Here is a 56062-nt window from a genome sequence, read left to right as displayed (position 1 = left end):
TGCGGGTCGGCGAACGCGGTCGCTTCGTCGAGCACCAGGACGGGCGTGTCGGCGAGCAGCGCGCGGGCGATCGAGATCCGCTGCGCCTCGCCGCCCGACAGGCCGGCCTCCTCGCCGAGCACCGTGTCGTAGCCGCGCGGCAGCTCCAGGACGCGGTCGTGGACGTTCGCCCGCCGGGCGGCGCGGACGATGTCGTCCATGGCCGCGTCCGGCACCGCGAGCGCGATGTTGTCCGCGACCGACGCGCGCAGCAGGAGGACGTCCTGGAAGACGAAGGAGACCGTCCGGTAGAGGTCCCGTCCGGCGAGGTCCCGCAGGTCGACGCCGCCCAGCGCGACCGAGCCCCGGGTCGGGTCGAAGAACCGCGGCAGCAGCCGCACCAGCGTCGACTTCCCGCCGCCCGACGGCCCGACGACCGCGGTGACCGTGCCCGGTTCCAGCACCAGGTCGATCCCGCGCAGCACCTCGCGGTCGGGACCGTAACCGAAGTGGACGTCCCGCAGCTCCACCCGGTGCCCGCGCGGCGCGACCGGGACCGCGGGCTCGGGCAGCGGCGGCACCGCGAGCACCTCCCGGATCCGCCCGACCGCGCGCCGCGCGCCCTGCAGGTCGTCGAAGCCGTGGAAGAGCGCCGCGACCGGAGCCGTCAGCCCCAGCCCGAGCAGCGGGAAGGGCAGCAGGTCGGCCGGGGCCATGCCGCCGCGGTCGATCAGCACCGCGCCGCCGGTCAGCACGGCCAGCAGCACGAACGGCGGCGACAGCACCAGCTGGATCGCGGCGGCGACCCCGGCGAGCGCGCGCACCATGCGGTAGAAGGCGGTGACGAACGCGTCCACGGCCTCGACGAACCGCCGGAGCGCGCGCTCGCCTCCGCCGAACGCCTTGACGACCGCGATGCCCTGGACGAACTCGACGACGGAGCTCGCGATCCGGCCCATCGCCGCGTCGAACTCCTGCTGCTCGCGCAGCCGGCCCGGCGTCATCATCAGCGGCACCAGCGCCACCGCCAGCAGCACCGGGACCAGCGTGATCAGCGTGAGGCGCCAGTCGACGGCGAACAGGTAGGCCAGCGACACCAGCGGCACCACGAACGCGGTGGCGAGCTCGCCTGGGGTGTGCGCGATGAACGGGTGCACGGCGCTGACGTCGTCGCCGACGAGCTTCGCCAGCTCGCCGGTCCGGCGGCCGGACAGCCAGCCGATCGGGACGCGCCCCAGCCGCGCCGCCAGCCGCCGCCGGAACGCCAGCTGCACCCGGCCGTCGAGCAGGTGCCCGATCCCGGAGGCCGCGGCCGTGCACAGCAGCCGGACCAGCAGCCCGGCCGCGCCCGCGACCACGGCCGTCCAGACGCGGCCGTGGTCGGCCGGGCCGGGCGCCAGCAGAGCGCGTCCCACCTCGGCGACGGCCAGGAGCGGCGCCAGGCCGGCCACGGCGCCGGCCACCTGCAGGGCGACGAGCGCCGCGAAGCTCCGGACGTGCGGGCGCAGCAGCCCGCCCGGCGCGTCGTCCGCCGCGGAACCGGCGGAGGAGGCCGGCGCGGACCTCCGTTCGGCGAGGCCGGCGGCGGTCATCGGCGCGCCTCCACCCGGCTGCCCTGCGGCAGGGTGACGGCCATGATGCTGCTGGGCACGTCCAGCGCGATGCGGTGCCACCGCCCGCGCGGGACGATCGCGGCGGTCCCGGCCGGCAGCCGGACCTCTTCCTCCTCCTGCCCCGGCTCCTCCGGGCGCAGGTAGAGCCGGATCTTCCCGATGAGGCAGGAGACGACCTCCTCGGCCTCGGGATGGACCTCCCAGTGGCCGCCGTGGACGTCGGCGTCGGTCTTCGCGTGGAAGGCCGTCAGCCGCCAGCCGTCGTGGCCGGAGCACACCGTCCTCTTCTCGGCGTGGATCGTGCCGCCCTGGCGGAGGTGGAGAAGGGACGCGAAGAGGTCGATCGGGGCGACGGGCATGCCGGGCCGTCCTTCCTGCGGAGAGCGAGCCTGCGAGAGCGAGCGGATGAGGTGGTGCGGAGGGGCCGGTCAGTCCGCGGCGGCGACCGGCTCGCGGTCGCCGGTCCGTCCGGCCGGTACGGGCGGGCCGCTCCGCCGCAGCACCGTGAGGGCGATGACGACGGCGCCGAGCAGGAGCGCCGCGCCGATGGTGAAGCCGAACGCGTACCCGTCGCTGAGCGAGGCGGGCGTGACGGTGTCGCCGGTGCGGTCGTGCGCCGCGGTGCCGAGGGCGGCCAGTCCGAGCGAGGCGCCGATCTGGCGGACGCTGTTGAGCAGGCCGGACGCGGCGCCGGCCTCGTGCGGCGCCACGCCGGTGGTGGCGGTGGAGACGAGCGGCGCGAGGCAGAGCCCGAACCCGACGCTGGCCACGATGGACGGGCCCAGCACGTCGGTGAGGAAGGAGCCGTCGGCGCCGATCCGGCCGAACCAGGCGAACCCCGCCGCGGTCATGAGCCCGCCGGCGATCAGCAGGGTGCGGGCGGGGAGGCGGTAGCCGAGCTTGACGGCGAGGAACGAGCCGACGATCACCCCGAGCGCGAACGGCACGAACTCGAGCCCGGTCAGCGCCGGTTCCGTCCCGAGGACGCGCTGCAGGTAGAGGGAGACGAAGTAGAAGGACGACGACAGGGCCGCGCCGGTCAGCAGGTTGTAGGCGTTCGCGCCGGCGACCGAGCGGTTCGCCAGCAGCCCGAGCCGGATCAGCGGCTCGCGGGCGGTGGACCGCTCGACGAGGACGAACGCGACGAGCAGCGCGACCGCGGCGGCCAGCGTCGTCACGGTGGCCGCCGAGGTCCAGGCGTGCCGGTCGGTGCGGACGACGCCGAACACCAGCAGGGTCACGCCCGCGGTGGCCAGGACCGCGCCGAGGACGTCGGGGCGGCCGCCGCGCTCCCGGGGCGGATCGGCGGCGACGCCCCGCCAGGCCATGGCCAGCGCGGCCGCGGCCATGGGCACGTTCACGAACATCACCCAGCGCCAGCCGGCGTACTCGGTGAGCAGGCCGCCGATCAGCACGCCGAACGCGCCCCCGGCGGCGTTCATCGCGCTCCAGATCCCGAAGGCGCGGACGCGGGCCCGCCCGGCGGGGAACGTCGCGGTCAGCAGGGCCAGCGCGGCCGGCGCCAGCGCGGCGGCCCCGACACCCTGGGCGACGCGGGCGGCGACCAGATGGCCGGGTTCCTGCGCGAGGCCGCCGAGCAGCGACGCGAGGCCGAACAGGCCGAGCCCGAGCCGCAGCACCCGCTTGCGGCCGTACCGGTCGGCGGCCTTGCCGCCCAGCAGGAGCAGCCCCCCGAACGCGAGGGCGTAGGCGTGGATCACCCAGGTCACGCCGACCGCGCCGAACCCGAGGCCGGACGCGATCCGCGGGAGCCCGACGTTCACCACCGACAGGTCCAGCGACACCATGAACTGCACGACGGCCACCGCCGCGAGCGTGAGCCCGGGCCGGGCGGCCGGCTCGGCGCCCGCCCGTCCGCGGGCCGATTTCCGGATCGTGTACATGCCGGAAATGGTGCTGTTCGCACTGGTCGGCGGTCATCGTGCGGGGGAAGGCTCCTTCGCCCGGCACCGCGGGAGTACGCCCGGCCGGACTACGACGCCGGGAGTAGTCCGGGATTGCTCCGTCCAGCGGAGGACGCCGGAGAAAAGGGCCCATAACCTACGTGAATGAGGTTCTTGGACGGGAGGCGGCCGCTCGCCGAGGACGGCCTGCTCGCCGCGGCGATGGCCGTCCTGCTGACGGTCGTCATGCTCTACTCGCCGCGCGCGGGCGCGCTGGATCTCGCGGCCGGCATCGCCGGTTCGCTCGCGCTCGTCGCGTGGCGGCGGGCGCCGCTGGCGGCGCTCGCCCTCAGCGCGGCGTTCATGCTCGTGGTCGCGGGCCGCACGCAGCCGGGCCCGGCGGCGGCCTATCCCGTCATGGTGGCGGTGTTCGGCGCGGTCAGGGCCGGTCACCGGGTGGCCGCGGCGCTGGTGAGCTTGGCGTTCCTGGGCATCGCGGTGGCGGTGAACCTGCCCGGCGCCGACGGGACCGGGGAGAACCTCCAGAGCGTCGCGCTGCTGGTCGGCTGGTTCGTCGCGGCCGGCGTCGCGGCGACGGTCACCCGGCACCGGCAGGCGTACCTGGAGGAGGCCGAGCAGCGGGCCGCCGAGGCCGAGCGCACCCGGGAGGAGGCGGCCCGCCGCCGCGCGGGGGAGGAGCGGCTCCGCATCGCCCGGGAGCTGCACGACTCCCTCACCCACAGCATCTCCGTCATCAAGGTCCAGGCGGGGGTGGCCGTCCACCTGGCGCACCGGCGCGGCGAGGAGGTCCCTCCGGCGCTGGTGGCCATCCAGGAGGCCAGCGGCGACGCCATGCGCGAGCTGCGCGCCACCCTGGAGGTCCTGCGCGACTCCGGCGACTCCGACGACGGCGACGGATCCGGGGGCGGGGCCGCCGCCTCCGGCCTCGACCGCCTCGGCGACCTGGTCGACCGGGCCCGCTCCGCCGGCCTGGACGCCACGGTCACGGTCTCCGGCGCCCGCCGCGACCTGCCCGCCGAGGTGGACCGGGCCGCGTACCGGATCGTCCAGGAGGCGCTCACCAACGTCTCCCGGCACGCGGGCGGCGCGGCCGCCGCGGTGTGCGTCGACTACGCGGACGGCGCGCTGGTCGTGCAGGTCGAGGACGACGGCAAGGCCGATCCGGACGCGCCGCCGGTGCCCGGCAAGGGGCTGCTCGGCATGCGCGAGCGCGTCGCGGCGCTCGGTGGGCGGCTCCGCGCCGAGCCCCGCGCCGAGGGCGGCTTCATCGTGCGTGCCGAGCTGCCTCTGGAGGGAGCGGCGTGATCCGCGTGCTCCTCATGGACGACCAGGCGCTGATCCGCGGCGGCTTCCGCGCCCTGCTGGAGATCGAGGACGACATCGAGGTGGTCGCCGAGGCCGCGAACGGCGAGCAGGGCGTCGCGCTCGCCCGCGAGCACCGGCCCGACGTCGCCCTCGTCGACATCCAGATGCCGGTGATGGACGGCATCGAGGCGACCCGGCTGATCGCCGCCGACGAGCGGCTGAGCGGCGTCCACGTCGTCATCCTCACCAACTACGGCCTCGACGAGTACGTCTTCAACGCGCTCCGCGCCGGCGCCTGCGGCTTCATGGTCAAGGACACCGAGCCCGCCGACCTGCTGCAGGGCGTGCGGGTCGCGGCCCGCGGCGACGCGCTGCTGTCGCCCGCGATCACCCGCCGGCTGATCGCCGAGTACGTCGCGCGCCGCCCCGAGCCCGCGCCGCAGGCGCTGGACGTGCTGACCAACCGGGAGCGGGAGGTCACCGCGCTGGTGGCGCGGGGCCTGTCCAACGACGAGATCGCCGCCCGCATGGTGATCAGCCCGACCACCGCGAAGACGCACGTCAGCAGGGCGATGACGAAGCTGCGGGCCAGGGACCGCGCCCAGCTCGTGGTCTTCGCCTACGAGTCCGGCCTCGTCACGCCCCGCCGCGCCTGACGGGCGCCCGCGCCCGCGGTCACCAGGGGATCGGGCCCTCCTCGCCGAAGAAGCCGCCGGTCGTCCCGTCCTCGCCGGCCGTGGCCAGCCGGACCACGACCGCCGCGCCCTGCTCCACGGTGAGGAAGCCGGTGTGGTCGTTGCTGTCCGTGGCCACGAAGCCGGGCGCGACGGCGTTGACGAGCACGCCGTCCTTGCGCAGCTCGTTCGCGTACTGCACGGTCAGCGCGTTCAGCGCGCTCTTGGACGGCGAGTACGCCGCCGACGGCAGCAGCGACGCCATGGGGCCGTCCGGGTCGCTGAAGATCGTCAGCGAGGCGGCGTGGCTGCTGACGTTGACGACGCGCGGCTCCGGCGACCGCCGCAGCAGCGGCAGCAGCGCGTTGGTCACCGCGATCACGCCGAACACGTTGGTCTCGAACACCCTGCGGACCATGTCCAGGTCGACGGTGCTCGGGACCTGGTCGTGGGCGTCCGCGGGCGCGACCCGCCCGGAGCCGCTGATGCCGGCGTTGTTGACCAGCACGTCGAGGCGGCCGAAGCGCTCCTCGACCAGCTCGGCCGCCTTCCGGACGGAGACCGCGTCGGTGACGTCCAGGGCGACCGCGTGCACGTCGCCGCCCGCCTCGCGGAGCGCCGCGGCGGCCTCCTCGCCGCGGCGCGGGTCCCTGGCGCCGATCAGGACCGTCATGCCCGCCGCGGCGAGCTGCGCGGCGACCCCGCGCCCGATCCCCTTGTTCGCCCCCGTGACCAGCGCGACCTTGCGCTGTGCGGCCTGCTCGCTCATGTCCCCGCTCCTCGTCGTGGAAAGGGTGCGCCCGTCTCGGCACCCGTTGTCGGACCCGAGACGACGCAGCCCGCCCGCCTGTGACACGCGGGGCGGAGGAACCGGGATCAGTGCTTGTGCGCCTCTTCGATGGACGCCCCCGCCAGCCGCGCCGCGAGCGCGTCGGCGAAGTTGGGGCACTCGAAGACGTTGTCGTGCGGGCAGGACAGGCCGTGGGCGATCGCGCCGCGCGCCGCCTGCATCCGGGCGATCTGCCGGTCCAGCTCGGCGAGCTTGTCCCGTTGCAGCTCCCGCCAGTCGCCTCCCGACGTGCGGGCCCTGACGAGCGCCTTGATCTCGCGCAACGTGAAGCCGACGTCGCGCAGGAGCAGGATGAGCCCGACGTGCTCCACCGCGAACGGCGGGTAGCGCCGCTGCCCCGACACCCGGGCCGGTGCGGGCAGCAGGCCGTACTCCTCCCAGTAGCGCAGAGCGGACGTGGCGACCCCGGTACGGTCCGCCACCTCGCCGATCGTGAGCCGCTCGTCCGCCATGGTGGCCTCAAGCGTAGTTCAAGGGGCCGCCACGTGATCAGGATGACGGGATCGCGGTCCCGCCTCCCTGCCGCAGGCCCGTCCGAGCCGGTCGCGATTCCCGCTCTGACCAGGTGTTCTTCGGGAATGCCCGGCTCGCGAGGGGGTATCGCGAGCGAATGGGCAGTGAACGCAGAGACGCTCTCCGCTTCGCCGACGACGTGACCGCCGAGCGGGACGCCGTCGCGGCGGAGTTCGGCGCGGCCGTCAACATGACGCCCAAGGAACTCGAGGAGTGGCTGGACACCGACGAGTCGAGGTCCGTCGGCCAGAGGAAGGACGGCGGCGAGGCGACGGGCCACGCGTCCGGGCGCCGGATCGTCCAGCTGATGCGCACGAAGAGAGCGGACCTGTCCGACGACGACTACGCGCACATGACCAAGGTGGTCGGCTACGTCCACCGGCACCTCGCCCAGCGACCGCGCGGCGACGTCCGGGACACCCGGTGGCGCTACTCCCTGATGAACTGGGGCCACGACCCCCTGAAATAGCCGTCCCCGGCCGCCGCGATCAGGACGCGGCCTGGGCGCGGAGCCCGCGGACGAACAGGTCCAGGTGCCGGCGGGCGAGGGCCTGGTCCTCCTCGGGCGGCAGCGGACCCGGGAGCGGGCGGGCGATGCGGACGGCCATCATGCCGATGTCGGCGAACGTGACGCCGTCCGGCAGGCTCCCGTCCGCGTGCGCCGCGGCGACGAGGCCCTCCAGGAGCCGGATGCTCTCCGCCCGCAGCGGCGCGAGTTCGGGATCGTTCTCGAGATCGACCCGTCCGAGCAGTGCCGGCAGCACCGCGGAGACGCGCAGGTCCAGCGTCCGGCGCAGGTACCGGGCCAGCGCCTCGAACGGGTCGGGCTCCCGCTCGCACGCGTCCCGCGCGGCCTCCAGGGTGCCGGTCAGCGCGTCGAGGGCGACGGCGTGCAGCAGCGTGCCGCGGTCGGGGAAGCGGCGGTAGAGCGTGCCGCTGCCGACCTCCGCCCGGCGGGCGACGTCGTCGAGCGGGACGTCCGGGCCGCGCTCGACGATCATGTCCCGCGCGGCCGCCAGGATCCGCTCCAGGTTGCGCCGCGCGTCGGCGCGCATCGGCCTGGCCATCGTCCACCTCCTCGCGTCGTAGGCACACGGTAGCAGCGGAACCGGGGAAACTTTCCCCGCTTCGACGGCCGCCGAGTACGCCGCGGCGATCGTCCGGGGACGAGCTGCCCGCCGCCAACGACGCCGGGGCGGTCGTCACCGTCGACGCGGTGCCCGTGAGCGGGACTACGGCGTCAGCACGACCTTCCCGGCGACGGTCCCGGACTCGGCGAGCCGCATCGCGTCGGCGACGCGGGCGAGCGGCAGCTCCGCGGCGATCCGGGGCGTGACGTCACCGCGCTGGAGCGCGGCGAAGACCTCGGTGAGGTCGGCGCGCAGCCGGGCCCGGAACCGGTCCTTGGACAGCGCCCGTCCCGCCCAGGCGTTGAAGAAGTAGGCGCGGCGCCCGTTGGGCAGGGCGTTCCACATCCAGACGCGTGCGAGCAGCTTGAAGACGGGCCACTGCTTGGAGCCCTCGTCGTCGCGGGTGGAGGCGCTGCCGTAGGACACGAGGGTGCCGCCGGGTGCGAGGAGGCGCCACGAGTCGACGATGCCGGCGCCGCCGACGTGGTCGAACACGGCGTCCACGCCGCCGGGGGCGAGCGCGCGGACCTGCGCGGCGACGTCCCCGGCGCGGTAGTCGACGGGCGCGACGCCCTGCTCGCGGAGCAGGTCGTGGTGGCGTGCGGACGCCGTCCCGATCACCTTCGCGCCCGCGGCCTGCGCGAGCTGGACCAGGACCGAGCCGACGCCGCCGTTGGCGCCGTGCACCAGGACGGTCTGCCCGGCGCGGACGCGCGCCTTGCGGTGCAGCATCTGCCAGGCCGTGATGCCGTTGACGACGAGGGTCTCCGCCTCCGCCGCGCCGATCCCGTCGGGGACCGGCACGGTGTCCGCGGCGTCGAGGAGGACGTGGCTGGCCCAGCCGCCGACCTTGGTCAGCGCCGCGACCCGGGTGCCGATCAGGCCCGGGTCGACGCCGCGTCCCGCGGCCTGCACGGTGCCGACGAGGTCGTAGCCGGGCACGAACGGGAACGCGGGCTGGTCGTAGTAGCGGCCGCGGCGCATCTGCTGCTCGGCGAAGGAGACGCCGGTCGCCTCCATCCGGACCACGACCTGGCCCGGCCCCGGCGCGGGGACGGCCCCGTGCCGGATCCGCAGTTCCTCCGGCTCGACCTTGCCCGGCAGGACGACCTCGACGAGCTCTTCGGTGTTCATGGCGTCTCCATCGCTCTCGGATGATGCTCTAGCTTCTGTTAGAAGTTATAACCAATCCTCCTGTGAGTGTCAATAGGGTTCGTGATAGCCTCTAACTAAATCTTCGAGTCGTAGCGGCGAGCGGGAAGGCGGCAGGGCATGGCGGAGACGGGGACCCGGACCCCGCGCGAGCGGTACCGCACCCAGGTGCGCGCGGAGATCAAGCAGCACGCCTGGGAGCAGATCGCCACGACGGGCGCGTCCGCGCTCTCGCTCAACGCGATCGCCAAGCAGATGGGCATGAGCGGGCCCGCGCTCTACCGGTACTACGCCGGCCGCGACGAACTGATCACCGAGCTCGTCAGGGACGCGTACCAGAGCCTCGCCGACACCCTCCGCTCGGCCGCCGACGCGGGCGCCGGGCTCGCCGAACTGGCGCACACGCTGCGCGCCTGGGCCCTGGAGGACCCCCAGCGGTACCTGCTCATCTACGGCACCCCCGTCCCCGGCTACGACGCGCCGGACGACATCACCCGCATCTCGGCCGAGACCATGGCGGTCCTGCTCGACGCCTGCGCGGCGCTTCCGGCCGACCGTCCCGAGACGGCGTTCGACGCCCACCTGGCGGACCATCGCGACTGGGCCGGCGACCACCCCGCCCAGCCCGCGGCCCTGTGCCGGGCCCTGACCTTCTGGACCCGGCTGCACGGCGTCCTGTCGCTGGAGCTCGCCGGCCACTTCACCGGAATGGGGTTCGACGCCGCGCAGCTCTTCGACGCCGAACTGGACGCCCTCCTGTCGCCCTGACCCCGCCGGGCCCGCGCCCGTTCCGGCTCTCCGGGCGCCGCCGACGGCCGCCGTTGCCGGGAACCCCGGTCAGGCGAGGGTGGCGAGCAGGCGGGCCAGGGCGACGGCGAGGTCCGGGCGGCCGGCCGCGGCGGTGTGCTCGCGGAGGCGGTCGAGGCAGTGCAGGTAGAGCGGCAGGAGTTCCCGCCGGAGCAGCTCGGCGGCCGCGGTCGCGTCGTCGATCCCGCCGGCCCGCCAGCGCCCGGCCGCGGCGACCAGGCTGCTCGACGGCTGCGGCGGGGCGGTGTACCAGCGCGCGGCGTCGTCATTGCGGCCGAGCATCCCGGTGGCGGCGGTGTAGAGGAACCGGACGGGGAACAGCACGGCCTTGGTGGCGGCGCGGGCGCCCTCGGCGGCGAGGCCCTCCGGGTGCCTGAGCGTGTGCACGTAGGCGGGGTCGGCGAACCTGGTCGCGGCGAAGGCGGCGCTGTCGAGGAGAAGTTCGTCCCGTCCGGGCCGCGCGCAACCGGAACGGCAGTCGGCGCCGTACAACAGGACGCCTGAGTCAAGGAGGTCGAGCCGGTCGGTCGCGGGGAACCGGCCGGCGTCGGTGCCGTCCGCCAGGTTCTCCCAGTCGCTCCAGAAGAGGGAGAGGCGCGACGCGAGGGCGTGGTGAGGGGTGCCCGCGTACCGCTGGATCGTGTCGCGGCGGACGGCGTCGACGGCCGTCGCGGCGGCGGCGTCGGCGCGGTCGACGACGAGGGCCACGTCCACGTCGCTGACCAGGGGGGCGAACCCGCCGTGCGCCAGGCTGCCGATGGCGAAGGCCGCCACGAGCCGCTCGTCCAGACGCGCCGCGGCCTCGGCGAGCGCGGCCTGGACGACTTCCCGGCCGGTGGGATCGGACAGGGCGGGGGGAGGGGGAGGGTGCTTCATGCGTTCAATGGTGGCCGTGCAGGGCGGCGTGGTGGTCGGTCCCGTCCGTGCCGTCGGGATCGGCGTGGACGGTGGCGGCCCGCAATCGCGGCAGGCCGTGGATCAGGCGGTGCTCCGCCTCCACCGCCACCGCGTGCGCCTGCACGAGCGACAGGTCCGGGTCGAGCACGATGTCGGTCTCGGCGCGCAGCGTGTGGCCGACCCAGCGCAGCCGGACGCCGCCGACGCGCCGCACCCCGTCCACCCGGGCCAGGATCCGCTCGGCGGCGGTGACCAGTTCCGGGTCCACGGCGTCCATCAGCCGGTGGTAGACCTCCCTGATCGCGTCGCGCAGCACGAAGCAGATGGCCAGGGTGATGAGCAGCCCGACGACCGGGTCGGCGACGGGATGGCCGAGGGCGGATCCGGCGGCGCCGGCCAGCACGGCGAGCGAGGTGAAGCCGTCGGTCCGCGCGTGCAGGCCGTCGGCGACCAGGGCGGCGGAGCCGATCTCGCGGCCGACCCTGATGCGGTACCGGGCCACCCATTCGTTGCCGAGGAACCCGACGACGGCGGCGGCCGCGACCCAGCCGAGCGCCCTGACGTCCTGCGGGGCGATCAGGCGGCGGAACGCCTCGTAACCGGCGAGGGCGGCGGAGGCGGCGATGACCACGACGATCGCCAGCCCGGCCAGGTCCTCGGCGCGGCCGTACCCGTAGGTGAAGCGGCGCGTCGCGGCGCGCCGGCCGAGCAGGAACGCGATGCCGAGCGGTACCGCCGTCAGCGCGTCCGCGACGTTGTGCAGGGTGTCGCCGAGGAGCGCCACCGACCCCGAGAGCACCACGATCGCCGCCTGGACGGCCGCGGTGGCGGCCAGCACCGCGAGGGACAGTCCGAGCACGCGCAGCCCTCGGCCGCTGGTCTCCAGCGCCTCGTCGGTCTTGTCAGCGGAGTCGTGGCCGTGCGGGGCGAGCAGGTGCCTGGCCCGGGCGAGAAGCGACGAGGCCGTCCCGTGCCCATGACCGTGGCCGTGCTCATGCCCGTGACCGTGTCCATGACCGTGGCCATGCCCGTGGCCTGGCGAGGGTTCGGGGCCGGTGGGATCCGACATGGGCCTCCTCGGTTGCGAGCGAGCCGTCCGGCCAGTATATGTAGTCAGGTATGCACGCGGCTACATTGCAGGTGCGAGGTCCATGCAACAGCATCCTTCGAGCGCTCAGATCGAGGCGGCCACGGCCGCGTTCCGGATGCTCGCCGACCCGACCCGGCTGCGGCTGATGTGGCTCCTCACCTCCGGCGAGTACGACGTCACGTCGCTCGCCGACCTCCTGGAGACGTCCCGGCCGCTCGTCTCCCAGCACCTGGCGAAGCTCCGGATGACCGGGCTGGTGCACACCCGCCGCGAGGGCCGCAGGGTCCTGTACCGGGCCCGCGACACCCACGTGCGGACGCTGATCACCGAGGCGTTCTCCCACGCCGGCCACGAGGTGACGGGCCGGCCGCGGCACGACGACTGACCCGGAGCCCCGGCCGGGCCGGGCCGGTCAGGGGCGGTAGGCGGGGAGGACGGCGCGGGGGACGGGCCCCTTGTTGCGCCGGCCGCTCTGGGACTCCTCCCAGGCGTGGGCGAGGATCCCGACGCTCCGGCTGAGGACGAACAGGCCGCGCGCCAGCGGCGCGGGGAACCCGAGCTCGGCGTAGATGACGGCGGTGGCCCCGTCGATGTTCATCGGCACGGGCCTGGCGCGGCCCTCGGCGAGGCGGGCCTCGATCGCCTTGCCGGCCCGCAGGTGGCGGCCGGCGACGACGCCGTCCCGCACGGCGTCCTCGACCAGGGCGAGCAGCGGGTCGCGGCGGGGGTCGCGGGGATGGAAGCGGTGGCCGAAGCCCGGCACGTAGCGGGGCCCGTCCGCGACGGCCTGGTCGGCGGCCGTGCGCAGGTCGAGCCCGGCGTCCTCGCGCCGGAGGACGTCGTCCAGCAGCCGGACGCACTGCTCGCCCGCCCCGCCGTGCGCGTCGCCGAGGGTGTTGACGGCGCTGGCGACCGCGTTGTTCAGGCCGACGCCGCAGGTGGCGGCCATCCGGGCGATGGCGATGGACGGCGCCTGGGGCCCGTGGTCGACGGCGGCGACGAGCGCCGCGTCGAGGAGGGCGGCCTGGCGGGGCGCCGGGAGGTCGCCGCGCAGCATCAGCCAGATCATGGACGTGAGGCCGGTCGTCCCGATGAGGTCCTGGACGGGGCGGCCGCGCAGCTCGATGACGCCGGGTTCCATCCGGGAGACGGCGGTCGCCCACCAGTCCGCGACGGCGCCGGTCGGGTCGATCTCGGTCACGGGAGCCTCCTGCGCTGGACGGTCGGTCATGGGGTGACGGCGTTCTCGGCCCGGCCGTTCCAACGGTCCGCGAGGGCGTCGCGTTCGGCGTTCTGGTCGCCCAGCAGCGGCGGGGGCCCGGTGGGCCGCAGGGGCTCGCCGTCGTGCAGGACGCCGCCGCCGGAGACCTTGAGGACCCGTCCGGAGCCGTCCGGGAAGGGCAGTTCGGTGAAGAAGCCGCGGTGCTCGAGCTGGTCGAGGCCGACGGCCTGGGGGACGGTCACGACGCGGGCGGCCGGGACGCCGGCGGGGGCGAGGATCCGCTCCCACTCGCCGGCGGTGCGGCGGCGCAGTGCGCGGTTGAGCTCGCCGGTCAGCTCGTCGCGGTGCCGCTTGCGCCGCTCCCGGTCGGCGAAGCGCGGATCGTCGAGGAGGTCGCGGCGGTCGAGGAGGTCGCACAGCGTCTCGAACTGCACCTGCCGGTTCGCGGCGATGTTGAGCGGGCCGTCGGCCGCCTCGAAGGTGCCGGACGGGGCGGCGGTGGCGTTCTGGGTGCCCATCGGCTCCGGCGGGACGCCGCTGACCAGGTAGTTGGAGACGGCCCAGCCCATCGCCGAGACGGCCGACTCCAGCATGGAGACGTCGAGGAACGTTCCCGTCCCGGTGCGGGCGCGGCCCGCGAGGGCGGCGGAGATGTGCAGCGCGGCGGTGAGCCCGCCGACGGTGTCGCAGACGGGGAAGCCGATCCGGAGCGGGGCGGTCTCCTCGGTGCCGGTGATGCTCATCATGCCGGAGAGCCCCTGGATGATCTGGTCGTAGGCGGGGGCCTGGCTCATGGGGCCGCTCTGGCCGAAGCCGGAGATGGCGCAGTAGACCAGCCGGGGGTTCAGCTCGCGCAGCCGCGGCCAGCCGAACCCGAGCCGGGCGAGGACGCCGGCGCGGAAGTTCTCCAGCAGCACGTCGGCGCCGCGGACCAGGTCCTCGAAGGCGGCGCGGTCTTCGGCGTCCTTGAGGTCCAGCTCGACGGACTTCTTGCCCGCGTTCTGCGCCAGGAACGAGGCGCCGAGCCCGGACCGGTTCAACTCGGCGTCGGGGCCGAGGTGCCGGGCGAGGTCGCCCTGCCCCGGCACCTCGATCTTGACGACCTCGGCGCCGAGCAGCATCAGCTGGTAGCTGCAGTACGGGCCGGCGAGGACGTTGGTCAGGTCGAGGACGCGTACACCGCTGAGCGGTCGCTCTGACATGCGCTTTGCTCCTTCAGGTCACGCCGTGGGTCCGGCCGCGGGTCAGCGCGCGGGGCTGAGCGGGTGGTCGAAGCCGCGCTCCGACATCTCCGCGGCCACCTGGCGCAGGTCCGCGGCGTACTGCTCGACGACGTCGTCGGGGAAGCGGACGGTGGGGCCGCTGAGGGACAGCGCGGCGACGACGGTCCCGGACCGGCCGAGGACGGGCACGGCGACGGCGGACAGGCCGTCCTCGCGCTCCCCGTGGCTGACGGCCCAGCCGCGGTGCGCCGCCTCGTCGATCCACTCGCGCAGCCGTTTGACGTGGCCCTCCCCGTAGGGGGAGCTGACGGCGACGCGCCGGAGGAGGGAGTCGGGCGCGTCGCGGAGGAGGGCCTTGGACGAGGCGCCGGCCCAGAGGGGGAGTTCGTCCCCGACGTGCACGACGTGGCGGAGCGGCTGCGGGCTCTCCTGCTGGGCGACGCAGACGCGGTAGATGTCGCGGAGCATGTAGAGGTTGACGGTCTCGCGGCGGCGGGCGCCGAGGTCGCGCATGTACCGGCGGGTCTCCGGGGGCAGCTCCCAGCTGCTGCGCGCGAGGTGGGCCCAGCGCCAGAGGCCGGGGCCGGGGAGGTAGCCGTTGGGCGCCGCCCACAGCAGGCCGTTCTGCTCCAGCGTCTGGACCAGCCGGATGACCGTGGTCTTCGCCAGCCCGGTCGCCTCGACGATCTCGCGGATCGAGATCACCGGGCGCTCCTCGCTGAGCAGGGACAGGATCTCGACGGCGCGCTGGACGCTGCGGACGCCCTGGGAGTCGGCGGGCTGGGAGTCGGCGGCCGGCTCGGCGCCGGGCTTCTTGGCTGGGCTCACTGGTCCTCGATCTCCCCGATGTCGGCGGTAGTGTCCGGGAAACCCGGCGTGCTGCGCTCGGCCGCGGATGGAGAGCGGGAGCCGGCGCGGGGCCGTGCCCGGTGCGGCCGGGGACGGCTCGTACGTTACACGGAGTCCACACAGTGGTCTAGTTGGACCATCAGTCGGTATCAGTCGGCGGTATCGGGAACTTTCCGGCGCACTCTTCCCCCGGTGAGCCACGTCACCTATAACTAACTCACTGGTTCGAACATTAGGTGCCGACCCGGGAGGTGGCTGAGCCGTGCGACCGGCCGTCCCGCTGTATCTCCGGCCCCAACTTTCTCGCCGCCGACCCTTGTCAGCGCGCGGCGCCGACCCGTACGTTGGCTCGAAGTCCACATGATGGCACTAATGGTCCGCTTGGTGGATCTGGAGGAACGGATGCTGGAAGCGCTGCTCGCGGCCGCGGCCGAGGGCGAACCGGTGCAGGCCGCGGCCCTGGTCGCCGGCCGGTGGGAGTCGGCGGGTCCGCAGGGCGAACGCGTCGGACCGTTCGTGCGCAGGCCCGTCAGCCGGGCCCCGGCCGCCGGCCCGGACGACGTCGAGAAGGTCCGCGCCCCTGCCCGCGCCTTCGCCCGGACGGTCGCGCGGCTCGCGCCGGCCTCGCGGGCCGAGGTGCTGGAGAGGGCCTCGCGCGCCGCCGCCGAGCACCGCGACGGCCTCGCCCGGCTGCTCGCCCTCGAACTGGGCAAGCCGCTCAAGGACGGGCGCGGCGAGATCGACCGGGTCGCCGACACGTTCGCGGTGTGCGCCGCCGAGGCGCGGCAGATCGGCGGCGACACGCTCCCCGTGGCGGGCTGGGCGCGCGGCACGGGCAACACCGCCTTCACCTACCGGGCCCCCGCGGGCGTGGCCCTGGCCATCACCCCGTTCAACGCGCCCGCGAACCTGCTCGCGCACAAGCTGGGCGCCTCGTTCGCGGCGGGCAACACCACGATCGTCAAGGCGCCGCCGCAGGCGCCCGCCGTCTCCACGGCGATCGTGGCGCTGCTGGTCGAGGCCGGGATGCCGTACGAGGCCGTCCAGCTGCTGCACGGGGACGGCTCCGTCGGCGCCGCGCTGTGCGCGGCCGACGAGGTCGCCGTCATCAGCTTCACCGGCAGCGCCGCGACAGGGAACGCGGTCGCCCGCGCGGCGGGGGCCAAGCGCCTCGTCCTGGAACTGGGCGGCAACGCCGCGACGATCGTGTGCGAGGACGCCGACATCGCCGAAGCCGCTCGCGTGTGCGCGCGCACCGGTTACAGCAACTCCGGCCAGAGCTGCATCTCGGTCCAGCGCGTGTACGTCCAGCGTTCCCGCTTCGAGGAGTTCCTCGAAGCGTTCACCGGCCAGGTGAAGGCGCTGACCGTCGGCGACCCGCTCGATCCCGGCACCGACGTCGGCTCGATGGTCGACGAGGACGCCGCCGAACGCGTCGTGCGGTGGACGGCGGAGGCCGCCGAGGCCGGCGCCCGCGTGCTCCTCGGCGGCGAGCGCGACGGCGCCACCGCGCTGCCCACGGTCGTGGCCGACCCGCCCGCGACCGCCTCGGTCGTCCGGCACGAGGTCTTCGGCGCGCTCGTCGCCGTGCTCCCGTTCGACGGCCTGGAGCAGGTGATCGAGGAGTGCAACGAGAGCCGGTACGGGCTCCAGGCCGGCCTGTTCACCCGCGACATGGACCGGATCATCACCGCGTGGCGGGACCTGGAGGTCGGCGGGCTCGTCGTCAACGGCTCGTCCAACTTCCGGCTCGACCACGTGCCGTTCGGCGGCGTCAAGGACTCCGGCTTCGGACGGGAGTCGCCCCGCTGCATGATCGACGACTACACCGTGGTCAAGACCATGATGCTGCGCGGGACCTCGCTGTGGGGCGCGGCGTGAAGGCGGTCGTCCTCACCGCGCCGGACGAGGTGGCCGTCGTGGACGACCGGCCGGAGCCGTCCTGCGGGCCGCGGGACGTCGTCGTCGCCGTCCACGGGGTCGGGCTCTGCGGCTCCGACCTGGCCGTCGTCTCCGGCCACCGCCCGGTGCCCGCGCTGCCGTGGGTGCTCGGGCACGAGGCGTTCGGCGTCGTCGCCGCCGCCGGCGAGGACGTCGCCGACCGGTTCCCCGGGCAGCGCGTCGTCGTCGAACCGAACTACCCGTGCCTGGCCTGCCCGTCGTGCCACGCCAGCGCCACGGCGGGCTGCCCGAACCGCCGGGCGGCCGGCATCACCGACCCGGGGCTGCTCGCCGAGCGCGTCGCGGTCCCCGCCCGCTTCACCTGGCCCGTCCCCGACTCCTGGGACGACGCCGACGCGGTGTGCGTCGAGCCGTTCACGGTCGCGCTCAACGCCGTCCGGATGAGCGGCCTCGCCGCCGGCGACAGGTGCCTGGTCGTCGGCGCCGGCTCCCAAGGGCTGCTGGTCACCCTGGCCGTGGCGCACACCGGAGGAGTCCCCTTCATCGTCGAGCCGCACGAGGGGCGCCGCGCGCTGGCCCTCGAACTCGGCGCGCGGGACGCCGCCGAGGACGCCTCCGGAACCGCCTACCCCGCCGTGATCGAGACGTCCGGCGCGCCCGAGGCGTTCGAGGAGGCGCTGGAGCGCACCGCCCCCGGCGGCACCCTCATCGCCGTCGGGCAGAGCGCCCGCCCCGCCCGGCTCTCCACCTTCTCCCTCGTCCAGCGGCGCCTGACCGTGCGCGGCTGCCTCATCTACGACCACCCCGCCGACTTCCCCCGCACCCTCGCGACGCTCGCCGGACACGACCTGCGCCCCGGCCGGATCCTGCGCGAGCGCTTCGACCTCGCGGACGCGCCGAAGGCGTTCGCGCGGGCGGCGGAGACCGCAGGCAAGACCTGGATCAGCATGCCCCGAGGGGGGACGGCCCCCCGCGTCCCCCGGGCCGACTCCGTCGGCACCTCCGTCACCCGAACCGAGGAGACCCCCTCATGACCGTGGACGTCCACCCCCAGAGCGCCCCCGCCGTGGCGGTGTCCGCGGCGGAGGCGCTCGTCCGGCAGCTCGAGCGCTACGGCGTCGAGTACGTCTTCGGGACCTGCGGCCACACCAACATCGCCCTGCTGGACGCGCTGGGCCGCAGCCCGATCGAGTTCGTCATCGCGCGGCACGAGCAGGCCGCCGCGCACGCCGCCGACGGCTACGCGCGCGCGTCCGGGCGGCCGGGCGTGCTGCTCGTGCACGTCGGGCCCGGCATGATGAACGCCGTCACCGGCGTGGCGACCGCCGCGCTCGACTCCGTCCCGCTCGTCACCATCGCCGGGGACGTCCCGTCCTACTACCGGGGCAGGCACCCGCACCAGGAGGTCAACCTCCACAACGACGCCGACCAGACCGCGATCTACCGGCCGTTCGTCAAGCGCGCCTGGCACGTCCACCGCGCCGAGGACCTCGGGCGGTTCACCGAGCGGGCGTTCTGGACCGCCACCACCGGCCGGCCCGGCGCGGTGCTGCTCAACGTCCCGATGGACCTGTTCTCCCGGCCGGTCGCCCCCGCCGACCACCCGCTGCCCGCGCACCAGGCCGTCCCCGGCCTGCCGGACGCGACGGCGGAGCGGATCGCGGCGCGTCTCGCCGAGGCCGAGCGCCCGCTGATCTACCTCGGCGGCGGGCTGCGCGGCGACGCGGGCCGCCGCGCGCTGCTCTCGCTCGCCGAGCACCTCGACATCCCGATCGTCCACTCGCTGATGGGCAAGGGCGCCGTCCCCGACGACCACCCGCTGCTGCTCGGCATGCCGGGCTTCTGGGGGCTGGAGACCACCAACGACTACGCCCGCGAGGCCGACGTCGTCCTCGCCCTGGCCACGCGGTTCGCCGAGACCGACGCCAGCTCGTGGGACGACCGCTACACCTGGAACCTCGGAGGCCCGGACGCCCCGGCGGCGTCCGGACGGCTCATCCAGATCGACATCGACGCCGCCGAGATCGGCCGCAACTACCCGGTGGAGATCGGCGCCGTCGCCGACGTCGCCCTCGCCGTCCAGGCCGTCGCCGAAGCGGTGCGGGCCGTCCACCCCGACCCGGTCGACCGGCCCGGACTGCGCGAACGGATCCGCGCCGCGCGCACCGACCTGTTCGAGCGGAGCCGCGAGCGCGGCCGCTCCGGCGACTTCCCGCTCCGGCCCGAACGGATCCTCGCCGACCTCCGCGAGGCGCTGCCCGCCGACGCGGTGCTGGTCACCGACGTCGGCTGGAACAAGAACGGCGTCGCCCAGTGCTACGAGCTGCCCGCCGAGGGCCGCTTCATCACGCCCGGCGGCGCCTCCACCATGGGCTTCGGCCCGGCGGCGGCGGTCGGCGTGCAGATCGGCGCGCCCGGCCGCGCCGTCGTCGCGCTCGTCGGCGACGGCGGCATGAGCGCGCAGCTGCCCGCCGTCCCCATGGCCGTCGAGCAGGGCCTTCCGGTGATCTTCGTGGTGATGAACAACCGCGCCCACGGCACGATCGCCGACCTGCAGGCCGCGAACTTCGGCGCGAGCTACGGCTGCGAGTTCCGCGACCCCGAGGGCCGCCCCTACAGCCCCGACTTCGCCGTCTACGCCGAGGCGTGCGGAGCCGACGGGCACCGGATCACCGCACCGGACGCCCTCCTGCCCGCCCTGCGCGCGGCCGTCGCCGCGCGCCGCCCGGCCGTCCTGGACGTGCCGATGGTCAACGAGCCCGTGCCCACACCCGGGCACTGGAACATCAACGACATCTACCAGGGTGTCTTCCCCGGCGACAGCGGCCACCCCGCGCTGCCCGCCTCCTGAGCCGGCCTCCGAGCCCACCCCGCACCCACCCCCGACATCTCCACCCACCGAGGTGAATCCATGCGCACCATCCCCCGACTCCGTGTCTCCGCCCTGGCCGCCGGAGTCCTCGCCGCGGGCCTGACCGCGGCGTGCGGCGCCCCCGGTGAGTCGAAGGACTCCGGCTCCGGCGGCAGCGGCCCCATCAAGATCGCCGTGGTCGACGCGCAGAGCGGGCAGCTCAGCTCGCTCGGCAAGTGGGAGTACAAGGGCGCCAAGCTCGCCGTCGACGAATGGAACAAGGCCGGCGGCATCGACGGCCGCACCATCAAGCTGGACGTCTTCGACGACCAGGGCGACCCGACCGTCGGCACCAACATCGCCCGCAAGATCGGCAGCCAGCACTACATCGCGATGATCGGCACCGCCGAGAGCGCCGTCACGATCGCGATGGCGCCCACCCTGCGCCAGGAGGAGATCCCGAACATCGCCTCGGGCCAGTCCAACGGGATGGTCGCGCTCAAGAGCCCGTTCCTGTTCCTCAACGGGCCCACGTCCACCACCTACGACGAGACGCTCGCCAAGTACGTCGTGGACGGCAAGAAGATGAAGAAGATCGCGATGATCAGCAACAACGGCTCCTACGGGAAGGGGGAGCACGACGCGTTCCTCAAGGCGCTGACCGACCGTGGCGTCAAGCCGGTCGCCGACGAGGTCGTCACCACCGACCAGAAGGACTTCAGCGCCCAGCTCACCAAGATCCGGCAGAGGTCGCCGGAGGTGATCTTCGTCGGCTCCGAGGAGGTCGAGTCCGGGCTCATCGTCAAGCAGGCCCGCGACCTCGGCATCGACGCGCCGTTCGCCGGCGCGGCCCCGCAGGGCACCCCCGTCTACCGCGACACCGCGGGCGTGAAGAACGTCGAGGGCACCATCGTCAGCTCGCCCTACCTGAGCAACGACGTCAGCGACGCGTCCAAGAAGTTCGCCGCCGCCTACAAGGCCGCTTACGGCGAGGACGCCGAACTGCACGGCGCCAAGGCCTACGACGGCACATCGATCCTGCTCACCGCGCTGAAGAACAGCAAGGTCGCGACCGGGAAGAAGCTGGCCGACGCGATCCGCGCCGTGCAGTACCAGGGGCTGCTCGGCGACTTCCGCTACGACGAGACCGGGGTCGGGATCAAGGCGACCTCCATCGGGATCATGAAGAACGGGACGGTCGTCAAGGCCGACGGCTGACGGCGGACCACCCGGACGACCGAGGGCGGCCGGGCCCCGCGGGCCCGGCCGCCTTCGTTTCCTCGGTCATGCGCCCTGGTCCGTGAGGGAGAAGTCGTCGACGAGGAGGGTCCCGACGCCCGGCAGCGCGACGCCGAAGCTGATGTTGGTGGCGCCCGCGGGGACGGCGGGGGTGGTGACGAGCGTCTGCTGCCAGGTGCTCGTCTGCGCGAGCGTCGGGCCGTTCGTCCAGAACGTCCAGGCGCCGGTCGCGCTGCGGTAGTAGATGCTCATCTTGGTGGTGACGCCGGCCGCCCAGGTGCCCTTGTACCAGACCCCGAGCTGGTAGGCATGGCCCGGTGTCGCGGCGGGCGCGCAGGTCCCGGCGTCCTGTTTCGTGACGAGCTTGCGGTCGCCGTCGGTCCGGGCGGTGACGTCGACGCGTTCGGCGTACTGCCCGGTGTGCGAGTCGTTCGTCCGCGTCCAGGCGAAGGTGTTCGTCCCGTACCCGCCGAGCTGGAAGCAGTCGGGGACGCCTCCGGTCGCCGCCTCCAGCGACGGGTTCTGGACGGTCGCGGGCGACGGCGGCCCGTTGACGGGCGGCTGCAGGCTCCCGCCGACGACCTGGCCGACGGTCTTCACCGTCGTCCCGTTCGCCGATCGGGGCGCGAGCCAGTCCAGGAACGACGACAGCGTGGCCGGGCTGACGGCGTAGGTGTCGTCGCAGCCGTTGCACACGTGGTGGATGACGAGCTGCACCCAGCCGCCGCCGTGCGTCTCGGCCTGCGTGACGTAGCCCTGGAGCTGCGCGAGCGTCGTGCCCGTCTTGACGGAGTCGGGGGTCTGGGTGAAGTAGGCGTCCGCCGGGGGGATCGTCTCGGCGTAGCCGCAGCCGCTGCAGTCGCCGGGCGAGACGACGCCGCCGACGGTCCGGGCGCTGTTGTAGCCGCAGTCGTGCACGACCTGCTCGGACGTGCTGCTCGCGTTCCCGTACGGGTAGGCGAAGTTCTTGACGGTGAAGCCCATGTTCAGCAGCGCCACGCGGTCGTCGCAGACCTGCCGCTGCTGCTCGGCGGTGGAGAGGGTGGGCAGGTCGGCGTGCGTGATGGTGTGGCCGCCGATCTCGTTGCCGGCGGACTCCAACGACGCGATCTCCGCCTGCGTCATGTACCCGGACGTGCCGACCCGGGCGCTGTTGATGTAGTACGTCCCCTTCATGCCGTGGCTCGCGAGCGCCGGGCGGGCGTTGTCGTACTGGTCCTGCGACCCGTCGTCGAACGTCAGCGACACGACCGTGCCGGTGTCGGCGCTCGCCGGCACGGCGGCGAGGACGGCCGCCGCGCCGATCAGCGCGGCGGTGAGGAGGCTGAGAAGTCTTCGTGGAGACATGGGGGTACTCCGTGGGGGAGTCGTGGGGGTGGATTCAGCGCCCGAGCGGGACGAGCGCCGGATCGCGGAAGACCAGCGTGCGCCGGTCGCGCGCCGCGATCTCGAACGTGAGGCCTCCTTCGTTGAGCCGCGGGTCGATGGCGGCGCGCAGCGGCGCGCCGCCCGCCACGGTGACGGTGAGCCGGTGGCCGCGCGCCTCGATCCGGACGGACCGGGCCCCCGCGCGCGCCGCGATCCGGGTCCGGCCGAGCACGACCGGGCCCGCGTCCCCGATCTGCTGCCGGACCAGGACGGACGCGGCGCCGACGACGACCTCGACGCGGCCGCGGTGGCCCGCGCCCGCGCCGTCGCGGACCGCGATGACCGCGCTGGTGCGCGGGTCGATCCCGGTGACGGACGTGCTGACCCGGTAGTCCGTCCACTGGCTCGTGTTGACGCCGGTGAGCAGGCAGCTCCCGTAGACGTCGCTGGTGACGCGCAGGTCGGACGCGCGGCGCCGGCATTGGGCGAGGTCGCCCGTCCAGGGCAGCGCCGCCAGGTCGCGCGGCGGCGCGGTGGGGACGGCGGCGCGGATCATCTCCAGCAGGTCCGCCACCGACGTGGTGGACCGGACGCCGATCCGGCCGAGCGTCCAGCGCGGCGACCCGGCGGTGAGCGCGTCGACGTGGTCGGTCGGGACGTTCTCGCCGGTGAACGCCTCGCTGAACCCGGCGTGCCGGATCAGCACGGGCAGCTCCGCCGCGATCCGCGGGTCGTTGCCGGTCCCGCCGGACGCGCCGAACGGGTAGGAGAACGCGGTGGCCCGGCGCCCGAGCGTCCGCTCGAAGAACCGCTGGCTGCGGTCCAGGTCGCGGCGGACGCGGGCGCGCCAGTGCCCGATCGTCTCCGTCCGGCCGCGCACCTGGACCAGGTTCGGCATCGGCGCGGCGACGTCCCCCGGCACCCGGGTGAGGTCGTGCAGGTCGTCGCCGTGCGAGCCGAACTCCCACCGCCCGGTCGCGGCCAGGCCGCGGACCTGCCGGGTGGACAGGTAGTACGACGGCGTCCCCGGCTGGACGATCCTCCCGGTGGTGAGGAACCCGGCCGCGGTGAAGCCGTGCGCCTTCAGCACCGGGTCGGCGGTCGTCCAGTCGGTGAGCTGCCCGTCGTCGAAGGTGAGCAGCAGGGCGCGCGGCGGCAGCCGGACCGGCCGGTGCGCGAGCAGGTCCTCCACGTCCCGCAGCCGGACGGTCCGGTACCCGGCCGCCGCGAGCGCCGCCATGTGCTCGCCGAACAGCCGGCGCGACAGCGTGCCGCCGGAGTGATCGGTGTCGGACACCCCGTGGTAGGTCAGGACGAGCACCGACCCCGGGTAGCGGGGGAGCGCCGCCGCCGTCCGCGCCGACGCCGTGTCCAGCCGGACGGCGGGCGCCGCCTTCTGGCCCGGATCGAACGGCCGGCTCAGCGTCACCCACGTCGTCAGCGCGAGGGCGAGCGCGCACAGGAACACCAGGCCGGTGACCGCCCGGACGGCCCTGGTGGACCGGCCGGGCGGCGGCCTTTCCCAGGGCGCGGGCTCCTCCCGGTCAGCCATCGCTCGCCGCCGCGCTGTAGAGCCGGACCGGGCGCGGCGGCGACGGGGGCGGCGACGGGGGCGGCGACGCGTCCCGGGTGCCCCACTTCCCGTCCCGGATCCGCGCGACCGCCCACAGCAGCTGCGGGGAGAACGCGACGTAGAAGAACGTCCCGACGAACGCATAGATCCACATGCCGTCGTCGCGCAGCATCCGGTACGTCAGCGCGTACCCCATCGACACCAGGTAGAGGCCGAGGAAGTAGATCATCGGGAAGCGGCCGCCCGCGAGCGGGACCGCGAGGCTGTACAGCACCACGACCGGGCTGAGCAGGCCCGCGATGGTCTGGACGGCGATGGACGGCAGCGCCCGCGTCCGGCTCCGCCACACGTGCGCGAGCAGCAGCGGCCCCTCCCGGCTCCACGACTTCTTCCACCGCAGCTGCTGCCGGAAGAACTTGCGGTACCGGTCGGGCGCGTCCGTCCACGCCTCCGCGCGGGAGTCGTAGCGGGTCGTCCAGCCCGACTTGATGACCCGGTTGGTGAGCGCGCGGTCGTCGCCGTAGGTGCATTCGACGCCGAGGAACCGCTGGTGTTCCCAGGCGTCCAGCAGCGGGGCGATCGCCGCCCGCCGGTACGCGGCGAAGCAGCCCGAGCAGCACGTGACCGCGCCCAGCACCGACTCGGCGCTCTTGAGCAGCTGGAACGACACGTAGTACCGGGCCGCCTGCATCCGCGTCAGCACGTTGCTCTCGGCGTTGCGGACGTAGGTGAGGCCGGAGATCGCGCCGACCCTCCCGTCCGCGAACCCCTGCACGAGCAGCCGGACGGAGCCGGGCGCGGGCATCGAGTCGGAGTCGACGAACACCAGGATCTCCGCCGACGTCGCCCGGATCCCGGCCGCCATCGCCGCGCGCTTGCCCTTGTTGGCGCCGAGGTCGACGCAGCGCACCCGGCCCTTCGGGTAGCGCGCGGCGGCCTCGCGCATGTGGTCCCAGGTGTCGTCGGTGGAGCCGTCGTTGACCACGACGATCTCCAGCTTGCCGGCGGGGTAGTCCAGTCCCAGGCAGGAGTGGATCGTCCGGGCGACGGCCTCGCCCTCGTTGTAGGCGGGCACCACGATCGCGACGGACGGGGCGATGCCGGCGTCGCGCGGCGGGCGGTAGAACGCCGCGAGCACGAACCGGCTGATCACGTAGCTGCTGACGAGCACCGTGTACGTGGGGAGCAGCAGGTCGCCGCGCATGTACGCGACCTTCACCCCGACGTGCCAGACGATGACGCCGCAGATGACGGCGACGCCCGCCAGCGCCCCCAGCGAGACCAGGCGGGCCCGCCAGGGCAGGCCGCCGAAGGGGACCGGCGACCTGCGGTCACGGCTCACAGCGCCACGCGCCGGGCCGGCCCGGAGAAGCGGTACGTCGCGTCCAGCAGCAGCTGGTCCTCCCGCAGCCAGTCCAGGTCCAGGCCCTGGTGCGGGGTGTGCGCGATCACCAGGTCGGCGGGGCCGGGCTCGGCGCTCGCCAGCTTCGTCCCGCCCTCGGTGACCAGCTCGGGGACGCGCGGGTCGTGGTAGCGGACGGCGGCGCCCGCCGCCAGCAGCCCGTCGATGATCTCCAGTGCGGGCGACTCGCGCAGGTCCTCGACGTCCGGCTTGTAGGCGACGCCGAGCACCAGCACGTCCGCGCCGGCCAGGCCGCGCCCGTGGTCCGACAGCACCTGCCGGGCGCGCTCCACCACCTGCCCCGGCCGCATCGCGATCGCGTTCATCGCCGCGGAGACCAGCGGCGTGTGCAGCCGGTCCCGCTTCAGCTGCCACAGCAGGTAGTGCGGATCGCAGGGGATGCAGTGGCCGCCCGCGCCGGGGCCGGGGAAGAAGGGCATGAAGCCGTACGGCTTGGTCGCGGCCGCCTCGATGACCTCCATCACGTCCAGCTCCAGCAGCCGGCTCGCGTCCGCGAACTCGTTGACCAGCGCGATGTTGACCGCCCGGAACGTGTTCTCCAGCAGCTTGGTCATCTCGGCCGCCTCCGCCGAGGAGACCCGGTGCAGGTCGCCCGCGTACCGGCCGAGCAGCGCCATGGCCCGCGCCGCGCAGCGCGGCGTCACGCCGCCGACCACCCGCGGGACCTCCTCGTGCGGGTGCCGGTCGTTGCCCGGGTCGATCCGCTCCGGGCTGAACGCGACGAAGACGTCCGTGCCGACCCGCAGGCCGCGCGCGGCCAGCGGCCGTACGAGCAGCTCCCGCGTCGAGCCGACGTAGCTGGTGGAGGTCAGCACGATGGTCTGCCCTGCCCGTGCGTGCGCGGCGGCCGTGGCGCACGCCTCCGTCAAAGCGCCGAGGTCGGGGACGAGGTGCCGGTTGACGGGCGTCGGCACGCAGATGATCAGGGCGTTGGCCCGGGCCGCGTCGGCCGGGTCGGCGGTCACGGCGAGGCCGTCCCGCGCCGCGCGCAGCCGGCGGTGGTCGCTGTCCAGCAGGTCCACGCGGCCGGCCCGGATCGCCTCCAGCCGGCCGGGGTCCCGGTCGACGCCGAGCACCCGCTGCCCGGCGGCGTGGAAGGCGAGCGCGGTCGGCAGCCCGACGTAGCCCAGCCCGATGACGGCGACGTCGTATGTGGATGAATCCGTGCGCCGGGCCCCGAGGGGCGAAGCAGCGGAGGACATGGCTCAGTGATCTCCCCGTGTGAGCTCCGGTCCGATGGCCGGAGTCCATCAGCCAATGGCAAAGACGGGGTAAAGCGTCTTTGGCAGCTGATTGACGGGGGACCGCACTTCAGCGGAGGTCATCTACGCCCGATGGCGGACGACATCTGTCCACCGGTTGGCGATCATGCCGGTGATCTGGTGAAAAGAGCAGGACCCGCCCGGTATGCGAGCGGGTCCTGAGCGCGGCCGAATCCGGCCGGTCAACGTGCGGCGAGGTCGTCCTCCGAGGAGGCCGCCTCCGCGTCCAGCGGACGCTCGGAGTCGCCGTCCGCGGGGCGGCGCTCCGGCCACGAGTTGATCCGGGTGCGACGAGGGTTCGCCAGAGCGTTGTCCATTTCTACTGCTGTCCTCCCGTTGACGACGGCCCGTGATTCTCGGCATCCGGGCCGACCGAAATAAGAAGATCTTCCCCGATGACCCACCCGGTTTAGCAAAATGGTCTAGACCGCGCGGCCCACCGGGTGACAACGCCCCGGCCGGGCGCCGCATTCCGCCCGCCCGAAACGGGCTCGCGCCGCGGGCCCGGCCCTGCCACCATCGTCGGCATGGACGTCCAGCAGCTCATCCGCCTCCACGAGGAGGGCACGCCCCCGAAGTACCTGTTCTTCTGGGGCCACCGGACGCCGGGCCCCGGCTATCTCAGCCAATGGTGGCCGTCGCCTTTCACCGTGGACGGAGTGACCTATGCCACGGCGGAGCATTACATGATGGCGGAGAAGGCCCGGCTGTTCTCCGACGAGGAAACGGCCGCCGCCGTCGTCGCCGCGCCCCACCCGGGCGCCGCCAAGGACCTCGGCCGCCGCGTCCGCGGCTTCGACGAGGACGTCTGGACCGCCCATCGCACGTCCATCGTCGTCGCCGGGAACCGGGCGAAGTTCACCCAGAACGCGGAGCTGCGCGACTACCTCGCCGCCACCCGTTCCCGCGTCCTCGTGGAGGCCAGCCCCCTCGACCGCGTCTGGGGAATCGGCCTGGCCGCCGACGACCCGCGGGCCGCGAACCCCGCCGAATGGCAGGGCGGCAACCTCCTGGGGTTCGCGCTGATGACCGTCCGCGACTCCCTCGGCGACTGACCCGCGTCCCCGACGTCAGCCGCCCGAGGCCCGCGCGGTGCGGCGCGCGGCGAGGGCGGCTTCGGTGAGGTCGGCCATGCGGCGGCACGCCCGCCGCTGGTACTCGAGCTGCGTCGGACGTCCGAACAGGGCGAACCCGAGCCGGACGACCGGGTCGCGGATGTCGGCGGCGCACGAGAAGGCGCGCAGGCGGAACTCCACCTCCCCGGTGTCGAGCCACTTGCGGACCTCCTGGTCCATCTGGCCGCGCTCCAGGTGCCCGTCCAGCGTCCGGTAGTTCCAGCCCCATACGCGCACCTGCCGGCCGTCCTGCTCGACGACCGTGTCGACGACGTCGCCGACCCGGACGCCGAGGTGGAAGCGGAGCCCGAAGAACCGCGCCTCGAGCAGCATGTCGGCGCCGGGCTCGGGCGCGCCCGTCCGGTACGCGCGCCGGATGATCCGCGGGTCGGCGAACTCGTAGTCCCTGACGAGGCGGCGCGCGATCTCCCAGCTGCCCTCCGGCTCCGGCGGGCCGGGGCGCTCCAGCGGGAGCGGCTGGCGGCGGTCGTCGATGCGCCAGCCGGACGGCCCGGCGCTCTCCGGCCGGTCCCGGACCTCGAAGTTCACGGGCCGGTCCCGCAGCCCCTCGAAGAGCCGCTGGAGCCGGCGGTGCTTCCGCGGACCGCTGGGCCGCGCGGTGCCCTTCCGGCGGCCGGTCGGGCTCGTGCCCCTGCCGGCCTCCTGGACGGCGTCGTAGGAGCGGCGCCGCACCTGCTGGAGCGGACCGCCCGGCCGCAGCCCCGGGATCGGGTGCCGCGCCGGGTTGAAACGCACCGGCACGGGGTCGTCGGTGCGCGCGGGCCGCGTGAGGACCAGTTCCCCGAACCGCTCCCACGGGCCGAGTTCGGTGGCCACGACCAGGTCCATCAGGATCGGGCCCTCGCCGGCGACACGGGCCAGCGCGGCGGGGTCGCCCGGGAGGGCGCGCCGCGCGACCGCGCCCAGCAGGACGTGGCGGTCGCCCGCCGTGTACGGCAGCAGGCAGCCGTAGAAGCCCGGCCCCCAGCGCGCCGCCGGGCGGAGCAGGTGGCGGCCGAGCCGTCCGTGGCCCGTCGTGGCCAGCAGCAGCTCGGCGGTCGCCGGTTCGCCGCCGTCCGCGCCCGCGGGCTGCCGCCAACGCAGCGCCAGCCCGAGGATGTCGGGGAACGGGGACGGCAGGCCGATCGCCCGGGACAGGCGCGCCACGCCCCGCAGCTCCGCCGTGTCGTCCAGCAGCGGGACGCCCCAGAAGCGGGAGGTGCCCGACAGCCGCAGCGTGGCGTCGAGGACGAGCCCGCGGGGATGCAGCGGCCGGCCGCCGCGCGCCTTCGCCAGCGCGGTGAACGCGCGGGCGAGCGCGCCGGCCACCGGTTCGGCGAGATGGCGCCCGTCGATCCGCGAGGAGTCACCGGCGAGCTCGGTCCGCTCGGTGAGGACCTCGACGTCCCCCGCCGGCCGGCCCCCGGCCAGCTCGGCCACCCGGCAGCAGAAGTGCGTCCACATGTGGAGCTGCATCTCCTTGGCCATGCGCACCCGGTCGTAGAGCACGTCCGCCAGCCGGTCGCCGCTCCGCGTCCACGACTCGATGGTGAACCGCAGCCCGCCGTCCTCGGTGTCCTTCGCGCGGAACTCGATCTCGCCGGCCTCGATGTGCCCCTGGAGGGTCGCGAGCCGGAAGGACCGCGGCGTCCGCTCCACCACGCGCACCGGGAGGTTCCACGGGCCTGGCATGTGGACGTCGTACTCGTCCCCGAGCTCCAGCCGGGGCGAGGACCCGGAGGTCTTGTCGAAGACCGCGAACTCGACCGGCGACGCGGTGTTGACGTCGGCGCGCAGCCGGTCCATCAGCGCGGGCGCGTCCAGGTCGCTGCCGACGATCCGGACCGTGTAGCGCCGCTGGTAGACGGGGCCGACCCCTTGGCGCAGGCCCTGGACCCGGTCGCCGCCGTGCTGCGGGAGCCGCGCCGGGTCGAAGCCCGGTCCCGTCCGGAGCCGCTCCCGCCGCGCCGTGCGGGCCGTCCGGAGCCATCGCCAGAGCGCGATGCCCGCCCCCGCCGGCCAGCGCGCGGTACGCGCACGCTGCCGCCACCGTCTCCGCACGGCGCCCCCCGATGACTCGCGCCTCCGTCGCCACGCCCTCACCGCGCGTGCCTACGTGCTGGTCAGGCCCTACCCGCGCCGCCGGTGCCCAACCAGCGCCCGCCGCCGGGACGCGCGTCCACGGCCTCAGAGGGCGAGCATCTCGGCGAGGGTGCCGCCGAGGACCCGGTCGCGGACCTCGCCGGGGGACGTGACCCGCTCGACGGTCATGCGCGCGAGCACGGGATCGCCGTAGGGCGCGTCGGAGCCGAACAGGGTGCGGTCGGGGATCTCCGCGATCGCCACCCGGACCGCGAAGACGATGGACGCCGTGGACAGCTCCAGGTACATGTTCGGCGTGTCGCGGACGAGGTCGATCGCGCGCATCCAGTGGGCCCCGCCGAGCTGGCTCACCACCAGCGGGACGCGCGGGTACCGGCGGGCGAGCCCCGCGAGCGTCTCCAGGTCGTCCCCGGTCGCGGGCGCCGACCCGTGCACCACGACGGGCAGGCCGCCGTGGTCGCGGGCGGCCCGCAGCACCGGTTCCACGAGGTCGGCGCGGCCCGGCGGCGGCGTCAGCTCGCCGATGCCGTGCAGGCCGGCCGCCACCACGTCGCGTTCCACGATCGCGGCGATCTCCTCGCCGCCCATGCCGAGCGGCACGGACAGGAACCCGATGAAGCGGTCCGGGCGCGCCGCGAGGGCGGCCGCGTGCTCCGCCCAGGCGGCCCGGTAGGAGTCGAGCGTGTTCGCCTGTCCGCCGAGGCTCCTGCCGAGGACGTCCATCTCCCGGCGCAGCGACGCCAGGTCGGCGGCCCGCTCGGGATGCGGGCGGGTCGCGAACAGCACGGCCCGGTCGGCCCCGGCGTCGTCCAGCAGGGCGATGTGGTCCTCGACGGGATCGTGGACGTGCCCGTGCGCATCGATGATCATCTTTTCCTCCGGTGCGGAATAGGGCCTCACTGTCGCTCCTTGACACGGTTGGAAGGTCAAGCCGAGGAGGACGCCCGTGCTGATCGGAGAGCCGTGCTGATCGGGGAGCTGTCGCGGCGCACCGGGGTGAGCGAGCGGCTGATCCGCTACTACGAGGACCAGGGCCTGCTGGAGTCGAGCCGCCGCGCCAACGGCTACCGCGAGTACGGCGACGACGCCGAGCTGACGGTGGCCCGGATCCGGGCGCTGCTCGCCGCCGGCCTGCCGACGCGGTCGATCGCGCGCCTGCTGCCCTGCGCCGCCGGCGTCGACGCCCTGCGCCCGTGCCCCGGCACGCTGGAGGTGCTGCACGAGCGGCTCGCGGAGCTCGACCGCCGCGCCGCCGAGATCGCCGAGGCCCGCTCCCTGCTCACCCGCACCATCACCCGCACCGAGGCCGTCGCAGCGCCGGACGGAGACACCGCGGGCTGACGGGTTCGCGCCGGTCGTAGCGGGCGGTCTCGCGGTGCCACTTGAGGATGCCGGCCATCCAGTCGCGGAGTTCGGCCACGTAGGCGTCGAGTGCGGCGCGGGTGCCGGCGTCCAGGCCCATGTCGTCGGCCAGGGCCGGGAGTTCCTCGGTGGCGAGCCGCTCGAACTGGCGGCGGCGGGACGCCATGAGGTCGTTGACGATCGGCAGGGCCTCGTCGCGTCCGCAGTCGAGGAAGTGCTGCACGGCGAGGACGCCGTTGTTCAGCTCGCCTTCGTACTCGATCTCCTTCTGGTAGGAGAAGACGTCGTTGAGGAGGCAGGCGTAGTCCATCGCGGACGCGTCGATCTCCTGGAGGGTGCGGGTGGCGAAGACCTCGGCGGGGATCTCGCGGAGGAGGCCGATGCGGGTCAGGGCCATCGTGAGCTCGGACCCGAAGGTGCGGCGGCGCATCTCGATGTAGTCGACGGGGTCGGGGACGCGGGACTGGAGGTGGTTGTGCAGCTCCCACAGCCAGCTGCCGACCATGTGCTCGACGGCGGCGCGGAACTCCCGGCGGCCCCGGCCGTTCATGGGGGACGCGGTGCGGTGCCAGAGGTCGATGAGGCCGGTCTCGAAGGGGTTCTCGGGGACGGGCGCGGGGCCGCAGTCCAGCGGCATGAACCCGGGGACGCGCGAGCAGAACCGCTTCGCGCCGGCGAAGTCGCGGTCGCGATTGAAGACGGCGGGGAAGTAGTCGTCGCCGAAGGTGCCCCAGGCCAGCCACTGGGTGGCGAGGTCGAGGGCCTCGGGCGCGGAGTCGGGGTCGATGGACGCCGCGCAGACCGCGAAGTCGAACCCGGCGAGCTTCTCGGCCGTCCAGAGCGGGACGGGATGCCGGGGGAGCGGCGCGAGCATGCCCATGGCGGCGCACCAGGCGATGACGCTCTTCCGCGCCCTTTCCCGATGCGGGTTCACGCGGGCCTGGTACGGCATGTCGAATTCCGGGAGGGGCGTCGGCCCCACCTTCTGGTACGGGACGTGGGGACGGCTGAGGCGGGCCGCTCGGACCAGGGCGGGGACGCGCGTCGCCGACATGCCGATGGACTTCTCGTTCATGTAGCGGCTGGAGCACAGGTGCCATTCGTGGCCGCCGGACTGCCAATCCTGCAGGCCCTTGGCGTAGGCGGTGACGGCGGCCCTCTCCGCGGGGGTGAGCGCGTGCTCCTCGTAGAGCGGGGGGAGTTCGGTGAGGGCGGTGTTCTCGAACTGGCGCAGCCGCGAGGTGAGCAGGTCGTTGACGGTGTCGGCGGCCTGCTGGGGCGCGACGCCGAGGAAGTGCTCGACGACCAGGACGCAGTTGTTGACCTCGCCTTCGGTCTCCGTCTCGCGCTGGTAGGAGAAGATGTCGTTGCGCAGGTGGACGCCGTCGGCGAAGGCGTCCTTCAGCACGCGCAGCGGGCGGGTGCCGACGACGCGGGCGGGGACCTCCGCCCCGGCGGCGTGCTCGACGAGGTCCGCCGACCAGGGGGCGCCGCCGACCTTGCGGCGCATCTGGACGTACTCGACGGGGTTGGGGACGCGTCCGGTGCTGATGTTGGACAGCTCCCACAGCGACTCGCGCAGCAGCGCGCCGGTGCTCTCGGCGAAGCGGCGGCGCCAGGCGGGCGAGCGGGCGGGGACGGTGCGGGCCCACAGGTCGGCGAGGCCGCGCTCGACGGCGTTCTGCGGCTCGGGCGGGTCGACCGGGTCGAGCGACATGAACGCGGGGAGCCGGTCGAGGTAGGCGCGGGCGCCCGCCTGGTCCCGCGGCCGCTTGAACACCTCGAGGAAGTGGTCGTCGAAGTAGAAGACCCAGACGTACCAGTCGGTGACGAGGTCGAGTTCGGGGCCGTCGCAGTCGGGGTGGGTGTAGGCGCACAGCAGTGCGTAGTCCATCGCGTCGAGCGCGGCCTCGTCCCAGATCTCGGGGGTGCCGGGGTCGCGGGCGTCGTCGAGCATGCCCATCGCGCGGGCCCAGGCGGTGCTGTGGGCGCGCGCCCGCTCCAGGTGCGGGTTCAGCCGGGCCGGATGAGGGACGTAGAAGTCGGGCAGCTCGAACGGTTGCATCGACCGGACACGCCTTCCTGCTCGGGGACGCTCCGCAACCTACAGCACCCGCAAAGTCGCGCACAGTGACATCTTTCTCTCCTGAATCCTTCGCAATGCAACGGGTAAGCCGAGGTCATGGCGAAGTCGCGAGCCGCGGCGAAGATCAAGGACGATCCGGTGGAGGAGAACCTGGCACTCGTCCGGCAGGTCATCGATGCCGCGCAGGAGGAAATGGTCACGAAGGCGCGCAAGCGGGTGCCCGCGCTGCGGTTCGGCGCGCTGGCGGGGGCGCTCGGGGTCATGGCGACCGCGGCGTCCTACCGGATGAACGTGCAGCTGCTGGAGCGCAAGCTGCCGCCGGAGCTGGCGTCGTTCGTCGCGGCGCTGGCGTACGGGGGCGGTGCGGGCGCGGCCGCGATGGCGGCGTCCCGCAAGTGGAAGGGGCTGCCCGCGCCGCTGCCGACGGAGACGGCCCGGCAGGTCGCGGAGATCATCACCGACTCCGGGTGAGCCGCCGCGCGCACCCCTGCCGACGGTGCCCGGCCGGCGGCGTCCGCGATTGACAGCCCGCCATGATCGTCAGCAGACTCGGCGGAGTGCGCATCGGCGAGCTGACGGACGTCCGGGCCGTGCGGCCGGAGGCGGTCGCCGAGGCGGTGGCCCGCCGGGTCCGGCCCGCGTCCCTCCCGGACCGGCCGATGATCATCGCGGCGGACCATCCCGCGCGGGGCGCGCTGGCGGCGGGCGGCGATCCGGTCGCCATGGCCGACCGCGGCGACCTGCTCGAACGGCTCTGCACGGCGCTGGAGCGGCCCGGCGTGGACGGCGTGCTCGGCACACCCGACGTCATCGAGGACCTCGCGCTGCTGGGCGTGCTCGACGGCAGGCTCGCGATCGGCTCGATGAACCGGGGCGGGCTCGCGGGGACGGCGTTCGAGATCGACGACCGGTTCACCGCCTACGACGCGGACGCGATCGCGGCGTCCCGGCTCGACGGCGGCAAGATGCTGCTGCGCATCGACGACGCCGACCCGGCGACGGCCCGGACGCTGGAGGCGTGCGGGCGCGCCGTCACGGGCCTGGCGGGGCACCGGCTGATGGCGATCGTCGAGCCGTTCGTCGCGCACCGCGTCGAGGGGCGCCTCCGCAACCTGCTGACGCCGGAGGCGATGATCCGCGCGGTGTCGGTCGCGTCCGGGCTCGGCGCCACGTCGGCGTACACGTGGCTGAAGGTGCCGGTCGTGCCGGGGATGGAGCGGGTCGCGGCGGCGACGACGCTGCCGCTGCTGCTGCTCGGCGGCGACATCGGCGACGATCCGGGCCCCGTGCTGGACGGGTGGCGCCGCGCCCTGCGGCTGCCCGGTGTGAAGGGCCTGGTCGCCGGGCGCTCCCTGCTCTACCCGCCGGACGGCGACGTCCGCGCGGCCGTGGACGCCGCCGTCGAGCTCCTCTGACCCCGCCGCGGCCCGGCGCGGCGGTGGAGGTCACGAGTCGCTGAACTTCACGTTGCGGCCGGTCACGTGGAGCCCGACGCCGGCGCCCGAGACGGTGACGCTCTGGAACGTCAGCCCCATCGGCAGGCCGCTCACCGGGACGGTGAAGTCGAGGTCGTTGCCGATGTCGGAGCGCGAGAACCCCTCGATCGACTGGGTCCGCACCACGATGCTGTTGCCCTGCTTGGTGACGGTCGCGGTGGCGGTGGCCTCCGTGATGCCGAGGTCCATCTTCGCCTTGACCAGGTTGTTCCCGGCGGCCGTCAGCACCAGGTCGGGGTTGTCGCTGGCGCTCGCCAGGTCCTTGAAGCTGACGAACGCGGTGCCGTCCACGCTGCCGAGCGTGCCGCTGCTGAAACCGGAATCGACCCGGACGTCCCGAGCGCGCACTTTGAGGTTCGTGATGCGCAAGGGGCCCTCGGTGATTCTGCTCGCCTCGAGCCGCACATCGCCGAAGTGGCGGGACACGACCTGGGTGAGGAAGGGGAATCCCTTGATCGTCACTTTCGGCGTCGCCGGGAATCCCTCCTTTTTGATCTGCACGGCCATCTCGTGCTGCGCGAAGACCACGCCGCCGCGGTCGGCCGCCACGAGGAGCAGCGCGAGCAGCACGACGGCGCAGATCAGGACGGTCAGCCACCGAGGCCGCCCGCGCCGCGGAAGGCGTTCGACACGGGTGACGGCAGCCGCGCCCGGCGGATTCGCCATGGCGTTCACTCAATTCCGTCGCCCGGACCATGTCAATGGGACCGGTGTCCCGTGAATGCCGGGCCCGAAAAACGGGCCGCGACATTTCCGGGGCGAGGACTTACACTCCCCGCATGACGGCCGGACCTTCCGCCGAATCGCTCGCCGCGCCCGTTCTCGTCGTCCGCACGCGGGACCGGGTGCACCGGCTGCGTCCCGGGGGCTCCTACCGCATCGGCCGCGACCCCGCGTCCGACATCGCGCTGTCGGACCCGCGCGTCTCGTGGTGGCACGCCGTGCTGCGGACGGGCCCCGACGGCTGGCTCATCGAGGACGTCGGCAGCAGCAACGGCACGTTCTGCCAGGGCGGACGCATCGAGCGGATGGAGATCGGCGGGCACCGCACGTTCCTGCTCGGGCACTCCACCGAGGGCGAGAGCCTGGCCTGCTTCCCGGAGAGCCCGCCGCCGAGCCGCCGCCAGGTGTACCCGCCGGCCGCCGGGCACGGGGCGCCGCCCGTCCAGTCGCCGGCCCCGCCCGGCCGCCCGGCCGGGAACCCGCGCCCGCCGTCGGGCACGGCGCCGCCCGTCCCGCAGCGGCCCCCGCTGCCCCGCACGGTGCCGCCGCCGCGGCCGGAACCGGCCGCGGCGTTCCGGCCGAGCGTCGACCGGAACCCGAGCCAGATCATCCGGGTCGCGCCGAAGACGCTGCGGATCGGCCGCGCCGCCGACAACGACATCGTCGTGCCGGACCTCGTGGTGTCGCGGCACCACGCGGAGCTGCGCAGCCTCGGCCCCGGACGGCACCGGATCGTCGACCTCGGCAGCCACAACGGCACCTACGTCAACGGCAACCGGGTCGAGTCGGCGGAGTTCACCGAGAACGACCTGCTCGGCATCGGGCACGCGACGTTCCAGCTGGTCGGCGAGGAGCTGCGGGAGTACGTCGACACCGGCGACGTGTCGCTGTCGGTGGAGGACCTCATCGTCCGGACGCCCGAGGGCAAGGTGATCCTGGACGGGGTCGGCTTCCCGATCCCCGAGCGGTCGCTGGTCGGGGTGATCGGGCCGTCCGGCGCGGGCAAGTCGACGCTGCTCGGCGCGGTCACGGGGACCCGGCCCGCGACGGAGGGCACGGTCCGCTACGACGGCCGCGACCTGTACTCCGACTACGACGAGCTGCGGCACCGCATCGGGCTCGTCCCGCAGGAGGACATCCTGCACACCCAGCTCGACACGCGGAAGGCGCTGCTGTTCGCCGCGGAGCTGCGGTTCCCCGGCGACACCCGCAAGCAGGAGCGCGAGCAGCGGGTGGACGAGGTGCTGGGCGAGCTGGGCCTGACCGCGCACGCCTCGACCCGCATCGACCGGCTCTCGGGCGGGCAGCGCAAGCGGGTCAGCGTCGCGCTGGAGCTGCTGACCAAGCCGTCGCTGCTGTTCCTGGACGAGCCGACGTCCGGCCTCGACCCGGGCCTGGACAAGACGGTCATGGAGATGCTGGCGGAGCTGGCGCACGACGGCCGGACGGTCATCGTCGTCACGCACAGCGTCGCGAACCTGGACGCCTGCGACCGGCTGCTCGTGCTCGTCCCGGGCGGGCGCCTCGCCTACTACGGGCCGCCCGCGGAGGGGCTGGAGCACTTCGGGAAGAAGTCGTGGGCGGAGGTGTTCCAGGCGTTCGACCGGGAGCCGGACCGGGACTGGGCCACCGAGTTCCGCGGTTCGCCGCGCCATGCCCGGTACGTGCAGAGCGGCCGGCAGGGCGGCGCCGTGCAGGCCGACACCGCGGTGCCCGCGCCGCCGCCCCGGCAGCAGTCCCGGTTCGCGCAGCTCAGCACGTTGTGCCGGCGCTACCTCGCGGTGATCGCGTCCGACCGCAGCTACCTGGTGCTGCTCGGGGTGATGCCGCTGATCCTCGGCGGGCTGAGCGCCGCGATCCCGGCGCCGAAGGGGCTGACGGGGCCCTCGCCGAACGCCGACGCCGCGTCCAAGCTGATGGTGCTGGCGTTCGCGGCGTGCTTCGCCGGCACCGGCAACGCCGTCCGCGAGCTGGTCAAGGAGCGGACGATCTACAGCCGGGAGCGCGCGGCGGGCCTGTCGGCGGGCGTGTACCTGATGTCGAAGCTGCTGGTCCTCGGGGTGATCACGGCGCTGCAGGCGGTGGTGCTGGCGCTGATCGGGACGATCGGGGTGAAGCTGCCGTCCTCCGGGACGTTCACGGCGGTGCTGCCGGAGCTGATGCTGGCGATGGCGCTGCTCGGCGTGGTGTCGATGACGCTGGGGCTGCTGGTGTCGGCGTCGGTGAACAGCTCGGAGAAGACGCTGCCGCTGCTGATCGTGCTGTCGATGGGGCAGCTCGTGCTGTCCGGCGGGCTGGTGCGGCTCGCGGGCAAGCCGGGCCTGGAGCAGCTGGCGTGGCTGTCGCCGTCCCGCTGGGGGTTCGGCGCGGCCGCCGCGACTATCGACCTCGACTCGATCATGCCGCACGCGGGCGGCGCCGACCCGGCGTGGAAGCACGCGGTGAGCGCCTGGGGGATGGACCTCGGCGTCGCGGCGGGCCTCGGCGTCCTGTTCTCCCTGCTGGCCTGGTACCGGCTGTACCGGCTGCGTCCCCGGCGCCGCCGCTGATCACGTGACGGCCGCCACGGGTTGGGCCTGGTGGGGCCGGGCATGCGGGCGGTATGAGCGTGAGGGGGATCGATCATGTCGGGGTGACCGTCCCGGACCTGGAGGCGGCCACCGCGTTCTTCGGCGCCGTGCTGGGGGCGCGGCCGCTGTACGACACGCTGCGCCGGGAGGACGGGCCGGTCACCGGGCCGGAGACCGAGCGGCGCCTGGGCGTGCCCGCGGGCACCGAGGAGGTCGCGATGCGGATGCTGCGGCTGCCGAACGGCCCGGGCCTGGAGCTGTTCGAGTTCCGCGGCACCGAGCGCCGGCCGCCCGCGCTGCCGAGCGACTTCGGCTGGCAGCACGTCGGCTTCTACGTGGACGACCTGGACGGGGCGGCGCGGAGCGTGGCGGACGCGGGCGGGGTGCTGCTCGGCGAACCGCAGCGGCTGCCCGGCCCCGAGGCCGGCGACCGCAACCGGTACCAGTACGCGCGGACGCCGTGGGGCAGCACCTTCGAACTGCTCACCTACCCCGATCCGCAGCCGTACGAGAAGGACACCGCCGACCGCCGCTGGACCCCCTGACTGCCTGCGCCGATCCGGGGTAGGGCCCCGGGCATGGACAGCGAAGTCACTCCGGTACACGCCGAGATCGCGCTGGTCGTGAACGGGACCGAGCACCGGCTCCGCGTCGACACGCGCGCGTCGCTGCTGGACACCCTGCGCGAGGACCTCGGGCTGACCGGCTCGAAGAAGGGCTGCGACCACGGGCAGTGCGGGGCGTGCACCGTCCTGCTGGACGGCCGCCGGGCGAACGCGTGCCTGGCCCTCGCCGTCGCGCACGACGGCGCGGAGGTCGTCACCGTGGAGGGGCTCGCGCGGGACGGCCGGCTCAGCGCGCTCCAGGAGGCGTTCATCGAGCACGACGGGTTCCAGTGCGGCTACTGCACGCCGGGGCAGCTCTGCTCCGCGACGGCCGTCCTCGACGAGGCGGACAAGGGCTGGCCCAGCGCGGTGACCGAGGACCTCAGCGCCGACCCCGTCCTCGACGACGACGAGATACGCGAGCGCATGAGCGGCAACCTGTGCCGGTGCGGCGCGTACACGGGCATCGTCAAGGCGGTCCGGGAGGCGGCGCGCAAGACCGAGACGGAAGAGGCCAGGGCATGAGGCCCTTCGTGTACGAGCGCGCCGCGAGCGCCGACGACGCCCTGCAGATGCACAACGACGGGGCCTTCTACCTCGGCGGCGGCACCAACCTCGTCGACCTGATGAGGCTCGGCGTGGAGAACCCGGCGCGCCTGGTGGACGTGTCCCACCTGCCCTACGACGAGATCGAGCTGCGGCCCGACGGGAGCCTGCTCATCGGCGCCGCCGTCAGCAACAGCGCCCTCGCGGCGGACCGGACGGTGCGCGAGAGCCACCCCATGCTGGCGCAGGCCGTCCTGGCGGGGGCGTCCGGGCAGATCCGCAACCTCGCGACCGTCGGCGGCAACCTGCTGCAGCGCACGCGCTGCTCCTACTTCCAGGACACCGACAAGCCGTGCAACAAGCGCGACCCGGGCAGCGGCTGCCCGGCCCGGGAGGGCGAGCACCACAACCTCGCGATCCTCGGCCACTCCGAGGCGTGCGTCGCGACCCACCCGTCCGACATGGCGGTGGCGCTCGCCGCGCTCGACGCGACCGTCCACGTCCTCGGCCGCGACGGCGAGCGGACGATCCCGCTCCGGGAGCTGCACCGGCTGCCCGGCAACGAGCCGCAGCGCGACACGGTCCTGGAGAACGGCGACCTCATCACGGCCGTGGAGGTGCCGCCGCTGGACATCCCGTCCCGGTACCGCAAGGTCCGCGAGCGCGCGTCGTTCGCGTTCGCGCTGGTGTCGATCGCGGCCGCGCTCGACGTCGAGGGCGGCACGGTCCGCGACGTGCGGATCGCGCTGGGCGGCGTCGCGCACAAGCCGTGGCGGGCGCGCCGCGCCGAGGAGGCGCTGCGCGGCGCGCCGGCGGTCGGCGAGGAGTTCCAGCGCGCCGCCGAGGCGGAGCTCGACCGCGCCGAGCCGCTGCGCGACAACGCCTACAAGGTGCCGCTCGCGCGCAACCTGATCGTCCGGACGCTGACCGAGCTGGGGGAGCAGTCATGACCGACCGGCTGGAGAGCCGCGAGAAGGTCACCGGGGCGGCCCGCTACGCCTACGAGTACCCGCTGGAGAACCCGGCCTACGCCGCGGCCGTGCAGTCGACCATCGCCAAGGGCGAGATCACGGCGGTGGACGCGGACGCCGCGCTGCGCATCCCGGGCGTGCTGGCCGTCCTGTCCTGCGAGAACGCGCCGCACCTGCACGAGGTGCCGGACAAGGAGCTGGCGCTGTTCCAGTCCCGGACGGTCGCGTACCGGGGCCAGTTCGTCGCCGCCGTCATCGCCGAGACGCTCGACATCGCGCGGGAGGCGGCGCGGCACGTCCGCGTCGACTACGTGTCCGAGCCGTTCGAGGCGCGGCTCAGCGCCGACGACCCGCGCCTGTACAAGCCCGACAAGGTGAACCCGGTGTTCCCCGCCGACACCGAGCAGGGCGACCCGGAAGGGGCCTTCGACGGCTCGGCCGTGCGGGTGGACGCCACGTACACGACGCCGGCCGAGCACAACAACCCGATGGAGCCGCACACGACCGCGGCCGAGTGGCACCCCGACGGCACCCTCACGCTCTACGACTCCACCCAGGGCTCCTCGCCGGCGCAGCAGACGATCGCCCAGGTGTTCGGCCTCGACCCCACGCACGTGCGCGTCATCGCCCCGCACGTCGGCGGCGGGTTCGGCTCCAAGGGCTCGCCGCGCCCCAACTCGGTCCTCGCGGCGATGGCGGCGGGCGCGGTGGGCCGCCCGGTGAAGTTCGCGGTGCCGCGCCAGCAGATGTTCGCCACCACCGGCTACCGGACCCCCACGATCCAGCGGTTCCGGCTCGGCGCCGACGCCGACGGCACGCTGAACTCGATCATCCACGAGGTGTTCGAGCAGTCCTCCACCGTCACCGAGTTCGCCGAGCAGACCGCGACGCCGACCCGCGTCATGTACCGCGCGGCCGACCGCCGCACCTCGCACCGGCTGGCCCGCCTCGACGTCCCGACGCCGTCGTGGATGCGGGCGCCCGGCGAGACGCCCGGCATGTTCGCGCTGGAGTCGGCGATGGACGAGCTGGCGTGCGCCGCCGGGATCGACCCGGTCGAGCTGCGGGTCCGCAACGACACCGACCGGGAGCCGGAGAGCGGGCTCCCGTTCAGCTCCCGCAACCTCGTCCTGTGCCTGCGCGAGGGCGCCGACCGGTTCGGCTGGGAGCACCGCGACCCCGCGCCCGGCGCCCGGTGGGAAGGGCGCAAGCTCGTCGGGACGGGCGTCGCCGCGGCCACGTACCCCGCCTACATGCGGCCCAACAAGGCCACCGCGCGCGCCGACGCGGACGGCACGTTCACCGTCCGGATCGCCGCCGCCGACATCGGCACCGGCGCCCGCACCGCCCTCACCCTGATCGCCGCCGAGGCGCTCAAGGCCGACGCCGACCGGGTGACCGTCGAGATCGGCGACAGCGCGCTGCCGCAGGCGACCGTCGCGGGCGGCTCCGCCGGCACCGCGAGCTGGGGCACCGCCGTCGTCCGCGCGTGCGAGTCGCTGCGCGGCAAGATGAACGGCTCCGTCCCGCCCGGGGGGCTGGAGGCGTCCGCCGACACCACCGACGAGATCCAGGCGCGCGACGAGTACGCCCGGCACGCGTTCGGCGCGCAGTTCGCCGAGGTCGAGGTGGACGCCGACACCGGCGAGGTCCGGGTCCGGCGGATGCTCGGCGTGTTCGCCGCCGGGCGGATCATCAACCCGAAGACCGCGCGGTCGCAGTTCATCGGCGGCATGACGATGGGGATCGGCATGGCGCTGATGGAGGAGAGCGTCATGGACCCGCGGTACGGCGACTACGTCAACCGCGACCTCGCCCAGTACCACGTCCCTGCCTGCGCGGACGTCCGCGACATCGACGCGGCGTGGGTGGAGGAGTCCGACCCGCACCTGAACCCGATGGGGACCAAGGGGATCGGCGAGATCGGCATCGTGGGCGCCGCCGCGGCCGTCGCGAACGCCGTGCACCACGCGACCGGCGTCCGCGTCCGCGACCTGCCGATCACCCCGTCCCGGCTGCTCCCGCTGCTCTGAGCGGCCTTCGGGCGGCGGCCCAGCGCGTCTGGGGGCCGCCCCCGGAGGAGTGCCGACTGATTGAAAAATTCACTATCAGATGTGAGGCGGGACACACCACGGGGTATTGATCGTCCAACTCGGGGGCCGCTCCTAACCGCGAGGTGATCTCGTGTACCGACAGGTCCTCGATCCCGTGGCCGACTCGCTCGGCTGGAGCTCGCTGGTCGCCGCGCTGCCGCTGGCGGTGCTGTTCGTCCTGCTCGGCGCCCTGCGAATGCGCGCCTGGCTGGCGTCCCTGATCGCGCTGGCGGTCTCCCTGGCCGTCGCGATCTGGACGTACGGGATGCCGGCCGGGCAGGCGTTCCTCGCCGGCGGCGAAGGCGCCGCGTTCGGCTTCTTCCCCATCCTGTGGATCGTCATCAACGCGCTGTGGGTCTACAACATCACGGTCGCGACCGGCCACTTCGACGTGCTGCGCCGGACGTTCGCGCGGGTCAGCGACGACCAGCGGCTGCAGGCGATCCTGATCGCGTTCTCCTTCGGCGCGCTGCTGGAAGCGCTTGCCGGGTTCGGCACCCCGGTCGCGGTCACCTCCGTGATGCTGATCGCGCTCGGCTTCGAGCCGCTGAAGGCCGCCGTCCTCGCGCTCACCGCCAACACCGCGCCCGTCGCGTTCGGCGCGATGGCCACGCCGATCCTCACGCTCGGGAAGGTCACCGGCCAGTCCAGCGACACGCTCGGCGCCATGGTCGGCCGCCAGACCCCGATCCTCGCCGTGTTCGTCCCGCTGATCCTGGTGCTGATCGCCGACGGCCGGCGCGGCGTCCGCGAGACGTGGCCGACCGCGCTGCTCTGCGGCGCCGCGTTCGGCGTCGCGCAGTACGCCACCGCCAACTTCCTCTCGGTGCCGCTCGCCGACGTCGTCGCGTCGCTGGTGTCGGCCGCCGCGGTCGTCCTCGCCGTCCGGCTGCGCCGCCCGCACGCCCCGGCCCGCCCGGTGATCGCCGGCGGCGCCGCCGACGAGCCCACCCCGGAGTTCGCCGCCCGCGCCGGCCGCGGCGGAACCGCCGGCGCGGCCCCCGCCGACGCGCGGGCCGACGTCGTCCGCGCCTACGCCCCCTACGCGATCATCATCGCGGTGTTCGTCGTCTGCCAGATCGACCAGGTGAAGGAGTGGCTGAACGGCGCGACGCAGACGGTCGGCTGGCCCGGCCTGCACATCACGAGCGCGTCCGGCAAGCCGTCGACGCTGCCGACGTTCACCCTCAACTACTTCACCACGCCCGGCACCCAGATGCTCGCCGCGGGCCTCCTCACCATGATCGCGCTGCGCGTCGGCGCGGCCCGGGCGCTGCGCGCCTACGGCACCACGCTCGTCCAGCTCCGCTGGGCGATCGTCACCGTGATGGCGGTGCTGGCCCTCGCGTTCGTGATGAACGCCTCCGGCCAGACCGTCACCCTCGGCACCTGGATGGCGGGCGCCGGCGGCGCCTTCGCCGTGCTGTCCCCGGTCCTCGGCTGGCTCGGCACCGCCGTGACCGGCTCGGACACCTCGTCCAACTCCCTGTTCGGCGCCCTGCAGATCACCGCCGCGAACAAGGCCGACCTGTCGCCCGTCCTGATGGCCGCCACCAACAGCTCCGGCGGCGTCCTCGGGAAGATGGTGTCCCCGCAGAACCTCGCGATCGCCGCGGCCGCCGTCGGCCTGGACGGCCGCGAGGGCGACATCTTCCGCCGCGTCGTGCTGTGGAGCCTGCTGTTCCTGGCCGGGATGTGCGTGCTGTCGGGGCTCCAGTCCACCGGGGTGCTGTCGTGGATGGTGCCGTGACGGCCCTACTGGCGGTAGCCCTCGACCTCGCTCGCCGGGCGCACGTGCGCGTCCTCGGGGTTCTGCCCCGCCTCGATCCGGGCGCGCCGCTGGCGCAGCAGGTCCCAGCACTGGTCGAGGGCCACCTCCAGCTCCCGCAGCCTCCGTCTCGCGTCCTCACCGGTGGTCTCGGAGCGTTCATGCGCCTGCCGGAGGGCGTGCTCCTCGTCGATGAAGTCGTTGATGCGGTCGAGGATCGCCTTCTCGTCCATGAAAAGCCTCCCGATGGCGGTTTTCCCGCGTGGTGGGGTCCACAAGGTGTCAACAGGTGAGATCGTGGCATATACGGGCGTCCCCACGGTAGGCGGCGCCCCGGTCCCGAAGGGCGAGGAGCGGATGACGGTCTGGCGGATCACCGGCGGCGAGGGCGGTCCCGGCGGGGCGCGCCCGGAGCGCACCGCTCCCCGTTACGACGTCGTGGAGCTCGACACCCCGCTGCTGCGCATCGAGGGCGCCGCGGACGCCCCGTGGCTGCGGATGGCGGGCGAGGTCGACGTCTCCAACGCGAGCGACCTCAAGCGCGCCCTGCGCGCCGCCCGCTCCCGGGTCGACGGGGACCTGCACCTCGACCTCGCCCGCGTCGACTTCATCGACGTCGCGGGCCTGCGCGCCCTCACCCTCGCGGCCCGCGACCTCGCCGAACGCGAGGGCCTGCTGATCCTGCACTCGGTCACCGCGCACATCGACAAGCTCGTCCGCCTGATCGGCTGGGACGCGGTGCCCGGCCTGGAGCTGCACTGCCGCCTGCGCCCCTGACCGGGCTCGTCCCGGCTCAGGAGTCCGCGAGGCGGGCCATGGCCGCGCGGCGCTCCGGCGGGATGAGGGGCGGCTTGCCGGTCGTCCACGTGACGTCGAGGGCGACGGCGCGGAACCGCCAGCCCTCGGGCGTGCGGACGGCCTCCGCGTCGTAGTGCCCGCCGGACACGAACGTCTCGCCGAGGCGGTCGGCGCGGGCCTCCTGCGTGGACGCGAGGTGCACATGGGTGTGGACGGCGCTCCAGCGCACCGCGGCCCGGTCGCCGTCCAGCGCGATCTCCGGGATGCCGGCGAGGTGCTGGGTCCGGCCGAAGTTGTCCATGGCCAGGTCCATCCCTTCGGAGGCATGACCCTTGTACGCGCCGACGGGGTAGCGGAACTCGACGTCGTCGGTGAAGAACGCCCGCGCCCACGCCGCGTCGAAGGGGTGCGCCTCCGGGTTCCGCTGGCGGTCGTCGATCGAGCCGAAGAACCGGGCGACCAGCTCGGTGAGCTCCGCGCGGTCGGCCAGCGCCGACACCCGGTCCGCCAGTTCCTTGTCGTTCATCGTCTTCTCCTTCGTCCGGGAACACGATCGACGTTAGGAGCGGGCCGACCGGGCGGGCATCCGTCACCCGACCGGTCGGGCGGGGGTCACGCGGGTCCCGCCGGCCCCGTCGCCGCGCCCCGGTTGGGAGCCGGTGCCGGGCGGGCGCCGGGGCGCCGCGCGCGTGCGGGGGAGCGGCGCGCCGCCGCGGCGGACGCGAGCGGGACGGCCGGGACCGCGGGCGCCTCCGCCTCGCCGGGCCCGGTCGGCAGCGACCGTACCCAGGCGGGCGTTCGCGTCTCCTTGACCGAGACGCGGACGCGCCGGTAGGCGGCGGCCTCGCAGGTGCGGTTCTGCGCGATGACCTCCCGGTAGAACCACTCCGAGGCGATCAGGGCCAGGGCCCCGGCGGAGCCGCGCAGGGCCTCCTTGAGGGCCCCGGCCTCCAGCAGCCGGAACGGCAGGTTGACCGCGCTGCCGGCCACGCCATGTCGGTCGTAGTGCACCTCCCCGGCGTGCACCGCGGCCCGCAGCCGGAAGCGGGCGCCGGGCGCGGCGGCGCCGTTGTGCCGTTCGAGGCACGCCGCGAGCCGCGCCGGGAACGGCCCGGCGAGGTGCTCCTTCGGCACCGCGGGGTCGACGAGGACCAGGGCCCCGTCGCCCCGGTCCTCGCAGGTGAAGTGCTCCTCGGGCACCCGCGACTCGGCCAGGGCCGTCTCCAGGGCGCGGAACATGGCGTCGCGGACGGTGAGCTGGTCCCAGTTCGCCCGGCCGCCGAACTTCTCGACGTCCACGCAGACGATGGACCGGTGCAGCGCGAACGGCACCTCGCGAGTACCGTGCATGTGCTCATGCTGATGCACAGTCTTATGCACGTGCATGAGGAGCATGGTAGGGCACGCGGTGCCGTCCGGCCCAGGGTTACCGGCGGGTCAGGACGCCAGCAGGGCGGCGAGGAGGCGGGCCCGGATCCCGTCGTCGCCCTCCCGCGCCGGATGCCACGGGCAGGCGATGTCGAGGGCGGCGAGGCGGCCGGTGGCCTTGACCCGACTCACGGCCGCCACGACGGCGTCGAACGACGGGCCGTTCCCGACCGGGAACCGCAGCCCCGGCAGCTCCGCCTTGTCGATCACGTCCACGTCGATGTGCAGGACGAGCGGGCCGTCCGGCAGGTCGACGTCGTCCACCGGGCAGCGGCGGACCCGGGACGAGGCGAGGAACTCGGCCTCCGCCGGGTCGAGGTCGCGGGCGTCCACGAGCACGGCCCGGTCCTCCGGCAGCGGCCGCAGCCCCAGCGGCGACGACAGCAGCTCGGGGTGGTCGCCGAGGATCTGCCGCAGCGGCATCCCGCCGATGTACCCGGAGGTGGTGGTCTCCGGCGTCTGGACGTCGCCGTGCGCGTCGAACCACACGATCGAGGCGTCCACGCCGGCGCGCTGCACCCCCGCGAGGACGGCCTCGGAGACCAGGCAGTCGCCGGACACCACCGACGGGACCCCGCCGTCCGCGACCTGCGCGGCGACCTCGGCGGCGACGCGCTCGTACAGCGCGCCGATCCGCGCCCAGACGTCGCCGCCGGGAAGCTCGCTCGCGACCGTGACCACCTCGGCTTCGGGGAGCGGGAACGACGTGCCGGGGAGGCGTTCGTCCTGGTGGTAGGGGACCAAGGTAATCGTCATGCGCACACAGTAGAGCGGCCCCGCCCGGAGAACCGGGCGGGGCCGTGGCCTGGGGCCGGCGCGTCAGCGCTTCTTGCCGCCGGCGGTCGCCTTCAGGTAGTCGCGGTTCAGGTTCCCGATCACGTCGAGCTTGATGCCCTTCGGGCAGACCGCGACGCACTCGCCGGTGTTGGTGCAGCCGCCGAAGCCCTCGTCGTCGTGGGTGTCCAGCATCGACACGACGCGGTCCCAGCGCTCCGGCTGGCCCTGCGGCATGAGGCCGAGGTGGGTGACCTTCGCGCCGAGGAACAGCGACGCCGAGCCGTTCGGGCAGGCCGCGACGCAGGCGCCGCAGCCGATGCACTCGGCGGCCTCGAACGCGCGGTCCGCGTCCGGCTTCGGGACGGGCGTGGAGTGCGCCTCCGGGGCGGTGCCGGTCGGCGCGGTGATGTAGCCGCCCGCCTGGATGATCCGGTCGAACGCGGACCGGTCCACCACCAGGTCCTTGACCACCGGGAACGCCTTGGCGCGCCACGGCTCGACGTCGATGACCTCGCCGTCCTTGAACTTGCGCATGTGCAGCTGGCAGGTGGTGGTGCGCTCCTCGGGGCCGTGCGGGGTCCCGTTGATGACCAGCGAGCACATGCCGCAGATGCCCTCGCGGCAGTCGTGGTCGAACGCCACCGGCTCCTCGCCGTCGGCGATGAGCTTCTCGTTGAGGACGTCCAGCATCTCCAGGAACGAGGCGTCTGGGGAGATGTCGTCGAGCTTGTACTCGACCATCTTCCCCTTGTCCTGGGGGCCGCTCTGGCGCCAGACGCGCAGTGTGAGCTTCATGATTACTTGTACGACCTCTGCGTCGGGTGGACGTATTCGAAGTTCAGGTCCTCCTTGTGGAGGACGGGCTGCTCGCCCTCGCCGGCCCATTCCCAGGCGGCGACGTAGCCGAAGTTGTCGTCGTCGCGCTTGGCCTCGCCGTCCTCGTCCTGGCTCTCGGCGCGGAAGTGGCCGCCGCATGACTCGGTGCGGTGCAGGGCGTCGATCACCATCAGCTCGGCGAGCTCGAAGAAGTCGGCGACGCGGCCGGCCTTCTCCAGCTGCTGGTTGAGCTCCTCGCCCTTGCCGGTGACCTTGACGCGCTTCCAGAACTCGTCCCGCAGCGCCGGGATGAGCTCCAGGGCCTTGCGCAGGCCCTCCTCGGTGCGCTCCATGCCGCAGTACTCCCACATGATGTGGCCGAGCTCGCGGTGGAAGGAGTCGACGGAGCGGTCCCCGTCGATCGACAGGAACTTCTCGATGCGCGACGTCACCCGCTCCTCGGCCGCGGCGATGCTCTTCTCGTCGACCGGCGGGAGGGCGTTGCGGGCGATGTAGTCGTTGATGGTGTTCGGCAGCACGAAGTAGCCGTCGGCGAGGCCCTGCATCAGCGCGGACGCGCCGAGCCGGTTCGCGCCGTGGTCGGAGAAGTTCGCCTCGCCGATCACGAACAGGCCGGGGATCGTCGACTCCAGGTCGTAGTCGACCCACAGCCCGCCCATCGTGTAGTGCACGGCCGGGTAGATGCGCATCGGCGTGTCGTACGGGTTCTCGCCGGTGATGCGCTCGTACATCTCGAAGAGGTTGCCGTACTTGGCCTCGACCTTGTCGCGGCCGAGCCGCTCGATCGCGTCGGCGAAGTCGAGGTAGACGCCGAGGCCGCCGGGGCCGACGCCGCGTCCCTCGTCGCAGACGTTCTTGGCGGCGCGGGAGGCGATGTCGCGGGGGACCAGGTTGCCGAAGGACGGGTAGATGCGCTCCAGGTAGTAGTCGCGCTCGTCCTCGGGGATGGCGGACGGCTTGCGGGTGTCGCCGGCCTTCTTCGGCACCCAGACGCGGCCGTCGTTGCGCAGCGACTCCGACATCAGGGTCAGCTTGGACTGGTGGTCGCCGCTGACCGGGATGCAGGTCGGGTGGATCTGGGTGTAGCACGGGTTGGCGAACAGCGCGCCGTGCCGGTGCGCGCGCCAGGACGCGGTGACGTTCGAGCCCATCGCGTTGGTGGACAGGAAGTACACGTTCCCGTAGCCGCCGGACGCCAGCACCACCGCGTCGGCGGTGTAGTGCTTGATCTCGCCGTTGATCAGGTTGCGGACGACGACGCCGCGCGCCCGGCCGTCCTCCATGATCAGGTCGAGCATCTCGTGCCGCGGGTACAGCTCCACGTTCCCGGCGTCGACCTGCCGCATCAGCGCCTGGTAGGCGCCGAGCAGCAGCTGCTGGCCCGTCTGGCCGCGGGCGTAGAACGTGCGGGACACCTGCGTGCCGCCGAACGAGCGGTTGTCGAGCAGGCCGCCGTACTCGCGGGCGAACGGGACGCCCTGCGCGACGCACTGGTCGATGATCTGCGTGGAGATCTCGGCGAGGCGGTGCACGTTGGACTCGCGGGAGCGGAAGTCGCCGCCCTTGACCGTGTCGTAGAACAGCCGGTGCACGCTGTCGCCGTCGTTGCGGTAGTTCTTCGCGGCGTTGATGCCGCCCTGGGCGGCGATCGAGTGGGCGCGGCGCGGGCTGTCCTGGAAGCAGAACTGGATGACGTGGTAGCCGGCCTCGCCGAGGGTGGCTCCGGCCGAGCCGCCCGCCAGGCCCGTGCCGATGATGATGATCTTCTTCTTGCGGCGGTTGGCCGGGTTGACCAGCTTGGCCTCGAACTTGCGGGTCGTCCAGCGGTCCTCGATCGGGCCCTTGGGCGCCTTGGCGTCGGCGATCGGCTCGCCGGACTTGTAGAAGCTGTCGCTCATGTCAGCTCACCCATCCGAAGGTGACGGAGATCGGGACGGCGATGAAGCCGAGGGTCACGACCCCGGCGACGCCGCCGGCGAGGAGCCGCAGCGTGCCGTTGCTGCGGGGGCTGCGCAGACCCAGGGTCTGGAACGCGCTCCAGATGCCGTGGTTGAGGTGCAGGCCGACCAGCAGGACCGCGAGGACGTACCAGACGGTGATGTACCAGCGGGAGCCGTCGAAGTCGGCGATGACCCGGTCGTAGGGGGTGGCGTCGGACCCCAGCGGGTTCACCGCGAAGAAGGTGAGGTCCAGCAGGTGCCAGATGACGAACAGCGCGATGATGACGCCGCCGTACCGCATCGTGTGGGTGGCGTAGCCCTGCGCGTGCGACTTCTTCTTCGCCTGGTACTTGACGGGCCGTGCGCTCCCGGCGCGGCGGGCCAGCGACACCGCCGACCAGATGTGCAGCACGACCGACACCGTGAGCACGATCTCCAGGATCGTCAGCAGCGTCCGGTGCGGGACGGCGGGCTCGCCCATCGTGCGCAGCCAGTGCGCGTAGTGGTCGAAGTCGCTCTCACCGAGGAAGATCTTCAGGTTCCCGATCATGTGCGCGATCAGGAACAGCACCAGGATTGCGCCGGTCACGGCCATGACGGCCTTCTTGCCGACGGTCGATCGGTAGATCGCAGGTATCGCTATAGCCACGTCGCGAACGGTATGTCCAATTTGGACAAGAGCGCCAAGTCATCAGCGCACTCAATCCGATAGCCGCAGGCTATGAACCGAGCCGGGACGGGCCTCCCCGTGCCGTGGGCCCTCCATGATCGTGAGTGAGTTCACAGAGAGTTCGGGAACCGGGCCGCGCAGTGACGCAGACGACATTGACCCCGGCGCCGCCGGTGTGCGGTCAGGACGCCGCCGTGGCGCGGATCACGACGCGGTGGCCTGCCGGGACAGCAGCAGCACCGCCAGGTCGTCGGTCAGGGCGTCCCCGTTGAGGCGCTCCACCTCGGTCACCAGCTCGTCGATCAGCGACCGCCCGGTGGCGCCCCTGCCGCGCGCCCCGCGCGCCAGCTCGACGAGGCCGTCGGTGCCGAGCCGGGTGGAGCCCGCGCCGACCCGTCCCTCGATCAGGCCGTCGGTGTAGAGCATCAGCCCCCACGACTCGCCGAGGTCGATCTCCGTCGTCGGCCACTCCGCGCCCGGCACCAGGCCGAGCGCCGGGCCGTGCGCGTACTCCGGCAGCGCCGCGACCTCGAAGCCGCCGTCCGGCTCGTCGCGGAACAGCAGCGGCGCGGGATGCCCGGCCAGGTGCATCCGCGCGGTCCGCCGGGACGGCGCGATCGTGATCATGCAGAGGGTGGTGAAGATCTCCTCGCTGCGCCGCTCGTGCCCGAGGACGGTGTCGAGGGTGCCGAGCAGCTGCTCGCCGGTGTGCCCGGCCAGCACCAGCGTCCGCCACGCCATCCGCAGCTGGACGCCGAGCGCCGCCTCGTCCGGGCCGTGCCCGCACACATCGCCGATCATCAGGTGGACGGCGCCGCCCTCGGTCTGCACCGTGTCGTAGAAGTCGCCGCCGAGCAGCGCCCGCCGCCGGCCCGGCCGGTAGCGGGTGTGGTGCCGCAGGGCGGGGTCGTCGATCAGCGGGACGGGCAGCAGCCCGCGCTCCAGCCGCGCGTTCTCGCGGCCCAGGATGCGCGCCTCCACCAGCCGCCGCTCGGTCTCCTCCGACCGCTTGCGCTCTATGGCATAGCGCACCGCGCGGGCCAGCAGCGGGCCGTCGACCTCCTGCTTGACCAGGTAGTCCTCGGCGCCGGCGGCGACCGCGCGGACGCCGAGGCCCGCGTCGTCCAGACCGGTCAGCACCACCACCGCGGCCGTCCCGGACATGTCGAGCACCTGCCGCAGCCCGTCCAGCCGGTCGATCCCCGGCGCCGACAGGTCCACGACGATGCACTGCGTGCGGCGGGTCAGCCGGCGCCGCGCGGTCGGCAGGTCCGCCGCGACGGTGATCAGCGCGTCCAGGCCGCTGTCGGCGAGCATCTTCTCGACCATCAGCACGTCGGCGGGGTCGTCGTCGATGAGGAGCAGGTCGACCCTGTCCTCGGCCCCTGGCGTGAAGGGATGCGTCTGGTGACTGATAGTGCTCACTAAGCTTCCGGAAAAGTCGGGGCTGGCGACGGCACTGGCAACGGCCGGACCGTTCCGGTTATTCCTGCGGTGGCAGGACGCAAGGACCGGACCGCACCGGGGGAGCGGCATCTGCCTAGCCGCCGCGGTCCCGGCTCGGGGAGCCGAGGAACCTCGCTCCCATGCCCTCCGACCTTAGCGTGTCCCCGCGTTCCCGCGCACCCCTGTGATCGTCCGCGAGGCGGGTCCCGGACGGCCCGGAACCCCTCCCCGGCGCGCTGACCCCGGGTCCCGCCGGACCCCGGCGCGGGGCAGAAAATCGTTCGAACTTCCGGGGGGTCGCCGCATATCTTCGTCCGGTGAAACCGTTGCCGGAGAAAGATCCAGGCAGCCCCGACCACCGATCTCCCGCCCGCTACCTGCTCTGGCTGCTGCGCGCCGAATGGCGCGGCGTGCTGGCCGGGGGCCTGCTCGGGGTCGGCTGGATGCTCAGCCAGGCGCTGATGCCCGCCGCGATCGGCCGCGCCATCGGCGAGGGCGTCGCCGGCCGCGACGACCGCGCGCTGCTGGTCTGGACGGCGGTGCTGCTCGCCCTCGGCGGCGCGCAGGCCGCGACCGGGATCCTCAGGCACCGGCGCGCGGTCTTCCTCTGGCTGTCGTCGGCGTACCGGACCGTCCAGATCGTCACCCGGCACGCGACCCGGCTGGGCGCGACGCTGCCGAGGCGGCTCGGCGCGGGCGAGGTCGTGAGCATCGGCCTGTCCGACGTCGCGCACCTCGGCGACGTCGTCGACATCGTGTGCCGCGGCTCCGGCGCCGTCGTCGCGATCGTCGTGGTGGCGGCCGTGCTGCTCGCGACCGCGCCGCAGCTCGGCCTCGTCGTGCTGGTCGGCGTCCCGCTCGTGCTGCTGCTCGCGGCGCCGCTGCTGCGCCCGTTCCGCGAGCGCGAGGAGGCGCACCGCGAGCTGGTCGGCGAGCTGAACGGCCGCGCCACCGACCTCGTGGAGGGCCTGCGGATCCTGCGCGGCATCGGCGGCGAGCGGCTGTTCTCCGGCCGGTACCGCGCCCTGTCCGGCCGGGTCCGCGACGCCGGCGTCGCCGCGGCCCGCGCCGAGTCCCGGATCTCCGGGGCCGAGGTGCTCCTGCCCGGCCTGCTGATCGCCGCCGTGACCTGGGCCGGCGCGCACTACGTGGCGCGCGGCGAGATCGGCGTCGGCGACCTGGTGGCCTGCTACGGCTACGCGGTCTTCCTGATCGTCCCGCTGCGGACGATCGGCGAGGCCGCCGGCAAGATCACCAAGGGGCTGGTGGCGGCGCGGCGCGTCGTCCGGCTGCTCGACCTGGAGCCCGCGCCGGACGGCGGCACCGCCCGCCCGGCCGGGCCCGCCGAGCTCGTCGACATCGCGTCCGGCCTGGTGGTACGGCCCGGGCGGGTCACCGCGATCGCCGCCGCGCAGCCCCGCGACGCGCAGGCGATCGCCGACCGGCTCGGCCGGTACGCGCCCGGCGACGTCGACTTCGCCGGCGTCCCGCTGCGCGAGGTCGCCGGGATCCGCCGCCGCGTGCTCGTCGCGGTCAACGAGGACCGGCTGTTCGCCGGCACGCTCGCCGAGGCCCTCGCGCCGCCCGGCACGTCCGCCGCCGTGCTCGACGGGGCGCTGCGCGCGGCGTCCGCCGAGGACATCGCCGCCGCGTCCGGCCTGGACCGGCACGTCGCCGAGGCGGGCCGGGAGTTCTCCGGCGGGCAGCGGCAGCGGCTCCGGCTGGCCCGGGCGCTCGCCGCCGACCCCGAGGTGCTGGTCCTCGTGGAGCCGACCAGCGCCGTCGACGCGCACACCGAGGCGCGCATCGCCGAGCGGCTCGGCGAGGCGCGGGCGGGCCGCACCACCGTCGTGTGCACGACCAGCCCGCTGATGCTGGACCGCGCGGCGCACGTCGCGTTCGTCGAGGACGGGCGGGTCGTCGCCGAGGGCACCCACCGCGACCTGCTGCGGACCGAGCCGCGCTACGCCGCGGCCGTCACCCGCGGCGAGGCCGCCCCGCGCCACTGACCGGACGACCCCCCACCGACACCCACCGACCACCCGACCACCGGACCGCTGTACGGAAGGGCCCGAGAACCGTGAGCACCGAGATCCTGCCGGTCGCGGAGCCCGCGCAGGTGCGGGCGTACGCGCGCCGCGTCGCGCTGCGGCACCCGCGCGCCCTCGCCGGGACGCTGGCGCTGCACGGCCTCGCCGCCGTCGCGGGCCTCGTCGCGCCCCGGCTGCTCGGCGAGCTGGTCGAGGGCGTCCGCGACGGGACCGCCCACATCGACACCACCGCGCTCGCCATCGCCGGCTTCGTGATCGTCCAGGGCGTGCTGACCCGGTACGCCTACTTCACCTCCGCCCGCCTCGGCCAGCGCGTCCTCGCCGAGCTGCGCGAGGAGTTCGTCGACCGGCTGCTCGGGCTGCCGCTGTCGGCCGTCGAGCGGGCCGGCACCGGCGACCTCGTCACCCGCGCGTCCCGCGACGTCGACACGCTCGGCACCTCGCTGCGCGAGGCCGTCCCGGAGACCCTCGTCGCGATCGTCGTCGGCGCGTTCACCTTCGGCGCGCTGCTGGTCAACGGCCCGCTGGTCGCGCTGCCGTGCCTGGTCTCCGTCCCGCTCCTGTGGGGCGTCATGCGCTGGTACCTGCCGCGCTGCCGGGACGGCTACCTGCGCGAGAACGCCTCGTGGGCGCTGATCGCCGACGGCCTCGCCGAGACCGTGCACGGCGCCCGGACCGTCGAGGCGTTCGGCCTCGCCGAGCGCCGGCACGCCCGCGGCGACGCCGACATCGCCCGCTCCTACGCCGCCGAGCGGTACACGCTGCGGCTGCGGACCGTGCTGTTCCCGGTCGCCGAGTTCGGGTTCGTGCTGCCGGTCGCGACGACCCTGCTGTTCGGCGGCCTGTTCTACGCGCACGGGATGGCCTCGCTCGCGCAGGTGACCGCCGCGACCCTGTACGTCCAGCAGCTGATCGAACCGGTCGACATGCTGCTGTCCCGGCTGGACGAGCTCCAGCTCGGCGGCGCGTCCCTGGCCCGGCTGCTCGGCGTCGGGAACGTCCCGCCGGACCGCGAGGCGGGCACCCGTCGCCCGGACGGCGAGCGGCTCACCGCGCGGGACGTCCGCTACTCCTACCGGGCGGGCCGCGACGTCCTGCACGGCGTGGACCTCGACCTGCGGCCGGGGGAGCGGCTGGCGATGGTCGGGCCGAGCGGCGCGGGCAAGTCGACGCTGGGCCGCCTGCTCGCCGGGATCGACGGGCCCCGCTCCGGCGCGGTCACGGTCGGCTCGGACGCGCCCGTCCCCCTCGTCGAGCTGCCCCTCGACGAGCTGCGCGGCCACGTCGCGCTCGTCACGCAGGAGCACCACGTGTTCCGGGGCACGCTCCGCGAGAACCTGGCGATGGCCCGCCCGGACGCCTCCGACGCGCGGATGCGCGAGGTCCTCGCGACCGTCGACTGGGACGGCCCCGGCCTGGACGCCGAGGTCGGCGAGGGCGGCGCGACGCTGTCGCCCGCGCAGGCGCAGCAGCTCGCGCTGGCCCGGCTCGTCCTCGCGGACCCGCACACGCTGGTGCTGGACGAGGCGACGTCGCTGCTCGACCCGCGGGCCGCGCGGCGGCTGGAGAGCACGCTCGCCGCCGTCCTGGACGGCCGGACCGTCGTGGCGATCGCGCACCGGCTGCACACCGCGCACGACGCCGACCGCGTCGCCGTCGTCGAGGACGGCCGGATCACCGAGCTCGGCACCCACGACGAGCTGCTCGCCGAGGACGGCTCCTACGCCGCCCTCTGGGACTCGGCGACGCACCGCGAGCTCGCCGAGGCCTGGGACGACGTCGAAGCCGACCGCGCCGTGCGGGTCGCGGTGCTGACCGGTGCGGGAGGGC

Annotated in this window: 51 protein-coding genes (1 of these 51 cut by a window edge); 22 read left to right on the top strand and 29 right to left on the bottom strand. The window is 74.0% G+C overall.

Annotated features, from left to right (window positions below; translation table 11 throughout):
- From ABT299_RS33635 to ABT299_RS33625, 3 genes are all read right to left on the bottom strand, one after another.
- Positions 1-1571, bottom strand: partial view of an ABC transporter ATP-binding protein gene (locus ABT299_RS33635; RefSeq protein ID WP_500253196.1) — the 5' portion only. 259 nt of this gene lie to the left of the window's left edge; only the first 1571 of its 1830 coding nucleotides appear in the window; its start codon is at positions 1569-1571; the stop codon falls past the left edge of the window.
- Positions 1568-1951, bottom strand: coding sequence for a cupin (locus ABT299_RS33630; RefSeq protein ID WP_190851469.1), 384 nt, complete (start codon positions 1949-1951; stop codon positions 1568-1570). The genes ABT299_RS33635 and ABT299_RS33630 overlap by 4 nt, the downstream gene beginning before the upstream one ends.
- A 69-nt stretch (positions 1952-2020) precedes the next feature.
- Positions 2021-3496 carry an MFS transporter gene (locus ABT299_RS33625; RefSeq protein ID WP_190851472.1) on the bottom strand — a complete coding sequence of 492 codons (1476 nt, stop codon included), beginning with the start codon at positions 3494-3496 and terminating at the stop codon, positions 2021-2023.
- Between the two features lie 165 nt (positions 3497-3661).
- Here ABT299_RS33625 and ABT299_RS33620 point away from each other — a divergent pair, with 165 nt between their 5' ends.
- A complete protein-coding gene (locus tag ABT299_RS33620; protein ID WP_190851474.1) occupies positions 3662-4822 on the top strand; it encodes a sensor histidine kinase in 1161 nt (386 codons plus the stop codon).
- Positions 4819-5478, top strand: a complete 660-nt coding sequence (locus ABT299_RS33615; protein ID WP_387019882.1) for a response regulator — start codon at positions 4819-4821, stop codon at positions 5476-5478. The genes ABT299_RS33620 and ABT299_RS33615 overlap by 4 nt, the downstream gene beginning before the upstream one ends.
- 19 nt (positions 5479-5497) lie before the next feature.
- Here ABT299_RS33615 and ABT299_RS33610 read toward each other — a convergent pair whose 3' ends face one another.
- On the bottom strand, positions 5498-6265 hold the full coding sequence (locus ABT299_RS33610; RefSeq protein ID WP_500253195.1) for an SDR family NAD(P)-dependent oxidoreductase: 768 nt from the start codon (positions 6263-6265) through the stop codon (positions 5498-5500).
- A 107-nt stretch (positions 6266-6372) separates the two neighbouring features.
- Positions 6373-6798 (bottom strand): MerR family transcriptional regulator, encoded by a 426-nt coding sequence (locus ABT299_RS33605; protein ID WP_190851481.1) that lies wholly within the window; start codon positions 6796-6798, stop codon positions 6373-6375.
- Positions 6799-6956: 158 nt separating this feature from the next.
- Between ABT299_RS33605 and ABT299_RS33600 the strand changes: the two genes are divergently transcribed.
- Entirely contained in the window at positions 6957-7328 is a 372-nt protein-coding gene (locus tag ABT299_RS33600) for a DUF3140 domain-containing protein (protein WP_190851485.1), read from the top strand.
- 19 nt (positions 7329-7347) lie between these two features.
- On the opposite strand, the gene ABT299_RS33595 is transcribed toward ABT299_RS33600, so the two are convergent.
- Both ABT299_RS33595 and ABT299_RS33590 read right to left on the bottom strand, forming a co-directional pair.
- On the bottom strand, positions 7348-7926 hold the full coding sequence (locus ABT299_RS33595; RefSeq protein ID WP_500253194.1) for a TetR/AcrR family transcriptional regulator: 579 nt from the start codon (positions 7924-7926) through the stop codon (positions 7348-7350).
- Positions 7927-8091: 165 nt separating this feature from the next.
- Positions 8092-9123 (bottom strand): medium chain dehydrogenase/reductase family protein, encoded by a 1032-nt coding sequence (locus ABT299_RS33590; protein ID WP_190851489.1) that lies wholly within the window; start codon positions 9121-9123, stop codon positions 8092-8094.
- Between the two features lie 138 nt (positions 9124-9261).
- On the opposite strand from ABT299_RS33590, the gene ABT299_RS33585 reads away from it, so the two are divergent.
- Positions 9262-9909 carry a TetR/AcrR family transcriptional regulator gene (locus tag ABT299_RS33585; protein ID WP_500253193.1) on the top strand — a complete coding sequence of 216 codons (648 nt, stop codon included), beginning with the start codon at positions 9262-9264 and terminating at the stop codon, positions 9907-9909.
- Between the two features lie 69 nt (positions 9910-9978).
- On the opposite strand, the gene ABT299_RS33580 is transcribed toward ABT299_RS33585, so the two are convergent.
- Entirely contained in the window at positions 9979-10824 is an 846-nt protein-coding gene (locus ABT299_RS33580; RefSeq protein ID WP_500253192.1) for a hypothetical protein, read from the bottom strand.
- A 4-nt stretch (positions 10825-10828) separates the two neighbouring features.
- Positions 10829-11914, bottom strand: a complete 1086-nt coding sequence (locus ABT299_RS33575) for a cation diffusion facilitator family transporter (RefSeq protein ID WP_500253191.1) — start codon at positions 11912-11914, stop codon at positions 10829-10831.
- A gap of 82 nt (positions 11915-11996) precedes the next feature.
- On the opposite strand from ABT299_RS33575, the gene ABT299_RS33570 reads away from it, so the two are divergent.
- Positions 11997-12320, top strand: a complete 324-nt coding sequence (locus ABT299_RS33570) for an ArsR/SmtB family transcription factor (protein WP_190851496.1) — start codon at positions 11997-11999, stop codon at positions 12318-12320.
- Between the two features lie 27 nt (positions 12321-12347).
- Here ABT299_RS33570 and ABT299_RS33565 read toward each other — a convergent pair whose 3' ends face one another.
- From ABT299_RS33565 to ABT299_RS33555, 3 genes are read right to left on the bottom strand one after another with little or no spacing between them, the layout of a single operon-like run.
- Positions 12348-13136: a citryl-CoA lyase gene (locus ABT299_RS33565; protein ID WP_347256499.1), complete on the bottom strand. Its 789-nt coding sequence runs from the start codon at positions 13134-13136 to the stop codon at positions 12348-12350.
- Between the two features lie 26 nt (positions 13137-13162).
- Complete coding sequence (locus ABT299_RS33560; protein ID WP_500253190.1) at positions 13163-14359, bottom strand: CaiB/BaiF CoA transferase family protein; 1197 nt, start codon at positions 14357-14359, stop codon at positions 13163-13165.
- A 42-nt stretch (positions 14360-14401) separates the two neighbouring features.
- Positions 14402-15208, bottom strand: coding sequence for an IclR family transcriptional regulator domain-containing protein (locus ABT299_RS33555; protein WP_190851504.1), 807 nt, complete (start codon positions 15206-15208; stop codon positions 14402-14404).
- A gap of 393 nt (positions 15209-15601) precedes the next feature.
- On the opposite strand from ABT299_RS33555, the gene ABT299_RS33550 reads away from it, so the two are divergent.
- From ABT299_RS33550 to ABT299_RS33535, 4 genes are read left to right on the top strand one after another with little or no spacing between them, the layout of a single operon-like run.
- The gene (locus tag ABT299_RS33550) at positions 15602-17110 is read left to right on the top strand and encodes an aldehyde dehydrogenase family protein (protein WP_433137277.1); all 1509 of its coding nucleotides are present in this window, start codon (positions 15602-15604) and stop codon (positions 17108-17110) included.
- Complete coding sequence (locus ABT299_RS33545; RefSeq protein ID WP_500253189.1) at positions 17107-18165, top strand: zinc-dependent alcohol dehydrogenase; 1059 nt, start codon at positions 17107-17109, stop codon at positions 18163-18165. Before ABT299_RS33550 ends, ABT299_RS33545 begins: the two co-directional genes overlap by 4 nt.
- Complete coding sequence (locus ABT299_RS33540) at positions 18162-19982, top strand: thiamine pyrophosphate-binding protein (RefSeq protein ID WP_500253188.1); 1821 nt, start codon at positions 18162-18164, stop codon at positions 19980-19982. Before ABT299_RS33545 ends, ABT299_RS33540 begins: the two co-directional genes overlap by 4 nt.
- A 60-nt stretch (positions 19983-20042) precedes the next feature.
- Positions 20043-21200 carry an ABC transporter substrate-binding protein gene (locus tag ABT299_RS33535; protein WP_500253187.1) on the top strand — a complete coding sequence of 386 codons (1158 nt, stop codon included), beginning with the start codon at positions 20043-20045 and terminating at the stop codon, positions 21198-21200.
- Between the two features lie 66 nt (positions 21201-21266).
- On the opposite strand, the gene ABT299_RS33530 is transcribed toward ABT299_RS33535, so the two are convergent.
- The 5 genes from ABT299_RS33530 to ABT299_RS33510 form a co-directional block, all read right to left on the bottom strand.
- Positions 21267-22568: a polysaccharide deacetylase family protein gene (locus ABT299_RS33530; RefSeq protein ID WP_500253186.1), complete on the bottom strand. Its 1302-nt coding sequence runs from the start codon at positions 22566-22568 to the stop codon at positions 21267-21269.
- A 34-nt stretch (positions 22569-22602) separates the two neighbouring features.
- Positions 22603-24141, bottom strand: coding sequence for a polysaccharide deacetylase family protein (locus tag ABT299_RS33525; protein ID WP_500253185.1), 1539 nt, complete (start codon positions 24139-24141; stop codon positions 22603-22605).
- A complete protein-coding gene (locus ABT299_RS33520) occupies positions 24134-25504 on the bottom strand; it encodes a glycosyltransferase family 2 protein (protein ID WP_500253184.1) in 1371 nt (456 codons plus the stop codon). The genes ABT299_RS33525 and ABT299_RS33520 overlap by 8 nt, the downstream gene beginning before the upstream one ends.
- On the bottom strand, positions 25501-26787 hold the full coding sequence (locus ABT299_RS33515; RefSeq protein ID WP_500253183.1) for a nucleotide sugar dehydrogenase: 1287 nt from the start codon (positions 26785-26787) through the stop codon (positions 25501-25503). Before ABT299_RS33515 ends, ABT299_RS33520 begins: the two co-directional genes overlap by 4 nt.
- A 242-nt stretch (positions 26788-27029) precedes the next feature.
- Positions 27030-27164: a hypothetical protein gene (locus ABT299_RS33510; protein WP_277820028.1), complete on the bottom strand. Its 135-nt coding sequence runs from the start codon at positions 27162-27164 to the stop codon at positions 27030-27032.
- A gap of 210 nt (positions 27165-27374) precedes the next feature.
- Here ABT299_RS33510 and ybiA point away from each other — a divergent pair, with 210 nt between their 5' ends.
- Entirely contained in the window at positions 27375-27902 is a 528-nt protein-coding gene (gene ybiA / locus ABT299_RS33505; RefSeq protein ID WP_500253182.1) for a riboflavin biosynthesis intermediates N-glycosidase, read from the top strand.
- Between the two features lie 15 nt (positions 27903-27917).
- Here ybiA and ABT299_RS33500 read toward each other — a convergent pair whose 3' ends face one another.
- A complete protein-coding gene (locus ABT299_RS33500; protein WP_500253181.1) occupies positions 27918-30023 on the bottom strand; it encodes a DUF1990 family protein in 2106 nt (701 codons plus the stop codon).
- Between the two features lie 126 nt (positions 30024-30149).
- The gene (locus ABT299_RS33495; RefSeq protein ID WP_387022456.1) at positions 30150-30935 is read right to left on the bottom strand and encodes an amidohydrolase family protein; all 786 of its coding nucleotides are present in this window, start codon (positions 30933-30935) and stop codon (positions 30150-30152) included.
- A gap of 93 nt (positions 30936-31028) precedes the next feature.
- Between ABT299_RS33495 and ABT299_RS33490 the strand changes: the two genes are divergently transcribed.
- Complete coding sequence (locus ABT299_RS33490; protein WP_500253180.1) at positions 31029-31406, top strand: MerR family transcriptional regulator; 378 nt, start codon at positions 31029-31031, stop codon at positions 31404-31406.
- On the opposite strand, the gene ABT299_RS33485 is transcribed toward ABT299_RS33490, so the two are convergent.
- Positions 31357-33492 (bottom strand): terpene synthase family protein, encoded by a 2136-nt coding sequence (locus ABT299_RS33485; protein ID WP_500253179.1) that lies wholly within the window; start codon positions 33490-33492, stop codon positions 31357-31359. The genes ABT299_RS33490 and ABT299_RS33485 overlap by 50 nt on opposite strands.
- 117 nt (positions 33493-33609) lie before the next feature.
- Between ABT299_RS33485 and ABT299_RS33480 the strand changes: the two genes are divergently transcribed.
- Entirely contained in the window at positions 33610-33984 is a 375-nt protein-coding gene (locus ABT299_RS33480) for a phage holin family protein (protein ID WP_387022450.1), read from the top strand.
- Between the two features lie 62 nt (positions 33985-34046).
- The gene (locus tag ABT299_RS33475) at positions 34047-34928 is read left to right on the top strand and encodes a Cgl0159 family (beta/alpha)8-fold protein (protein WP_500253178.1); all 882 of its coding nucleotides are present in this window, start codon (positions 34047-34049) and stop codon (positions 34926-34928) included.
- Between the two features lie 30 nt (positions 34929-34958).
- Here ABT299_RS33475 and ABT299_RS33470 read toward each other — a convergent pair whose 3' ends face one another.
- Entirely contained in the window at positions 34959-35675 is a 717-nt protein-coding gene (locus tag ABT299_RS33470; protein ID WP_190861060.1) for an LmeA family phospholipid-binding protein, read from the bottom strand.
- Positions 35676-35788: 113 nt separating this feature from the next.
- Here ABT299_RS33470 and ABT299_RS33465 point away from each other — a divergent pair, with 113 nt between their 5' ends.
- From ABT299_RS33465 to ABT299_RS33440, 6 genes are all read left to right on the top strand, one after another.
- A complete protein-coding gene (locus ABT299_RS33465; protein ID WP_387022444.1) occupies positions 35789-38281 on the top strand; it encodes an FHA domain-containing protein in 2493 nt (830 codons plus the stop codon).
- 53 nt (positions 38282-38334) lie between these two features.
- The gene (locus ABT299_RS33460) at positions 38335-38847 is read left to right on the top strand and encodes a VOC family protein (RefSeq protein WP_500253177.1); all 513 of its coding nucleotides are present in this window, start codon (positions 38335-38337) and stop codon (positions 38845-38847) included.
- A 33-nt stretch (positions 38848-38880) separates the two neighbouring features.
- Positions 38881-39432 (top strand): 2Fe-2S iron-sulfur cluster-binding protein, encoded by a 552-nt coding sequence (locus ABT299_RS33455; protein ID WP_190861054.1) that lies wholly within the window; start codon positions 38881-38883, stop codon positions 39430-39432.
- Positions 39429-40403 carry an FAD binding domain-containing protein gene (locus ABT299_RS33450; RefSeq protein ID WP_500253176.1) on the top strand — a complete coding sequence of 325 codons (975 nt, stop codon included), beginning with the start codon at positions 39429-39431 and terminating at the stop codon, positions 40401-40403. The genes ABT299_RS33455 and ABT299_RS33450 overlap by 4 nt, the downstream gene beginning before the upstream one ends.
- Positions 40400-42457: a xanthine dehydrogenase family protein molybdopterin-binding subunit gene (locus ABT299_RS33445; protein WP_500253175.1), complete on the top strand. Its 2058-nt coding sequence runs from the start codon at positions 40400-40402 to the stop codon at positions 42455-42457. Before ABT299_RS33450 ends, ABT299_RS33445 begins: the two co-directional genes overlap by 4 nt.
- 151 nt (positions 42458-42608) lie before the next feature.
- Entirely contained in the window at positions 42609-44267 is a 1659-nt protein-coding gene (locus tag ABT299_RS33440) for an L-lactate permease (protein WP_500253174.1), read from the top strand.
- A 5-nt stretch (positions 44268-44272) separates the two neighbouring features.
- Here ABT299_RS33440 and ABT299_RS33435 read toward each other — a convergent pair whose 3' ends face one another.
- Positions 44273-44518: a DUF2630 family protein gene (locus ABT299_RS33435; protein ID WP_190861046.1), complete on the bottom strand. Its 246-nt coding sequence runs from the start codon at positions 44516-44518 to the stop codon at positions 44273-44275.
- Between the two features lie 64 nt (positions 44519-44582).
- Between ABT299_RS33435 and ABT299_RS33430 the strand changes: the two genes are divergently transcribed.
- Positions 44583-45062, top strand: a complete 480-nt coding sequence (locus tag ABT299_RS33430; protein WP_190861044.1) for an STAS domain-containing protein — start codon at positions 44583-44585, stop codon at positions 45060-45062.
- 16 nt (positions 45063-45078) lie between these two features.
- Here the strand turns inward: ABT299_RS33430 and ABT299_RS33425 are convergent, their stop codons facing one another.
- The 7 genes from ABT299_RS33425 to ABT299_RS33395 form a co-directional block, all read right to left on the bottom strand.
- Complete coding sequence (locus tag ABT299_RS33425; protein ID WP_500253173.1) at positions 45079-45609, bottom strand: nuclear transport factor 2 family protein; 531 nt, start codon at positions 45607-45609, stop codon at positions 45079-45081.
- An 86-nt stretch (positions 45610-45695) separates the two neighbouring features.
- Positions 45696-46433 carry a hypothetical protein gene (locus ABT299_RS33420; RefSeq protein WP_500253172.1) on the bottom strand — a complete coding sequence of 246 codons (738 nt, stop codon included), beginning with the start codon at positions 46431-46433 and terminating at the stop codon, positions 45696-45698.
- Between the two features lie 87 nt (positions 46434-46520).
- Positions 46521-47267, bottom strand: coding sequence for an arginase family protein (locus ABT299_RS33415; RefSeq protein WP_500253171.1), 747 nt, complete (start codon positions 47265-47267; stop codon positions 46521-46523).
- Between the two features lie 63 nt (positions 47268-47330).
- The gene (locus ABT299_RS33410) at positions 47331-48083 is read right to left on the bottom strand and encodes a succinate dehydrogenase/fumarate reductase iron-sulfur subunit (protein ID WP_190861036.1); all 753 of its coding nucleotides are present in this window, start codon (positions 48081-48083) and stop codon (positions 47331-47333) included.
- 2 nt (positions 48084-48085) lie between these two features.
- Positions 48086-50023 (bottom strand): fumarate reductase/succinate dehydrogenase flavoprotein subunit, encoded by a 1938-nt coding sequence (locus tag ABT299_RS33405; protein ID WP_387022416.1) that lies wholly within the window; start codon positions 50021-50023, stop codon positions 48086-48088.
- 1 nt (position 50024) lies between these two features.
- Complete coding sequence (locus tag ABT299_RS33400) at positions 50025-50714, bottom strand: succinate dehydrogenase/fumarate reductase transmembrane subunit (RefSeq protein ID WP_190861032.1); 690 nt, start codon at positions 50712-50714, stop codon at positions 50025-50027.
- 225 nt (positions 50715-50939) lie between these two features.
- On the bottom strand, positions 50940-52160 hold the full coding sequence (locus ABT299_RS33395) for a PP2C family protein-serine/threonine phosphatase (RefSeq protein ID WP_347256879.1): 1221 nt from the start codon (positions 52158-52160) through the stop codon (positions 50940-50942).
- Between the two features lie 338 nt (positions 52161-52498).
- Here ABT299_RS33395 and ABT299_RS33390 point away from each other — a divergent pair, with 338 nt between their 5' ends.
- The gene (locus ABT299_RS33390) at positions 52499-54190 is read left to right on the top strand and encodes an ABC transporter transmembrane domain-containing protein (protein ID WP_500253170.1); all 1692 of its coding nucleotides are present in this window, start codon (positions 52499-52501) and stop codon (positions 54188-54190) included.
- A 71-nt stretch (positions 54191-54261) separates the two neighbouring features.
- Positions 54262-56062: ABC transporter ATP-binding protein (locus ABT299_RS33385; RefSeq protein WP_500253169.1), on the top strand; the 1801-nt coding region annotated here is incomplete at its 3' end.

It is taken from the genome of Spirillospora sp. NPDC000708, assembly GCF_040299565.1.
GTDB lineage: Bacteria > Actinomycetota > Actinomycetes > Streptosporangiales > Streptosporangiaceae > Spirillospora.
Note: the sequence above shows the minus strand (reverse complement) of the source record. Positions and strands in the feature narration are given on the sequence as shown.

Bases quoted from the DNA above. Each gene is read 5' to 3' on its own strand.
- ABT299_RS33630 (WP_190851469.1), bottom strand. From the start codon at position 1,951: ATGCCCGTCGCCCCGATCGACCTCTTCGCGTCCCTTCTCCACCTCCGC.
- ABT299_RS33625 (WP_190851472.1), bottom strand. From the start codon at position 3,496: ATGTACACGATCCGGAAATCGGCCCGCGGACGGGCGGGCGCCGAGCCG.
- ABT299_RS33620 (WP_190851474.1), top strand. From the start codon at position 3,662: ATGAGGTTCTTGGACGGGAGGCGGCCGCTCGCCGAGGACGGCCTGCTC.
- ABT299_RS33610 (WP_500253195.1), bottom strand. From the start codon at position 6,265: ATGAGCGAGCAGGCCGCACAGCGCAAGGTCGCGCTGGTCACGGGGGCG.
- ABT299_RS33605 (WP_190851481.1), bottom strand. From the start codon at position 6,798: ATGGCGGACGAGCGGCTCACGATCGGCGAGGTGGCGGACCGTACCGGG.
- ABT299_RS33600 (WP_190851485.1), top strand. From the start codon at position 6,957: ATGGGCAGTGAACGCAGAGACGCTCTCCGCTTCGCCGACGACGTGACC.
- ABT299_RS33595 (WP_500253194.1), bottom strand. From the start codon at position 7,926: ATGGCCAGGCCGATGCGCGCCGACGCGCGGCGCAACCTGGAGCGGATC.
- ABT299_RS33590 (WP_190851489.1), bottom strand. From the start codon at position 9,123: ATGAACACCGAAGAGCTCGTCGAGGTCGTCCTGCCGGGCAAGGTCGAG.
- ABT299_RS33585 (WP_500253193.1), top strand. From the start codon at position 9,262: ATGGCGGAGACGGGGACCCGGACCCCGCGCGAGCGGTACCGCACCCAG.
- ABT299_RS33580 (WP_500253192.1), bottom strand. From the start codon at position 10,824: ATGAAGCACCCTCCCCCTCCCCCCGCCCTGTCCGATCCCACCGGCCGG.
- ABT299_RS33575 (WP_500253191.1), bottom strand. From the start codon at position 11,914: ATGTCGGATCCCACCGGCCCCGAACCCTCGCCAGGCCACGGGCATGGC.
- ABT299_RS33570 (WP_190851496.1), top strand. From the start codon at position 11,997: ATGCAACAGCATCCTTCGAGCGCTCAGATCGAGGCGGCCACGGCCGCG.
- ABT299_RS33560 (WP_500253190.1), bottom strand. From the start codon at position 14,359: ATGTCAGAGCGACCGCTCAGCGGTGTACGCGTCCTCGACCTGACCAAC.
- ABT299_RS33550 (WP_433137277.1), top strand. From the start codon at position 15,602: ATGGTCCGCTTGGTGGATCTGGAGGAACGGATGCTGGAAGCGCTGCTC.
- ABT299_RS33540 (WP_500253188.1), top strand. From the start codon at position 18,162: ATGACCGTGGACGTCCACCCCCAGAGCGCCCCCGCCGTGGCGGTGTCC.
- ABT299_RS33535 (WP_500253187.1), top strand. From the start codon at position 20,043: ATGCGCACCATCCCCCGACTCCGTGTCTCCGCCCTGGCCGCCGGAGTC.
- ABT299_RS33530 (WP_500253186.1), bottom strand. From the start codon at position 22,568: ATGTCTCCACGAAGACTTCTCAGCCTCCTCACCGCCGCGCTGATCGGC.
- ABT299_RS33525 (WP_500253185.1), bottom strand. From the start codon at position 24,141: ATGGCTGACCGGGAGGAGCCCGCGCCCTGGGAAAGGCCGCCGCCCGGC.
- ABT299_RS33515 (WP_500253183.1), bottom strand. From the start codon at position 26,787: ATGTCCTCCGCTGCTTCGCCCCTCGGGGCCCGGCGCACGGATTCATCC.
- ABT299_RS33510 (WP_277820028.1), bottom strand. From the start codon at position 27,164: ATGGACAACGCTCTGGCGAACCCTCGTCGCACCCGGATCAACTCGTGG.
- ybiA (WP_500253182.1), top strand. From the start codon at position 27,375: ATGGACGTCCAGCAGCTCATCCGCCTCCACGAGGAGGGCACGCCCCCG.
- ABT299_RS33495 (WP_387022456.1), bottom strand. From the start codon at position 30,935: ATGATCATCGATGCGCACGGGCACGTCCACGATCCCGTCGAGGACCAC.
- ABT299_RS33485 (WP_500253179.1), bottom strand. From the start codon at position 33,492: ATGCAACCGTTCGAGCTGCCCGACTTCTACGTCCCTCATCCGGCCCGG.
- ABT299_RS33480 (WP_387022450.1), top strand. From the start codon at position 33,610: ATGGCGAAGTCGCGAGCCGCGGCGAAGATCAAGGACGATCCGGTGGAG.
- ABT299_RS33475 (WP_500253178.1), top strand. From the start codon at position 34,047: ATGATCGTCAGCAGACTCGGCGGAGTGCGCATCGGCGAGCTGACGGAC.
- ABT299_RS33470 (WP_190861060.1), bottom strand. From the start codon at position 35,675: ATGGCGAATCCGCCGGGCGCGGCTGCCGTCACCCGTGTCGAACGCCTT.
- ABT299_RS33465 (WP_387022444.1), top strand. From the start codon at position 35,789: ATGACGGCCGGACCTTCCGCCGAATCGCTCGCCGCGCCCGTTCTCGTC.
- ABT299_RS33460 (WP_500253177.1), top strand. From the start codon at position 38,335: ATGAGCGTGAGGGGGATCGATCATGTCGGGGTGACCGTCCCGGACCTG.
- ABT299_RS33455 (WP_190861054.1), top strand. From the start codon at position 38,881: ATGGACAGCGAAGTCACTCCGGTACACGCCGAGATCGCGCTGGTCGTG.
- ABT299_RS33450 (WP_500253176.1), top strand. From the start codon at position 39,429: ATGAGGCCCTTCGTGTACGAGCGCGCCGCGAGCGCCGACGACGCCCTG.
- ABT299_RS33445 (WP_500253175.1), top strand. From the start codon at position 40,400: ATGACCGACCGGCTGGAGAGCCGCGAGAAGGTCACCGGGGCGGCCCGC.
- ABT299_RS33435 (WP_190861046.1), bottom strand. From the start codon at position 44,518: ATGGACGAGAAGGCGATCCTCGACCGCATCAACGACTTCATCGACGAG.
- ABT299_RS33425 (WP_500253173.1), bottom strand. From the start codon at position 45,609: ATGAACGACAAGGAACTGGCGGACCGGGTGTCGGCGCTGGCCGACCGC.
- ABT299_RS33420 (WP_500253172.1), bottom strand. From the start codon at position 46,433: ATGCACGGTACTCGCGAGGTGCCGTTCGCGCTGCACCGGTCCATCGTC.
- ABT299_RS33415 (WP_500253171.1), bottom strand. From the start codon at position 47,267: ATGACGATTACCTTGGTCCCCTACCACCAGGACGAACGCCTCCCCGGC.
- ABT299_RS33410 (WP_190861036.1), bottom strand. From the start codon at position 48,083: ATGAAGCTCACACTGCGCGTCTGGCGCCAGAGCGGCCCCCAGGACAAG.
- ABT299_RS33405 (WP_387022416.1), bottom strand. From the start codon at position 50,023: ATGAGCGACAGCTTCTACAAGTCCGGCGAGCCGATCGCCGACGCCAAG.